The 42,824-nt window shown below is 65.8% G+C and carries 42 protein-coding genes and 1 tRNA gene; 25 read left to right on the forward strand and 18 right to left on the reverse strand.

The window, feature by feature from the left end:
- Positions 1–145 precede the first annotated feature (145 nt).
- Both U5760_RS30205 and queF read left to right on the forward strand, forming a co-directional pair.
- Positions 146–1,072 carry a 5'-nucleotidase gene (locus tag U5760_RS30205; RefSeq protein WP_322015976.1) on the forward strand — a complete coding sequence of 309 codons (927 nt, stop codon included), beginning with the start codon at positions 146–148 and terminating at the stop codon, positions 1,070–1,072.
- Positions 1,069–1,893 (forward strand): NADPH-dependent 7-cyano-7-deazaguanine reductase QueF, encoded by an 825-nt coding sequence (gene queF / locus U5760_RS30210; RefSeq protein WP_322015977.1) that lies wholly within the window; start codon positions 1,069–1,071, stop codon positions 1,891–1,893. Before U5760_RS30205 ends, queF begins: the two co-directional genes overlap by 4 nt.
- 97 nt (positions 1,894–1,990) lie before the next feature.
- On the opposite strand, the gene mtgA is transcribed toward queF, so the two are convergent.
- From mtgA to mpl, 5 genes are all read right to left on the reverse strand, one after another.
- Positions 1,991–2,734, reverse strand: coding sequence for a monofunctional biosynthetic peptidoglycan transglycosylase (mtgA, locus tag U5760_RS30215; protein ID WP_415914207.1), 744 nt, complete (start codon positions 2,732–2,734; stop codon positions 1,991–1,993).
- A gap of 20 nt (positions 2,735–2,754) precedes the next feature.
- Positions 2,755–3,633: a shikimate dehydrogenase gene (aroE, locus tag U5760_RS30220; RefSeq protein WP_322015978.1), complete on the reverse strand. Its 879-nt coding sequence runs from the start codon at positions 3,631–3,633 to the stop codon at positions 2,755–2,757.
- A complete protein-coding gene (locus U5760_RS30225) occupies positions 3,630–5,735 on the reverse strand; it encodes a ribonuclease catalytic domain-containing protein (protein WP_322015979.1) in 2,106 nt (701 codons plus the stop codon). The genes aroE and U5760_RS30225 overlap by 4 nt, the downstream gene beginning before the upstream one ends.
- A 128-nt stretch (positions 5,736–5,863) precedes the next feature.
- Positions 5,864–6,466, reverse strand: coding sequence for a YqiA/YcfP family alpha/beta fold hydrolase (locus U5760_RS30230; protein WP_322015980.1), 603 nt, complete (start codon positions 6,464–6,466; stop codon positions 5,864–5,866).
- A complete protein-coding gene (mpl, locus tag U5760_RS30235) occupies positions 6,463–7,854 on the reverse strand; it encodes a UDP-N-acetylmuramate:L-alanyl-gamma-D-glutamyl-meso-diaminopimelate ligase (RefSeq protein ID WP_322015981.1) in 1,392 nt (463 codons plus the stop codon). Before mpl ends, U5760_RS30230 begins: the two co-directional genes overlap by 4 nt.
- Positions 7,855–8,071: 217 nt before the next feature.
- Here mpl and U5760_RS30240 point away from each other — a divergent pair, with 217 nt between their 5' ends.
- The 10 genes from U5760_RS30240 to U5760_RS30285 all read left to right on the forward strand — a co-directional run bounded on the left by U5760_RS30240 (position 8,072) and on the right by U5760_RS30285 (position 16,317).
- Complete coding sequence (locus U5760_RS30240; protein ID WP_322015982.1) at positions 8,072–8,740, forward strand: UDP-N-acetylmuramate--alanine ligase; 669 nt, start codon at positions 8,072–8,074, stop codon at positions 8,738–8,740.
- 43 nt (positions 8,741–8,783) lie between these two features.
- Positions 8,784–9,335 (forward strand): TlpA disulfide reductase family protein, encoded by a 552-nt coding sequence (locus tag U5760_RS30245; protein ID WP_322015983.1) that lies wholly within the window; start codon positions 8,784–8,786, stop codon positions 9,333–9,335.
- Between the two features lie 193 nt (positions 9,336–9,528).
- A complete protein-coding gene (aroQ, locus tag U5760_RS30250; RefSeq protein ID WP_028228700.1) occupies positions 9,529–9,981 on the forward strand; it encodes a type II 3-dehydroquinate dehydratase in 453 nt (150 codons plus the stop codon).
- Between the two features lie 104 nt (positions 9,982–10,085).
- Positions 10,086–10,547, forward strand: a complete 462-nt coding sequence (gene accB / locus U5760_RS30255; RefSeq protein WP_322015984.1) for an acetyl-CoA carboxylase biotin carboxyl carrier protein — start codon at positions 10,086–10,088, stop codon at positions 10,545–10,547.
- Between the two features lie 151 nt (positions 10,548–10,698).
- Complete coding sequence (accC, locus tag U5760_RS30260; protein WP_322015985.1) at positions 10,699–12,066, forward strand: acetyl-CoA carboxylase biotin carboxylase subunit; 1,368 nt, start codon at positions 10,699–10,701, stop codon at positions 12,064–12,066.
- Between the two features lie 3 nt (positions 12,067–12,069).
- On the forward strand, positions 12,070–12,966 hold the full coding sequence (gene prmA / locus U5760_RS30265; protein WP_322015986.1) for a 50S ribosomal protein L11 methyltransferase: 897 nt from the start codon (positions 12,070–12,072) through the stop codon (positions 12,964–12,966).
- 54 nt (positions 12,967–13,020) lie between these two features.
- A complete protein-coding gene (locus tag U5760_RS30270) occupies positions 13,021–14,181 on the forward strand; it encodes a zinc-ribbon and DUF3426 domain-containing protein (protein ID WP_322015987.1) in 1,161 nt (386 codons plus the stop codon).
- A 110-nt stretch (positions 14,182–14,291) separates the two neighbouring features.
- Positions 14,292–14,792: a thiol peroxidase gene (tpx, locus tag U5760_RS30275; protein ID WP_322015988.1), complete on the forward strand. Its 501-nt coding sequence runs from the start codon at positions 14,292–14,294 to the stop codon at positions 14,790–14,792.
- A gap of 68 nt (positions 14,793–14,860) precedes the next feature.
- Positions 14,861–15,802, forward strand: a complete 942-nt coding sequence (locus tag U5760_RS30280; RefSeq protein ID WP_322015989.1) for a carbohydrate kinase family protein — start codon at positions 14,861–14,863, stop codon at positions 15,800–15,802.
- A 38-nt stretch (positions 15,803–15,840) separates the two neighbouring features.
- Positions 15,841–16,317 carry a glycine zipper 2TM domain-containing protein gene (locus U5760_RS30285; protein ID WP_028228693.1) on the forward strand — a complete coding sequence of 159 codons (477 nt, stop codon included), beginning with the start codon at positions 15,841–15,843 and terminating at the stop codon, positions 16,315–16,317.
- A 295-nt stretch (positions 16,318–16,612) separates the two neighbouring features.
- Here the strand turns inward: U5760_RS30285 and U5760_RS30290 are convergent, their stop codons facing one another.
- From U5760_RS30290 to U5760_RS30320, 7 genes are all read right to left on the reverse strand, one after another.
- The gene (locus tag U5760_RS30290; RefSeq protein ID WP_322015990.1) at positions 16,613–17,164 is read right to left on the reverse strand and encodes a histone H1-like DNA-binding protein; all 552 of its coding nucleotides are present in this window, start codon (positions 17,162–17,164) and stop codon (positions 16,613–16,615) included.
- 33 nt (positions 17,165–17,197) lie between these two features.
- Positions 17,198–17,518 (reverse strand): hypothetical protein, encoded by a 321-nt coding sequence (locus U5760_RS30295; RefSeq protein ID WP_322015991.1) that lies wholly within the window; start codon positions 17,516–17,518, stop codon positions 17,198–17,200.
- Positions 17,519–17,618: 100 nt separating this feature from the next.
- Positions 17,619–18,842, reverse strand: coding sequence for a ribonucleotide-diphosphate reductase subunit beta (locus tag U5760_RS30300; protein ID WP_322015992.1), 1,224 nt, complete (start codon positions 18,840–18,842; stop codon positions 17,619–17,621).
- A gap of 487 nt (positions 18,843–19,329) precedes the next feature.
- Complete coding sequence (locus U5760_RS30305) at positions 19,330–22,341, reverse strand: ribonucleoside-diphosphate reductase subunit alpha (protein ID WP_322015993.1); 3,012 nt, start codon at positions 22,339–22,341, stop codon at positions 19,330–19,332.
- A 574-nt stretch (positions 22,342–22,915) separates the two neighbouring features.
- Entirely contained in the window at positions 22,916–23,524 is a 609-nt protein-coding gene (gene ampD, locus U5760_RS30310; protein ID WP_322015994.1) for a 1,6-anhydro-N-acetylmuramyl-L-alanine amidase AmpD, read from the reverse strand.
- Entirely contained in the window at positions 23,521–23,889 is a 369-nt protein-coding gene (locus U5760_RS30315; protein ID WP_322015995.1) for a PP0621 family protein, read from the reverse strand. Before U5760_RS30315 ends, ampD begins: the two co-directional genes overlap by 4 nt.
- Before the next feature lie 59 nt (positions 23,890–23,948).
- Entirely contained in the window at positions 23,949–24,878 is a 930-nt protein-coding gene (locus U5760_RS30320; protein ID WP_322015996.1) for an inner membrane protein YpjD, read from the reverse strand.
- A gap of 84 nt (positions 24,879–24,962) precedes the next feature.
- Here U5760_RS30320 and ffh point away from each other — a divergent pair, with 84 nt between their 5' ends.
- Both ffh and U5760_RS30330 read left to right on the forward strand, forming a co-directional pair.
- Complete coding sequence (gene ffh / locus U5760_RS30325) at positions 24,963–26,330, forward strand: signal recognition particle protein (protein ID WP_322015997.1); 1,368 nt, start codon at positions 24,963–24,965, stop codon at positions 26,328–26,330.
- A 150-nt stretch (positions 26,331–26,480) separates the two neighbouring features.
- Entirely contained in the window at positions 26,481–27,032 is a 552-nt protein-coding gene (locus tag U5760_RS30330) for a hypoxanthine-guanine phosphoribosyltransferase (RefSeq protein WP_322015998.1), read from the forward strand.
- A gap of 137 nt (positions 27,033–27,169) precedes the next feature.
- Here U5760_RS30330 and U5760_RS30335 read toward each other — a convergent pair whose 3' ends face one another.
- Both U5760_RS30335 and U5760_RS30340 read right to left on the reverse strand, forming a co-directional pair.
- Positions 27,170–27,769, reverse strand: a complete 600-nt coding sequence (locus U5760_RS30335; RefSeq protein WP_322015999.1) for a MarC family protein — start codon at positions 27,767–27,769, stop codon at positions 27,170–27,172.
- A gap of 18 nt (positions 27,770–27,787) precedes the next feature.
- Positions 27,788–29,524, reverse strand: coding sequence for a proline--tRNA ligase (locus tag U5760_RS30340; protein WP_322016000.1), 1,737 nt, complete (start codon positions 29,522–29,524; stop codon positions 27,788–27,790).
- 278 nt (positions 29,525–29,802) lie between these two features.
- Here U5760_RS30340 and U5760_RS30345 point away from each other — a divergent pair, with 278 nt between their 5' ends.
- Together U5760_RS30345 and U5760_RS30350 are read left to right on the forward strand one after the other, a co-directional pair.
- Positions 29,803–30,474: an RNA pyrophosphohydrolase gene (locus U5760_RS30345; RefSeq protein ID WP_322016012.1), complete on the forward strand. Its 672-nt coding sequence runs from the start codon at positions 29,803–29,805 to the stop codon at positions 30,472–30,474.
- A 128-nt stretch (positions 30,475–30,602) separates the two neighbouring features.
- Complete coding sequence (locus U5760_RS30350) at positions 30,603–31,166, forward strand: CNP1-like family protein (RefSeq protein ID WP_322016001.1); 564 nt, start codon at positions 30,603–30,605, stop codon at positions 31,164–31,166.
- Positions 31,167–31,285: 119 nt separating this feature from the next.
- Here the strand turns inward: U5760_RS30350 and proB are convergent, their stop codons facing one another.
- From proB to rplU, 4 genes are all read right to left on the reverse strand, one after another.
- Complete coding sequence (proB, locus tag U5760_RS30355) at positions 31,286–32,404, reverse strand: glutamate 5-kinase (RefSeq protein ID WP_322016002.1); 1,119 nt, start codon at positions 32,402–32,404, stop codon at positions 31,286–31,288.
- A gap of 72 nt (positions 32,405–32,476) precedes the next feature.
- A complete protein-coding gene (gene cgtA, locus U5760_RS30360) occupies positions 32,477–33,601 on the reverse strand; it encodes an Obg family GTPase CgtA (protein ID WP_322016003.1) in 1,125 nt (374 codons plus the stop codon).
- A gap of 211 nt (positions 33,602–33,812) precedes the next feature.
- Positions 33,813–34,076 (reverse strand): 50S ribosomal protein L27, encoded by a 264-nt coding sequence (rpmA, locus tag U5760_RS30365; RefSeq protein ID WP_028228679.1) that lies wholly within the window; start codon positions 34,074–34,076, stop codon positions 33,813–33,815.
- Positions 34,077–34,102: 26 nt separating this feature from the next.
- The gene (rplU, locus tag U5760_RS30370; RefSeq protein WP_006025184.1) at positions 34,103–34,414 is read right to left on the reverse strand and encodes a 50S ribosomal protein L21; all 312 of its coding nucleotides are present in this window, start codon (positions 34,412–34,414) and stop codon (positions 34,103–34,105) included.
- Between the two features lie 383 nt (positions 34,415–34,797).
- Between rplU and U5760_RS30375 the strand changes: the two genes are divergently transcribed.
- The 9 genes from U5760_RS30375 (at position 34,798) to U5760_RS30415 (ending at position 42,778) form a co-directional block, all read left to right on the forward strand.
- The gene (locus U5760_RS30375) at positions 34,798–35,790 is read left to right on the forward strand and encodes a polyprenyl synthetase family protein (protein ID WP_322016004.1); all 993 of its coding nucleotides are present in this window, start codon (positions 34,798–34,800) and stop codon (positions 35,788–35,790) included.
- 37 nt (positions 35,791–35,827) lie between these two features.
- Positions 35,828–35,904, forward strand: a tRNA-Pro gene (locus U5760_RS30380).
- A 171-nt stretch (positions 35,905–36,075) separates the two neighbouring features.
- Positions 36,076–37,395, forward strand: a complete 1,320-nt coding sequence (locus U5760_RS30385; RefSeq protein ID WP_322016005.1) for an HlyC/CorC family transporter — start codon at positions 36,076–36,078, stop codon at positions 37,393–37,395.
- Between the two features lie 87 nt (positions 37,396–37,482).
- Positions 37,483–38,772 carry a GspE/PulE family protein gene (locus U5760_RS30390; RefSeq protein ID WP_322016006.1) on the forward strand — a complete coding sequence of 430 codons (1,290 nt, stop codon included), beginning with the start codon at positions 37,483–37,485 and terminating at the stop codon, positions 38,770–38,772.
- Positions 38,769–39,995: a type II secretion system F family protein gene (locus U5760_RS30395; RefSeq protein WP_322016007.1), complete on the forward strand. Its 1,227-nt coding sequence runs from the start codon at positions 38,769–38,771 to the stop codon at positions 39,993–39,995. The genes U5760_RS30390 and U5760_RS30395 overlap by 4 nt, the downstream gene beginning before the upstream one ends.
- Before the next feature lie 27 nt (positions 39,996–40,022).
- Entirely contained in the window at positions 40,023–40,946 is a 924-nt protein-coding gene (locus U5760_RS30400; protein ID WP_322016008.1) for an A24 family peptidase, read from the forward strand.
- Between the two features lie 3 nt (positions 40,947–40,949).
- A complete protein-coding gene (gene coaE, locus U5760_RS30405; RefSeq protein WP_322016009.1) occupies positions 40,950–41,567 on the forward strand; it encodes a dephospho-CoA kinase in 618 nt (205 codons plus the stop codon).
- Between the two features lie 171 nt (positions 41,568–41,738).
- The gene (gene zapD, locus U5760_RS30410; protein WP_028228657.1) at positions 41,739–42,494 is read left to right on the forward strand and encodes a cell division protein ZapD; all 756 of its coding nucleotides are present in this window, start codon (positions 41,739–41,741) and stop codon (positions 42,492–42,494) included.
- An 86-nt stretch (positions 42,495–42,580) separates the two neighbouring features.
- On the forward strand, positions 42,581–42,778 hold the full coding sequence (locus U5760_RS30415) for a DNA gyrase inhibitor YacG (protein ID WP_322016010.1): 198 nt from the start codon (positions 42,581–42,583) through the stop codon (positions 42,776–42,778).
- Positions 42,779–42,824: the final 46 nt, after the last annotated feature.

A 42,824-nucleotide genomic window follows, 5' to 3' on the forward strand; every position in this document is an offset into this window, starting at 1 on the left:
CCTGGTGGGCATCCAGGTGCCGGCCGCCGACGATGCGGAGTTCCGGTGCTTTCTCGCCACGCTCGGCTATCCGCACTGGGAAGAGACGCACAATCCGGCTTACCGGCTGTTCCTCGCGTAAATGAAGGCACAAGGGAAAGCAACCGTGGGTGTTTCGCTCTCCGACAAACTCGTGGTCGCGATCTCGTCGCGCGCGCTCTTCGATTTCGAAGAGGAAAACCGTGTGTTCGAGACCGGCGATCTCGCCACCTACGAAGCGCTCCAGCGCGAGCGCCTCACCGTGCCCGCACAGCCCGGCGTCGCGTTCGCGCTGATCCGCAAGCTGCTCGCGCTGAACAACGGCGCGCGCCACGTGGAAGTGGTGATTCTCTCGCGCAGCGATCCGATCAGCGGCCTGCGCACCTTCAGTTCGTGCCGCGAGCACGGCCTGAACGACGTCGAGCGCGGCGTGTTCACGCGCGGCCGCTCGCCGTGGGCTTATCTGAAGCCGCTCAACGCCTCGCTCTTTTTGTCCGCGAATCAGGACGACGTGCGCAGCGCGCTCGCCGCCGGATTTCCCGCCGCGCGCGTCTTTCCAGAATCGGCGACAATAGCGGAACGCAACGCGAACGAGATTCGCATCGCGTTCGACGGCGATGCCGTGCTGTTTTCCGACGAAGCCGAGCAGATCTTCCAGCACGAGGGCCTTTCCGCCTTCGTGAGCCACGAGCGCGACAATCGCGATCTGCCGCTCGCGCAAGGCCCGCTCAAGCCTCTGCTCGAAGCACTGCACCGCCTGCAGAAGCTCGCGGACGCCAATGCGCAAATGCGCATCCGCACCGCGCTCGTGACCGCGCGCTCCGCGCCGGCGCACGAACGCGCGATCCGCACGCTGATGGCCTGGAACATCGAAATCGACGAAGCGATGTTCCTCGGCGGACTCGACAAAGGCCCGTTCCTGCGCGAGTTCGAACCCGACTTTTTCTTCGACGACCAGATCCGCCACTGCGAATCGGCACGCTCGGTCACGGCGACCGGGCACGTGGCCGGCGGCGTGGCGAACAACGCAGCCATCGTAACCAGCGCATCATGACTCCCGAACAATCTCCGCTCGGCAAGCCCGCCGCCTATACCGAACAGTACGACGCCTCGCTGCTGTTCCCGATCCCGCGCGTGGGCGCGCGCGAAGCGATCGGCATCGGCGCGCAACTGCCCTTCTTCGGCACCGATATCTGGAACGCCTACGAGCTTTCGTGGCTCAACGCGCGCGGCAAGCCGCAGATCGCCATCGCCACGTTCTTCATCCCCGCCGATTCGCCCAACATCGTCGAATCGAAGTCGTTCAAGCTTTATCTGGGCTCGTTTGCGCAGACGCCGTTCGACTCGGTGGACACCGTGCGCGACACGCTCAAGCGCGATATCTCGGCGGCCTGCGGCGCTTCGGTGGTGGTGCGGCTCGAACAGCCGGGCGCGTTCGGCAAGATTCCGTTCGAGGAATTCGAAGGCCTCTCGCTCGACCGTCTCGATCTGGACGCCGAGGTCTATCATCCCGACGCCACGCTCCTCACGGCGGCCTTCGGCGAAGCACCGGTGGAAGAGACGCTGTACTCGAATCTCTTGAAATCGAACTGTCCGGTGACGGGCCAGCCCGACTGGGGCAGCGTGCAGATTCACTACGTGGGGCCGCAGATCGACCAGGCGGGCCTGTTGCGCTACATCATCTCGTACCGCAACCACACGGGCTTTCACGAGCAGTGCGCGGAGCGCATGTTCGTGGACATCATGAAGGCGTGCAAGCCGGATCGCCTTGCCGTCTACGCGCGCTACACGCGCCGCGGCGGGCTCGACATCAATCCGTTCCGCACCAACTTCAACATGCCGATGCCGGATAACGCGCGTCTCGCGCGCCAGTAAAACGAAGTTGTGAGGGGATGCCCGAAGAAGCGCCGGAACGATCGAAAGTCCGGCGCTTTTTTATGCCTATGCCTGTGCGTGGCCTATGCCCGCACCGTCAATGCGGCAGTTCGGCGGCGCCCATGCGCCGTGCGATCACGGCAGCGCGCTGGGCGAGATACGGCGAATTGCGGTGATCGTCGAAGTACTTGGGACGCGGCAGCATGACGGCAAGGCGCGCCGCCTGCCAGGCCGTGAGCTTCGCGGCCGACGTGCCGTAGTAGTAATGCGCGGCGGCCTCGGCCCCGTAGACGCCGTTGCCCCACTCCACCGAATTCAGATAGATCTCGAAGATGCGCTCCTTGTCGAGCAGCGTCTCCAGCATCCACGTGATGATGAGCTCCTGCCCCTTGCGGATATAGCTTTTCTCGCGAGAAAGGAACAGGTTGCGCGCGAGTTGCTGGGAGATCGTCGAGCCGCCGCGCACGATGCGGCCGCGCTGCTTGTTCTTCTCCCACGCCTGCAGGATCGCGTCGGTTTCGTAGCCGTTGTTGTTGACGAAGTTAGCGTCCTCGGAGGCGATGATCGCGCGCTTGAGATTGCGCGAAATCTGCTCATACGGCACCCACTGGTGCTGGATCGAGAAACCGGGATGGCCGGCGCCCAGTTGCGCCTCGTCGGTGCGCATGAAGGCCGTCGATTGCGGATCGACGAAGTTCCACAGGGCGATCTGCGCGAAATAGAAGACCTGCAGCGCGATCCACGCAATGGCGAAAACCGAGCCCACGTAAGCCGCCCAGCGCAGTGCGCCCGGGCGCCGCGCGGCCTGTTGGCCCGTCACGGCGGCCTCTCGCGTGGGCAGCGTGCGCACGATGAAACGCGTCAGGCCTGCGCCGCGAGCTGCGCGCGCAGCGCGGCCAATACCAGCGCGCTGTCGGGACGCACGCCGCGCCACACGTAGAACGATTCGGCGGCCTGCTCGACCAGCATGCCGAGGCCATCCGCCGCACGCGCGCCGAGCGACTGCGCGTGCCGCATGAACACGGTGGGCTGCGCGCCGTACATCATGTCGTAGGCGAGCGTGCCGGCACCGAACGCGCGCTCGTCGCATTCGGGCAGCGTTGCATCGAGGCTGCCCGCTGTGGCGTTGACGATCACGTCATAGGGCTTTGCGTCGACCGCCTGCGGACCGCCGCCGTTGAGAATGCAGCCCGCTTCGGCTGCTGCCGCCGCGAACTGGCCGATCAGGTCTTGCGCCTTCGCGGCCGTGCGGTTCACGATGGCGATCTCACGCGGCCCGCGCTCGAGCATCGGCAACACCACGCCGCGCGCCGCACCGCCCGCGCCGAGCAACAGCACGCGCGCGCCCTTGAACGCCACGCCCAGATTCGATTCGATGTCGCGCACGAGACCGAAGCCGTCGGTGTTGTCGCCGAAGATGCCATCTGCGTCGAAACGCAGCGTGTTCACCGCGCCTGCCGCCGCTGCGCGCGGCGAGAGCCGGTGCGCCAGCGCGTGCGCTTCGAGCTTGAACGGCACCGTCACGTTCATGCCGCGGCCGCCCGCGGCGCGGAACGCGTTCACCTCGGCGACGAAGCCGTCGAGCGGCGCGAGCAGGCGCCCATAGTCGATGCGCTCGCCGGTTTGCTGCGCGAACTGCGCATGAATGAACGGCGATTTGCTGTGCGCGATCGGGTTGCCGATCACGGCATAACGGTCGGCCTCGACAATGGCCTCGCCAGCGCGCGTCGCGGCACTCATTCGCGCGTCTCCGCTGCGTGCTGCGATTGCTGGACTTCCTCGCCGCCCGGCTCACCCTCGCCGGCTTCTCCCTCGGCTTCTGCGGCACCCGCATCCGACTCGGCCAGCGCCTCGGCTTCACTCTCGGCCGTCTCTTCCGTGGCGTCGATCAGTTCTTCGTCTTCGCCCGCATCCTCTTCTTCCGCGCCGCTCGCCACCACGGGCGCGTCGAGCACGCGCAGCATGCGCACCGAAGCTTCGATAGTCAGCTCGTCGATCGACATCACCTCGAGCAGCACACGCGTGCCGCGCGCATGCACCCCAAGCGCGGGCACGTGCATGATGAGCGGCACTTCCTCGAAGCGCACGAGATCGTCCTTGATGACGGTCGCCGCGAATTCCCGGCGGTTCTCCTGCTTGAGCCAGCGCAGGCACCAGAAGTACTCCATGCGGCGCTGGTAGTCGGCGTAGGCCGTATAGGTTTCGTCGAAGCCCTGCACGACCGCGAAGAGGTCGGCGTCTTTGGGCTTGAACGGAGCGGCGAGCTTCGCCGTGACGCCGTGCTCCACGCACGCGAGCAATTGCCACTGGTTCACGAGGTCGACGTAGCGGCGCAGCGGCGAGGTGCTCCAGGCGTACTGCGAGACGCCGAGGCCCTCGTGCGGCGCAGCCGTGGTCTGCATGCGCGTGCGCTTCGGGCCGCTCGGCGCGCCGAACGCGCGCTGCGAGCGGTAGATGCCCGGCACGCCGTGGTCGTGCAGGAAGGCGCCCCAGGTCGAATTCGCGAGAATCGCCAGCTCCGCGACGATCGTGTCGAGCGGCGAACCGCGGCGGCGCGGCGTGATCGTGACGTGCTCGCCGTCCACGTAGAAGTTGAAGTCGGTGTTGCGCTGCACTTCGCGGCGCAGACCGTAGCCGGCGCGCGCCTGCTGGCGCTTCTCGAACAGCGCCTGCGCGAACGGCCACAGCACGGCGATGTCGTCCTTGTGCGGATACTCGCCCGTGCCGGCCGCGAGCGTCTCTTCGGTCACGAGTTCGTCGAGCGTGTTGTGGCGCAGGTTGTTCTTCACGAACACGCGCTCGGCGCGCGTTTCGCTCGCCACGATCTCCTGGGTCTCGCGATTCACGATGGAGTACAGCGAGAGCGCCGGGCGCAGGCTGCCTTCCTTGAGCGTGAACGCATCGACGAAATCGTCGGGCAGCATCGTGATCTTGTCGCCGGGCATATAGACCGTCGAAAGCCGGGTGCGCGCGATCGTGTCCGCCATGTCGCCGCGCTGGATGCCGAGTGCCGGCGCCGCGATGTGGATGCCGATGCGCACGCGGCCGTCGGCCAGATGCTCGATGGAGAACGCGTCGTCGATTTCGGTGGTCGTGACGTCGTCGATCGAGAACGCCTCGACATTGGCCTCGGGCAGATCTTCGGGCAGCGCGCCCACCTGCACGGCCGGAAAGCCCGTGCCGTGCGGGAAGAATTCCGCGAGGAAGCGCGCCTCGTGCAGTGCGCGCGGCGAGGCAATGCCGCCGCATTCGAGCATCAGGCGCGGCATCGAAATGCCCCGCGCGGCGGCGGCGGCTTCGAGCGCCTTGTATTCGATCGAATTCTTGTCGGGCTTCGTGAGCAGGCCCAGCGCCTTGCCCTCGAACGCTTCGGGCAGCTTGCCCGCCTTCAGTTCCTCTTCGAAACCGGCCTGCACGAGCGCCTGCTGACGCTTGCGCTCGAGCGAGGCGAGCGCCATCTTGAGCTGCTCTTCGGGCGCGCGCTGATACTGGCCGCGCCCCTTGCGGCGAAAGTACACCGGCGAGCCGTGCAGGCGCAGCACGAGCGAGGCGCGTTCGGTCGGGCCCGAAGTCTCGCCGAAATATTCCGCGGCGAGCGCCGTGAACGCGAATTCGTCGGCAGGCGCGCACTCCCACAGGAAGTCGAGGTCGATCTCCTGCGCGGCGGCTTCCGCCTGCTCCATCAGTTCGCCGGCCGTGGGCTTGTCGAATTCGATCAGCACGTCTTTCGCGCGTACCTTCGCGCGGCGTCCGCCCGGCAACTCGACCTGGAACGCATCGCCCTGGCGCGACAGCACGCTGCCGGCCTTGAAACTGCCCGATTCCTCAAAGAAAACGTTCACTCAACACTCTCGTTCAGACTTGCTTGAACCGCTCGCGCCATGTTCGGGACATGGCCGGAAGCGGTGCTGCGCTGTATACATATAGGCGTTCGCGCGCGCTGCGCGAAGCCGGAAGATGAATCGACGCGTCAGGGCGCGTCGCACCATGCGATCACGTCATCGACGTAATCGGCAAATTCGCTGATGCCGTGGTCGCTGCCCTCGATCAACCGCGTGGGCACGCCCGCGTAGTGCGCGAGCATTTCGCGATAGTCGAGCACCTCGTCGCCCGTCGCGGCGATCAGCCAGTAGCGTTCGGGCTGCGTCACCTGGGCGACCGCCAGCGAACGCAACTCGTCCAGATGGCGCGGCTCGACGACGATGCTACCGCCGCCGTGCCAGAGCGGCTGCTCGCCCAGATACTTCGACAGGTCGCGGTCCGGCACCACCGCCGGGTTGAGCAGCACGGCGCGCCAGCCGTGCTTTTGCGCGAGATACGTCGCGAAATAGCCGCCGAGCGAGCTGCCGATCAGCGTCACGCGCGCGCCGCTATCGTCGCTATCGCCGGTTTCGTTCGCTCGCAGGCGCGCGGCGATCTCGCGCTCGGCCAGCGCGATCGCCTCGGCGGGCGAGACCGGCAGCACGGGGCAGAGCCATTCGGCGCTGCGGCCCAGTTCGGCAAGACGCGCTGCGAGCAGCCGCGCCTTGAACGACTGCGGCGACGAGCGAAAGCCGTGCAAGTAGACGATCACGTGGCGCTCCGCGCCGAAAGCGCATCCAGCAGCTTCTGATGCACGCCGCCAAAACCGCCGTTGCTCATCACGAGCACCTGATCGCCGGGACGGGCGGCGGCGGCCACCGCCTTCACCAGCGCATCGAGGTCGTGGAACGCCTGCGCCTTCGCGCCCAGCGGCGCGAGCGCCTCCGCGAGGTCCCAGCCCAGCGCGTCCTTGCCGCTCGGCGCGCCGTAGCCGAACACGAGGTCGGCATCAGCGAGGCTGGCCGGCAACTGCGCCTTCATCACGCCGAGCTTCATCGTGTTCGAGCGCGGCTCCAGCACGGCGAGGATGCGGGTATTGTCGCGGCCCACGCGCGTGCGCAGTCCCGCGACCGTCGTTTCGATCGCCGTGGGATGGTGCGCGAAGTCGTCATAGACGGTCACGCCGTCCACGCTACCGCGCACTTCCATGCGGCGCTTCACGTTGCGGAAGTCCGAAAGCGATCGGGCAGCCTGCGCCGGCGGCACGCCCACGCTGCGCGCGGCGGCAATCGAGGCCAGCGCGTTCTGGCGGTTGTGCTCGCCCTGGATCTGCCACCCCACTACGCCCACGCGTTCGCTGTTGTGATAGACGGCAAAACGCTCGTCCACGGGCACGCCATCCTCCGCGGGCAACGCCTGCCAGCCGCCGTCCACGCCGAAGCGTTCCACCTCGCTCCACACGCCGCGCGCGAGCACGCGCTCGAGCGCATCCGAACGGCCGTTCGTCACGATGCGGCCCACGCCCGGGATCGTGCGCACGAGATGATGGAACTGCGTTTCGATGGCGGCGAGATCGGGGAAGATGTCGGCGTGATCGTATTCGAGGTTGTTCAGCACGGCCGTGCGCGGCCGGTAATGGACGAACTTCGAACGCTTGTCGAAGAACGCCGTGTCGTACTCGTCGGCTTCGATCACGAAGAAGCTCGAATCGGTGAGCCGCGCCGAGACGCCGAAATTGAGCGGCACTCCGCCGATCAGAAAGCCGGGATTCAGGCCCGCGTCTTCCAGCAGCCAGGCGAGCATCGAGCTCGTCGTGGTCTTGCCGTGCGTGCCCGCTACCGCGAGCACCCATTTGTCCTGCAGCACATGCTCGCCCAGCCACTGCGGCCCCGACGTATACGGCAGCCCGCGATTGAGGATCTCCTCCATCAGCGGATTGCCGCGCGTGACCACGTTGCCGATGACGTAAAGGTCGGGGTTCAGCTCGACCTGGCTTGCGTCATAGCCCTCGATCAGGCGGATGCCCTGCGCTTCGAGCTGGGTGCTCATCGGCGGATACACCCCCGCGTCGCAGCCTGTCACGGTGTGGCCTGCGCTGCGCGCGAGCACGGCGAGACCGCCCATGAACGTACCGCAGATGCCGAGGATATGGATGTGCATAAGCCTTGCGCGCCGCGCGGGCGCCGGGAAACGGGTTATTGGGTTTGCCGGGTGGGATGAGCGAAGACGGCGGCGTGCGCCCCCGCAAAGAACGGTATTGTACCCGAGGCCCCGGGCGTTTTCGGCGCGGGGCGGCGGCCCCGCCGAGGGGGCTGCCCGGGCAGGCCGGGGCACCGTGGCCTCCGGGACCCCGGACTTTCTCTAGTATGATTGACGCATGATTCGCAGATCACATTTCGATCCGCAACGCGTGCGCGAGGAAATCGCCATCGCGGCAGCACGGATGATCGCCGAGGACGGACTCGACTACGCAACGGCCAAGCGCAAGGCAGCGCGGCAGGTCGTGGGGGAAACGCGCATCGAAGGCGGCTGGCTGCCCGATAACGACCAGATTGAAGACGAGATCCGCGAATATCAGGCCCTGTTTCAGGGTGAAAGCCAGCCGGCCGTGCTGCGGCGCCTGCGTGAGATCGCGCTCGACTGGATGAAGCGGCTCGACGCCTTCCAGCCGTTCGTGACGGGCGCGGTGCTCAACGGCACGGCGGGCGAGCATTCGGACATCCATTTGCAGATCTTCTGCGACAACCCGAAAGACGTCGCCATCTGGCTGCTCAATGCGAATGTGCAATATGACGTCTCGGAAACGCGCCATTTCGCGGCGCGCGGTTACGTGGAAACGCTGAGCTTCATCTACAAGGTATCCCGCGACGAGGCGCCGGTGGGCATCCACGTTGCGCTCTACGATACCGACGACCTGCGCGGCGCGGTCCGTGCCGACGCGCGCGGGCGCCTCGCCCGCGCGAGTGCGCCGGCGTTGCAGGCGCTGATCGACGAAGGCGACGAAGCTGACGAACACGACGCAGGTAACGACTCTCCCGCACCCTGACCGGTGCCCTCTAAACCAGCACGATCAACCGAAAAGCGCAGCGATGAACACGAAGCGGATTCTGGCCGGTGTCGCGGTAGCGGCAGTGGCCGCCGGCGGCGGCATTCTGGCGGGACATTGGGCCAACGGCGGCAACGCGGGGACGGCCGATGCGGCCCAGGCCGCGACGTCGCAGAACGCAGTCGGCCAGCTCTGGTCGGCGGCGGTGACGACACCCGACGGCAAGCCCCAGTCGCTCGCCCTCTACAAGGGCCGGCCGATCGTCGTGAACTTCTGGGCTTCGTGGTGCGGGCCGTGCGTCGAGGAAATGCCCGAACTCTCGGCACTTCAGCGCGAGTACGCGAAAAAAGGCATCCAGTTCCTGGGACTCGGCGTCGATTCGAGCACCAACATCAAGACCTTCCTTCAGAAAGTGCACGTCGACTATCCGGTCTATGTCGCCGGATTCGGCGGCGCGGACGTCGCCCGCGCCTTCGGCAACATGGCGGGCGGCCTGCCTTACACGGTCGTAATCGACGCGAACGGCAACGTACGCGCGACAAAATTAGGCCAAATCAAACCGGACGAGCTGCGGCGTACGCTCGACGCACTTTGAAGCAGTGGAAACTTTGACCTGATCTTAACGGCCGTACAGCACTTTTTGCCGTGGAATTTACGTTATTTGACGGAAGATCAGGGATTCTGCCGGGCTCCGGACGAGCTTGGGGTCATATCCCCCGTTCGGAAAACTAGACAAATTTCTCTAATCGGCGCTAAAGTTCGCGCAACTCCACGGAAAAGAAGCAACCATGACGCGACTGCTGGTTCTGCACGGCCCCAACCTCAATCTTCTCGGCACCCGGGAACCTGAGGTCTATGGGCGCGTGACGCTCCCGCAGATCGATCAGGCGCTCTCCGACCGCGCCGCGGACGCAGGCGTCGATCTCGCGACATTCCAGAGCAATCACGAAGGCGCGCTCGTCGATCGCATCCAGGCCGCGCGCGCGGAACATACCGATTTCATCCTGATCAACCCGGCGGCGTACACGCACACGAGCGTGGCGATCCGGGATGCGCTTGCGGGCGTCGGCATTCCGTTCGTCGAAATTCACCTGTCGAACGTGCATCGCCGCGAAGCGTTCCGGCATCACTCGTACTTCTCCGACCAGGCCGAAGGCGTCATCTGCGGCCTCGGCTGGAAGGGCTATCTGTACGCGCTCGAATTCGCGCTCGACCGGCTCGCCGCCGGCAAGAGCGCCTGATTCGCCGGCCGCGCAGGCAGAATAGCCCACGCATCTGACAGACAAAACCCATCCCGTGCCGGGGCCCGCGCCCCGGCACTTCACGTATTCAAAGGGGCTGCACCATGGATCTACGTAAGCTGAAGACTCTGATCGACCTCGTCTCCGAATCGGGCATCTCGGAGCTCGAAGTCACCGAGGGTGAAGGCAAGGTGCGTATCGTGAAGAACGCGCCGCCGGTTTACGTCCAGCCGGCCGCGCAATACGCCGCGCCGGCCGCTGCCCCGCTCGCCGCGCCGGGCCATGCCCCCGAAGCCGCCGCTCCGGCCGCCGCCGCGCCGGCCGTCCCGCAGGGCCACGTCGTGACCTCGCCGATGGTCGGCACGTTCTACCGCGCACCGTCGCCGGGCGCCGATCCGTTCGTCCAGGTCGGCGACACGGTCAAGGAAGGCCAGACGCTTTGCATCATCGAAGCGATGAAGCTGCTCAACGAAATCGAGTCGGACGTGGCCGGCGTGGTCAAGGAAATCCTCGTCGATAACGGCCAGGCCGTCGAATACGGCCAGCCGCTGTACGTGATCGCCTAAAGCTGTCCGCGCTTTTTCCGTATGCGGGAAAAGCGCACGCGTCGCTTCTGGCGCGTGCCGCGGCCTTCTCGGGCCTTGCACGCGCGACCGATCCTCTGAGGCAGCCCGCTCGCGTTTTCAGCGGCGCCCATTGATGAGTCGAATACCCACCATGTTTGAAAAAATCCTCATTGCCAACCGTGGCGAAATCGCGCTCCGCATCCAGCGCGCGTGCCGCGAGCTCGGCGTCAAGACGGTCGTCGTCTATTCGGAAGCCGACAAGGAAGCCAAGTACGTGAAGCTCGCCGACGAGGCGGTCTGCATCGGACCGGCGCCGTCGAATCTGAGCTACCTCAACATGCCGGCGCTCATCAGCGCGGCCGAGGTCACCGACGCCGAAGCGATTCACCCCGGCTACGGCTTTCTCTCCGAGAACGCGGACTTCGCCGAGCGCGTCGAGCAATCGGGCTTCGTGTTCATCGGACCGCGCCCGGACACGATCCGCATGATGGGCGACAAGGTCACCGCGAAGCAGACGATGATCAAGACCGGCGTGCCCTGCGTGCCGGGCTCGGAAGGCGCCCTGCCCGACGATCCGAAGGAGATCGTGAAGATCGCGCGCGCGATCGGCTACCCGGTCATCATCAAGGCCGCAGGCGGCGGCGGCGGCCGCGGCATGCGCGTCGTGCACACGGAAGCGGCGCTCGTGAACGCGGTCAACATGACCCGCGAGGAAGCCGGCCGTGCGTTCGGCAACCCGCAGGTGTACATGGAGAAGTACCTCGAGAACCCGCGCCACGTCGAAATCCAGATACTCGCGGACTCGTTCAAGAATGCCGTGTGGCTCGGCGAGCGCGACTGCTCGATGCAGCGCCGCCACCAGAAGGTGATCGAAGAAGCGCCGGCGCCGGGCATCGCGCGGCGCCTGCTCGACCGCATCGGCGACCGCTGCGCCGACGCCTGCAAGAAGATGGGCTATCTCGGCGCGGGCACGTTCGAATTCCTCTACGAAAACGGCGAGTTCTACTTCATCGAAATGAACACGCGCGTGCAGGTCGAGCACCCGGTCACCGAGCTCATCACCGGCATCGACATCGTGCAGGAACAGATCCGCATCGCCGCCGGCGAGAAGCTCTCGTTCCGTCAGCGCGACATCCAGTTGAAGGGCCACGCGATCGAGTGCCGCATCAATGCGGAAGATCCGTTCAAGTTCACGCCGTCGCCGGGTCGTCTCACCTCGTGGCACATGCCGGGCGGCCCCGGCGTGCGCGTCGATTCGCACGCCTACAATGGCTATTTCGTGCCGCCGAACTATGATTCGATGATCGGCAAGCTGATCACCTACGGCGCGACACGCGAGCAGGCGATCCAGCGCATGCGCATCGCCCTTTCGGAAATGGTGGTCGAAGGCATCCAGACCAACATCCCGCTGCACCGCGAGCTGATGCTCGACGCGAAGTTCGTCGAAGGCGGCACGAGCATCCATTACCTCGAAAACCGTCTGGCCGAGCGCCAGCAGGTCAAGAAGGAAGAAGCGTAATCCATGAGCTATCGGGAACTGATCGTCGAGCTCGATCGCGAGCGCGCGGAGGAACTCTCCGACGCGCTGATCGAGCTCGGCGCGCTGTCGGTGTCGGTGGAAGACGCCGATGCCGACACGCCCGATGAGCAGCCGCTCTTCGGCGAGCCGGGCCTCACGCCCGAGCGCACCGCCTGGCAGCATTCGCGCGTGATCGCGCTGATCGGCAACGAGCAGGATCCCGCCGTGCTGCTCGCGGCCGCCGCGAACGAACTGGGCCTCGGCGCAACGCCGAAGTTCTCGCTGCGCGACGTGGAGGAACAGGACTGGGTGCGGCTCACGCAATCGCAGTTCGAGCCGATCGCCATCGGCGAGCGCATCTGGGTCGTGCCGTCCTGGCACGATGCGCCGGACCCCGACGCACTCGTGCTCGAACTCGATCCGGGCCTCGCGTTCGGCACGGGCAGCCACCCCACCACGCGCCTGTGCATGGAGTGGCTCGAGCAGAACGTGAAGGCGGGCAACTCGCTCCTCGATTACGGCTGCGGCTCGGGCATCCTCGCGATCCTCGCGCAGAAGTGCGGCGCCAACCCCGTGATCGGTATCGACATCGACCCGCAGGCGGTCGAGTCGGCGCGCCACAACAGCGAGCGCAATCGCGCCGACGTCACCTACGGCCTGCCCGACGACTGCCCGCCGGGCGAGTTCGACATCGTGGTCGCGAACATCCTCTCGAATCCGCTCAAGCTGATGGCGTCGATGCTTTCGTCGCGCGTGAAGCCGGGCGGTCGCATTGCGCTCTCGGGCATTCTCGCGCGCCAGGCCGAAGAGGTCGCGCGCGTGTACGAACGCTGGATCGACATCGCGGTCTGGCGCGAGCACGAAGGCTGGGTTTGCCTTGCCGGCACACGGCGCGGGTAGCCGTGGATTGCCAGTAGAATGGCGGGTATCGCCCACCTCCCGGTTCCGGCCCACATGCTCCTCGCAACGCGCTGTCCGTTCTGCGAAACCGTCTTCCGTGTTCAGCCCGCGCAGCTTGCTGCGCGCCGCGGCCTCGTGCGCTGCGGGCACTGCCGGGAAGCGTTCGACGCGTCGGGCAGCCTGTTCGAAGTCGCCGCGGGCGGTGACTTCGCAAGCGCCGTGCCCGTTGCGGCCGACGTGGCGGCACGCCTGACGGCGAGCGAGCCGATCCCGTCCGCAGAAGGGCACGCAGCGGCGACCGAACCCGCCGCCGGACCCGACTTCTCGAACCGCGCCTGGGATCCGTGGGCACCGCGTCCCGGCAGCAGCGTCGATCCGGGTCTGCAATACACAGCCGACCAGTTGCCGCGTACCGGGGTGGCCCCGGGCGCCGGGACTAACCGCCTCCACGACGAACCGGCACTCGCGCAGACCCCGCAGGCGGAGCGAGCTTCCTCGTGGCGCCGCGTCGAACCCGGTCTCACCGAGCCCACGCTCTCGGCAACCGATGCCGCCGCTGCCCGGACGCACGATCCCGAACCCGTGTTCTCGCGCGGTGCCGCTTCATCTGCCACCGCTTCATCCGCTCCTCCTTCGCCTGGCGTTGCAGCCACCCCCACGTTCAGCGCGCTCTCGCCCAACGACGGCGCGGAGCCCTTCGCCGTCACGCGCGAAGCGCCGGCGCGCGCGCCGCGCCGCACGGGTTGGCGCATCGTCGGCGGGCTCGTCGCGCTCGTGCTGCTCGCGCTGCTCGGCGCACAGCTCGCCTGGTGGCTGCGCGAGACCGTGATGGTGTATTGGCCCGATTCGCAGCCGCTGTATGTACAGGCCTGCCAGCAGATCGGCTGCCGCGTGATGCCGCCGCGTGACATCGACGGCCTGCAGGTCGAGCCGTCCGACTTGCGCCAGGTGGACGATCCGCATCACCTCGAACTGAAGGTGCCGCTGCGCAATCATTTCAGCGTGGCGCTCGCGTATCCGGCGATGGAACTCACGCTGCTCGACCGCCAGAACAACGTGGTCGTGCGCCGCGTGCTGTGGCCGCAGGACTATGTGAGCCCCGGCACGCACCTCGAGGCCGGCCTGCCCGCACGCACCACGCAGATGATGATCGTGCGGCTCGACACCGGCAACGTCGTTGCCTCGAACTTCCGCATCGAGATTTTCTATCCCTGATGCCTGTTTCGTTTGCGGCGCCGCCCTTCCCGCGGCCCGCGCGTTCCCTGCGTCGGGCGCTGCCGGACGCGCTTTTTTTTACCTCTAAATGCATTCCCGGAGAGCACATCATGAGTCAAGTTACGCTGGGTGGTAACCCGATCGACGTCGCAGGCACGTTCCCGTCGGCCGGCCAGAAGGCACCGGCGTTCTCGCTCGTCGGCCGTGATCTGAAGCCCATTTCGCTCGCCGACTTCGGCGGCAAGCGCAAGGTGCTGAACATCGTCCCGAGCCTCGACACGCCGGTCTGCGCCACCTCCACGCGCAAGTTCAACGAATCCGCAGGCAAGCTCGACAACACGGTCGTCGTGGTCGTCTCGGGCGACCTGCCCTTCGCCGCTGCGCGCTTCTGCTCGACCGAAGGCATCGAAAACGTCGTGACGGCCTCGACCTTCCGCGGCCACGACTTCGCCCAGGCCTACGGCGTGGACGTGACGAGCGGCCCGCTCGCCGGCCTGACCGCGCGCGCAGTCGTGGTGATCGACGCCAACGACAACGTCGTGTACGCCGAGCGCGTTTCGGAAATCAAGAACGAACCGAACTACGACGCTGCCCTCGCAGCCCTGAAGTAATCCAGGGCCGGCGCGCCGCCTCGCGCGGCGCGCGCCCTCTCATTCCACGCCCTACAGGACATCCCGCCTTGGCTACGCTGATCTGCGGCTCGCTCGCCTACGACAACATCATGACCTTCGAGGGTCGCTTCCGGGAACACATCCTGCCCGAGCAGGTGCACATCCTGAACGTGAGCTTCCTCGTGCCGACGATGCGCCGCGAATTCGGCGGCTGTGCGGGCAACATCGCCTACGCGCTGCATCTGCTCGGCGGCGACGCGCGCATCATGGCGACGCTCGGCGCCGCCGATGCCGCGCCTTACCTCGAGCGTCTCGACACGCTCGGCCTTTCGAAGGCGCACGTGCGCGTGCTGCCCGACACCTGGTCGGCGCAGGCGATGATCACGACCGACCTCGAGAACAACCAGATCACCGCGTTCCACCCGGGCGCGATGATGCAGTCCCACCTGAACCGCGCCGACGAAGCGCCCGGCATCAAGCTCGGCATCGTCGCCCCGGACGGCTTCGACGGCATGGTCCAGCACGTCGAGCAATTCGCGAAGGCCGGCATCCCGTTCGTTTTCGACCCGGGCCAGGGTCTGCCGCTGTTCGACGGTGCGTCGCTACGCCGCGCCATTGAACTTGCGACGTATGTTGCGGTCAACGATTACGAAGCCAACCTTGTGAGCCATCGCACCGGCTGGTCGTTCGACGAGATCGCCAGCAAAGTGGACGCGCTGATTGTCACGCGCGGCGAGCATGGGTCGCAGATCTATCATGACGGCAGTATCGAAGAGATTCCGGCGGTGAAGGCCGCCCAGGTGCTGGACCCCACCGGCTGCGGCGACGCGTTCCGCGGCGGCCTGCTCTACGGCATCGAGAATGGCCTCGGCTGGGCAACCGCCGGCCGGCTCGCGAGCCTGATGGGCGCGCTCAAGATCGAACAACAAGGTCCGCAGAACTATGCGCCCACGAGGGTGCAAATCAATGAACGGTTCAAGGAAGCGTTCGGTTACGAACTGCCGAAATGAACACGGGCCCCGCGCGGGGGCCTTTTGGAGCAACGGGTATGAAAACAACGAATCGTCTGATTGTCGGAGTCTTGATCGCGGGTTCGCTCGCGATGTCGGGGTGTGCGTATAACAGCAGTTCATCCGATGTCTATACGGCGTCGCAGGCGCAGCGCGAAGAAACGGTCCGCATGGGCACGGTCGAGAGCGTGCGCGCGGTGAAGATCAGCTCGAACAACGGCCAGCCGAGCGGTCTGGGCGCCGTTGGCGGCGGCGCGCTGGGCGCCGTGGCCGGCAGCCGGATCGGCGGCGGCACGGGCTCGATCGTCACGGGCATCATCGGCGGTATCGCGGGCGCCGTGGCCGGCAACGCGATCGAGAACGGCGTGGCCATGCGCGACGGCCTGGAGATCACGGTGCGCCTCGACAACGGCGACCTGCGCGCGATCACGCAAACGGCCACCGGCGAAGTCTTCAACGCGGGCGATCGTGTGCGCCTGCTGTCGAGTGGCGGCGTGACCCGCGTCACCCACTAACTACCGGTTTCCCCTGTACCGCGTCGGCGCCTCGCGCCTTACGCGGAACCTCAGGCGCATGTGCTCCCCTGTGCATGCGCCTTTTTTCATGCCTGCGCTTTTTGTGCCTGCACGCCAGGGAGTCCATACGGCCCACGCGATCACCGGGCCGCAAGGCTGAGAGACGAAAAAAATCCCGCCGCGGGCAAACCCGGCGACGGGATCATGTCCGGGCTTCGCAACGACTCCGAAGCCTGGCGAACCGCGAAGCGCGCGCCCTCCAAGGCACGCGCGCCTCGCCTGGTACTACGACATATTACGGACGGCTTCCGGTCGGGAACGGCCATGCTGCGGCCGGGTTCAGCGCCGTTTTCACCGTTGCAGCGGGCGCGGCCGGTTGCGCAACGGGGGCAGCAGGTGCGGGAGCGGCAGCCTTTTTCGCGGGCGCCTTCTTGGCAGCCTTCTTCGCAGCAGCCTTCTTCGCAGGCGCCTTCTTGGCTGCGGTCTTCTTCGCCGCGGCCTTCTTCGCCGGCGCTGCCTTCTTCGCAGCAACCTTCTTCACCGCGACCTTCTTGGCGGCAACCTTCTTCGCTGCGGCCTTCTTCGCCGGTGCTGCCTTCTTCGCAGCAACCTTCTTCACGGCGACTTTCTTCGCTGCGACCTTCTTGACCGCAACCTTCTTCGCTGCGGCCTTCTTCGCCGGCGCTGCCTTCTTCGCAGCAACCTTCTTCACGGCGACTTTCTTCGCTGCGACCTTCTTGACCGCAACCTTCTTCGCAGCAGCCTTCTTGGCCGGTGCTGCCTTCTTCGCTGCAACCTTCTTCACTGCGACCTTCTTGGCCGCCGGTTTCTTCTTGGCAGTTGCCATTTTCTTCTCCTTCAGGTTCAGATGAGAGTTAGTTCAAACACACCCTTCGTCAAAACCCGCTTCCCGCGAACGCTTCTCACGGCGCACACTACGAAGCGGGCTATTCATCGGCGTACGCTGATCCCGCGCGCTTACGCTAATGAATGCGGTAAGGCGCACTGGGCCCTCGGGCACAGCGCGCCAGGTCAAACCCGCGTCGGATACCGACGCCGGCCAACGTTCGTTGAGGACGCAAGCCACACCACACGTGGGGCCTGCGCCTTTTTCCGGGGGGAAGTTTGCCCATCCCTCTGAAGGGTTCGCAAAGTGCCAGTCGTATCGGTAGGCCACCGGGGCCCCGGGCACGCTTTGCATCAGGCGTTCCTGCTCCTAATCATCTAGCCGGCATCCCGCGCGCGTCGCGTGACGCTGCGCGGCCGGCACCCCAAAAGACTGGATCCGCAGTGCGTCCGGGTTATTCCCAGGACAGCGCACCGCCCGTCTGATATTCGATCACGCGCGTCTCGAAGAAGTTACGCTCCTTCTTCAAGTCGATCATCTCGCTCATCCACGGGAACGGGTTTTCTTCGTTCGGGAACAGCGGATCGAGACCGATCTGCTGGCAACGACGGTTGCAGATGAAGCGCAGATAGCTCTTGAACATCGCCGCATTCAGACCCAGCACGCCGCGCGGCATGGTGTCTTCGGCATAACGGTATTCGAGGTCCACGGCCTGCTTGAACAGATCAGCGATCTCTGCACGGAACGCGGGGGTCCACAGGTGCGGGTTCTCGAGCTTGATCTGGTTGATGAGGTCGATGCCGAAATTGCAGTGCATCGACTCGTCGCGCAGGATGTACTGATATTGCTCCGCGGCGCCGGTCATCTTGTTCTGGCGGCCCAGCGCGAGAATTTGCGTGAAGCCGACATAGAAGAACAGGCCTTCCATGATGCAGGCGAACACGATCAGCGACCGGAGCAGCTTCTGGTCGGCGTCGGTCGTGCCGGTCTTGAAGGCGGGATCGGTCAGCGTCTGGATGAACGGGATCAGGAACTCGTCCTTGTCGCGGATCGACTTGACCTCGTGGTACGCATTGAAGATCTCGCTCTCGTCCAGACCCAGCGACTCGACGATGTACTGGTAAGCGTGCGTGTGGATCGCCTCTTCGAACGCCTGGCGCAGCAGGAACTGGCGGCATTCGGGCGCCGTGATGTGGCGGTAGGTGCCCAGCACGATGTTGTTCGCGGCGAGGGAGTCGGCCGTCACGAAGAAGCCGAGGTTGCGCTTGACGATGCGGCGCTCGTCCTCGGTCAGCCCGTTCGGATCCTTCCACAGGGCGATGTCGCGGGACATGTTGATTTCCTGCGGCATCCAGTGGTTCGCGCAGCCGGACAGGTACTTCTCCCAGGCCCACTTGTACTTGAACGGGACCAACTGGTTCACGTCGGTCTGGCCGTTGATGATGCGCTTGTCGGCGACATTCACGCGCGCTTCGGACGACACCGGCGCAGCAGCCGGCGGGGCGACCGCGAAGTCGTTGGAGAAAATGTTCTCCGCCGTGGAAACCTGAGGAGCAAGACGCTGACCGAACTGCACGTCGGCGTTCGAGACGGCGAATCCCGCGGGGTTGCGCACTGCGTTTTGCTGCGCACCGCTCGACGGAGTTACGGCCGTGTTCTCGTCATCCCAGTTGAGCATAAATGTCACCATCAATTTAGATCGGTTTGTACCATCTTTTCGTGAGCGATAAAAGGGTTCGCACACGAAAATTCCTTTTTTCGAATCGCATTGCGACCTGCATACAACACTTTGTGATTGCAACGCGTCGATCGAGTCGTGCAATCGATGCGATGACGATGCATGCGTTGGTCGTCGCGCGATTCGCGTGAGCCCTCGGCCAACGTGATTCGCGTTGCGCGATCGCGCTTCGTGCGGCGTATACCAGGTGCGTCGGGTACATCAGCGAGAAGACGCCAGGGATTCCTGATGCCCTCGCTCGCCGACCTCTCTTGCGTGAGTCGCGGCATGTCTGCCGTGCGTAACGAGAAGGAGACCGGAGGTGAGCCGTCGTGCGTGACGCCGGGTTAGAAGCGGGCTTGCGGATTCGATGCGGGCGGCGCGCATCGCGCACGCCGCCCTTTACTTCATCTACTACTAACTACATAGCGTGCTGCTGAGCGCTAGCTCACTGGCAGGCTTCGCACTCTTCGAAGCCCGGGTCGCCCGGACGCATCATGCACACGGGGCCTTCCGCTTCCGGTGCGGCTTCCACCGCTTGCGGCACCGCGGCAGCAGGCGCCGCGTTGAGCACCGTCGAGCCCGCGCCGCCGGCTGCGCCGAAGCTCGCGCCGCCACCGAATGCACCACCGGCACCACCCGCACCGCTGCCGCCGTCGCCGTTCGTCGGCACCGCGTTCAGCGCGCCGTGCGCGACCGTCGACTTCTCGACGTGCGTGGCGGCCATCGTGCGCAGGTAGTAGGTCGTCTTCAGGCCGCGCAGCCAGGCGAGCTTGTAGACCTCGTCGAGCTTCTTGCCTGACGCGCCCGCCATGTAGATGTTGAGCGACTGCGCCTGGTCAATCCACTTCTGGCGACGCGACGCCGCTTCGACGAGCCACGTCGCGTCGACTTCGAACGCCGTGGCGTAGATCGCGCGCAGGTCGGCCGGAACGCGGTCGATGCGCGAGAGCGTGCCGTCGAAGTACTTCAGGTCGGCGACCATCACCTCGTCCCACAGGCCACGCGCCTTCAGGTCGCGCACCAGGTAGTCGTTGACCACCGTGAACTCGCCCGAGAGGTTCGACTTCACGTAGAGGTTCTGGAACGTCGGCTCGATACACGCGGAAACGCCGATGATGTTCGAGATCGTCGCCGTCGGCGCGATCGCCACGCAGTTCGAGTTGCGCATGCCGTGTGCCGCGATGCGCGAGCGCAGCGCCGCCCAGTCCATCGTCTCGCTCGTGTCGACCTCGACGTAGCCGCCGCGGGCCTGCGCCAGCAGCTTGAGCGTGTCCTGCGGGAGGATGCCGCGATCCCACAGCGAGCCGCGGTAGCTCGAGTAGCGGCCGCGCTCTTCGGCGAGCTCGGTCGACGCGTAGTAGGCGTAGTAGCACACCGCTTCCATCGAACGGTCGGCGAACTCCACCGCCTCTTGCGACGCGTACGGCGTGCGCAGCAGGTGCAGGCAGTCCTGGAAGCCCATGATGCCCATGCCGACCGGGCGGTGCTTCAGGTTCGAATTACGCGCCTTCGACACCGCGTAGTAGTTGATGTCGATGACGTTGTCGAGCATGCGCATCGCCACGCCGATGGTGCGCTTCAACTTGTCGTGATCGAGCACGAAGCTGCCGTCCGGCTGCTTGACCATGTGCGCGACGAGGTTCACCGAGCCCAGGTTGCAGACGGCAATTTCGCTGTCGCTCGTGTTCAGCGTGATTTCCGTGCACAGGTTCGACGAGTGGACGACGCCCACGTGCTGTTGCGGCGAGCGCACATTGCACGGATCCTTGAACGTGATCCACGGGTGGCCCGTCTCGAACAGCATGCCGAGCATCTTGCGCCACAGCTGGGCGGCCGGCATCTTCTTGAAGAGCTTGATCTCGCCGCGCGCGACCTTGTCTTCGTAAGCCGTGTAAGCCTGCTCGAATTCGGCGCCGAACTTGTCGTGCAGGTCCGGGCAGGTGGAGGGCGAGAACAGCGTCCAGTCGCCGCCTTCCATCACGCGCTTCATGAACAGGTCGGGAATCCAGTTCGCCGTGTTCATGTCGTGGGTGCGGCGGCGGTCGTCGCCGGTGTTCTTGCGCAGCTCGAGGAACTCTTCGATGTCGAGGTGCCACGATTCGAGGTACGCGCACACCGCGCCCTTGCGCTTGCCGCCCTGGTTCACGGCGACCGCCGTGTCGTTCACCACCTTCAGGAACGGCACCACGCCCTGCGACTTGCCGTTGGTGCCCTTGATGTGCGAGCCGAGCGCGCGCACGCGCGTCCAGTCGTTGCCGAGGCCGCCGGCGAACTTCGACAGCAGCGCGTTGTCCTTGAGCGCTTCGTAGATGCCGTCGAGGTCGTCGGCAACCGTCGTCAGGTAGCACGACGAGAGCTGCGAGCGGTGCGTGCCCGAGTTGAAGAGCGTCGGCGTGGACGACATGAAGTCGAACGTCGAGAGCACGTTGTAGAACTCGATCGCACGCGCTTCACGATCGATTTCGTTGAGCGAGAGGCCCATCGCGACGCGCATGAAGAATGCCTGCGGCATCTCGATGCGGGTGCCGTCCACGTGCAGGAAGTAGCGGTCGTAGAGCGTTTGCAGGCCGAGGTAGCCGAACTGCAGGTCGCGGTTCGCGTCGAGCGCGTTGGCGAGGCGCTTCAGGTCGAACTGGAGCAGCTTGTCGTCGAGCAGGCCCGCTTCCACGCCGCGCTTCACGAACTGCGGGAAGTATTCGGCATAGCGCTGGCTCATCTGCGCCTGCGTCACTTCCTCTTCGAGAATTTCGCGACGGATCGTGTGCAGCAGGATGCGCGACGTGGCCTGGCTGTACGCCGGATCCTTTTCGATCATCGTGCGGGCGGCAAGAATGGCCGAGTCGTAGACCTGCGACATCGGCACGCCGTCGTAAAGGTTCTTCACCGTTTCGGCGACGATCGGGTCGGGGTTCACGGCTTCGCCGAGGCCATCGCAGGCCGAGACGATCAGCGCGCGCAGCGCGTTCAGGTCGAGCGGGCGCGTCACGCCGTTGTCGGTGACGTTCAGGCCCGGCGCGACCGGTGCGGCCGCTTCCTGGGCGACGCCGCGCTCCTGGTTGCGCTTCTCGCGATACAGCACGTAGGCGCGCGCGACGTTGTGCTCGCCGCCGCGCATCAGCGCGAGTTCGACGTGATCCTGGATGTCTTCGATGTGGAACGTGCCGCCGTTCGGACGGCTGCGCACGAGCGCGCGCACGACGCTCTGCGTGAGCTGCTCGACGAGTTCGCGCACGCGTGCCGACGCCGCGCCCTGCCCGCCGTTGACTGCCAGAAATGCCTTCGTGAGCGCGATCGCGATCTTCGACGGCTCGAACGACACCACGCTGCCGTTGCGGCGAATCACCTTGTAGTCGGCGAACTGCGTCGCGCTCGTCTGGCCGTCCTGCGGCTGGCCGCCCAGCGTGTGCGCGGCAGGCGCGCCTTCATACCGGGTCGAGACGTTGTCGGTCGTTTGCATGTGCAAAGCTCCTGGTCCTGGAAGTGTGCGAAGCGTGTTCGCGGATTAGATCGAGCGCCGCGCCCCCGTGTGCGCGGACGATACTGCGGAGAAAGGAAGCCAGCCTGGCGAGGCTGCCGGATGCGGCAATGCTGATGGGACAAACGTGGTGACGAATGAGGTCGCACACGTGACACCGGTCTTCATCGTGGATGCCGCGATCATTGGCTGTACCTTCTTTCTCGATTACAGCCGGTGCGCCGGCTCTCATGGCCGGGTGCACCGCACAAAGTTCTTTTTCCTATGCCGCTAATGCGCGCGGCGCCGTGCTCGTGGAGTGGGGCGCCGCGGTACAACACAACATATGGTGTGAATCTCTGCTTGCTGTACAAAGTATAGTGGAACTTGCCGGGTGGTCAAACGCCTTTTTTTACTGGTCCCATCTTGACAAGGCGCGAGGCCCGGCGGCGCGGGCGTTGTCGCCCGGCACGCGCTCAAGTGGTCCGCGAGAGGGGCTGGAAACCACTCGCGTCGCGCGCGGGACGTGCCTCTTTGATAAGCAGCCGGGTGGACGTTTCGCGCGGATTGGGACGCGTCATGGCGCCGCGTCGAGCGGCTTCAGGTAGGGGAAAAAAGCGTCGCCGAGCTGCGTGTCGTGCTGCAGCCGCGACCAGTCGAAGTGCGGACCGGGATCGGTCTTGCGTCCCGGCGCGATGTCCGAGTGACCCGCGAGCGCCTCGATAGGATAGTGCGCGACGAGCGCCTTCACGAGCGCCGCCAGCGTGGCGTATTGCGCGGGCTCGAATGCGGCGGTGTCGCTGCCTTCGAGCTCGATGCCGATCGAAAAGTCATTGCAGCGCTCGCGCCCGAAGAAGTTCGAGGCGCCCGCATGCCACGCGCGCTCGTCGCAGGAGACGAACTGCTCCGCTGCGCCGTCGCGATGGATCACGAAGTGCGCGGACACGCGCACGCCGCGCAGATGCTGGTCGAAATACGGATGCGCGTCGCAGTCGAGCCGGTTGAGGAAAAGATCGGCGATCTCGGGGCCGCCGAACGTATCGGGCGGCAGGCTGATGTTGTGCACGACGACGAGCGTGGGCACGGCGCCCGCGGGCCGCGCCTCGAAGTTCGGCGAAGGCAGTCGGCGGGCGGCGGCGACCCAGCCCTGGGCGTCCACCTCGAAGCGGGGCAGCGCGCCGCTCATCGCGCAGCGCGATCCTGGCCTTGGCCCGGGCCCGCATGACGCGCGGCATAGGCGCGCGCATGCTCGTGGCTGCAGAACGACTGCGAGCCCATCGCGACGGACTCGCTCTTCGGCGCGTGCACGCCGCACTCGGCGCAACGGACCATCGGCTCGGGGAGCGCGCCCTGGCTGCCAGCGGCTGCGGCACCCGTGTTGCCGCCCGCAGCGGCCCCCGTGCCGGCGGAGGCACGCCGTGCGCCCTGCCCGCCTTGCGGATTCGGCCCGGGCTGCACGCCGGGACGCGACTGCGGCTGCGCACGGCGCAGCGCCCGGACGAACCATTGCCCGACGATGAACAGCAGGATCAGGAGAAGAATCTGTCTCATGGGACCAAAGTGCAAACTCAGCGCAAATTCAGCAAAAATCGACGCGCGCAGGCACGCGCTCAGACAACGGGCCGGTGCAGCAGCACCTCGAACACGAACCGGCTGCCCACATACGCGAGCAGCAGCGCGACGAACGACGCGATCACCCAGCGCAGCGCAGCGCGGCCGCGCCAGCCCGAGATCTTGCGCGCCGTGAGCAGCGCGCCGAACATCAGCCACGAGAGAATCGCGAAGACCGTCTTGTGATCGAGCGACAGCGGGCGGTCGATCAGCTGCTCGCTGAACACGATGCCCGAAGCGAGCGTAAGCGTGAGCAGCACGAAACCCGCGCCGATGAGACGGAACAGCAGCTTCTCCATGGTGAGCAGCGGCGGCAGCGTCTCGATCCAGTTCGACAGCCAGCCGCCGCCGCGCGTGCTGGCGTTGCGCTGGAAGCCGCCGCCGCGCAGCGCGTGCAGGCGGCGCTCGACGGCCAGCATCAGCACCGCGTGCAGCGCCGCGATGGCGAAGAGCCCGTAGGCGACGTTGGCGATGACAAAGTGCAGCTTGAACATCGGCGCGGCGGCATACGGCAGCACGCGCACGCCGCCGAACACGAGCGGCAGGAGCGAAGCCACGGCGGCGAGCGGCAGCAGCAAGAGACGCAGCCCGTCCAGCTGGAAGAAAAAGCTCTCGATCCAGTAGATGCCGGCGCCCAGCCAGAACATCGCCGACAACGCGAACGCGAAGCCGAAGATCATTTCGCTGGCCGGGAAGATCGTCATGTGCAGCAGCACCCCATGCGCGGCGAGCGCGACGAAGAGCAGCGAGCGGGAAAGCGGCCCGAAGTTGCGCGTGCTCGCGGCGCCGGGGGCGCCCGCGACCGGCACCGGCACGGCGCTCACGCCGCCGAGGAGCGGCTCGACGCTGGCATGGCGCAGCGCGCGCCAGTCGGCGGCGCACAAACCGCCGTACAGGAGCGCGGTGAGGGCATACAGTACAATATCCATGTTCGAAGTTTACTATAGGCCCCTTGGTGCGCGCCGGATTGTCCCTGCACGCTCAAGGCCCGGCCGCACTGCTCACCGCTCCCCATGCTCGACAATCTCACTCAACGGATGGCGCGCGTCGTCAAGACGCTGCGCGGCGAAGCCCGGCTGACCGAGGCCAACACGCAGGAAATGCTGCGCGAAGTGCGTCTCGCGCTGCTCGAGGCGGACGTCGCGCTGCCCGTGGTGCGCGAATTCATCGCCAAGGTCAAGGAAAAGGCGCTGGGCGAGGAAGTGATCAGCAGCCTCTCGCCGGGGCAGGCGCTCGTCGGCGTGGTGCAGCGCGAGCTGACCGCCGTGATCGGCGGCGACTACGAAGGCAAGGCTGCCGAGCTCGATCTCGCCGTCACCCCGCCTGCCGTGATCCTGATGGCGGGTCTGCAAGGTGCGGGTAAAACGACTACGGTCGGCAAGCTCGCCAAACTGCTGCGCGAGAAGTACAAGAAGAAGGTGCTCACCGTTTCGTGCGACGTCTATCGTCCGGCCGCTATCGCGCAGCTGAAGACGGTGACCGAGCAGGTCGGCGCCGACTTCTTCCCGTCGCAGCCCGACCAGAAGCCCGTCGACATCGCCAACGCCGCCGTGGACTGGGCGAAACGCCACTACCACGACGTGCTGCTCGTCGATACGGCCGGCCGCCTCGGTATCGACGAGGCGATGATGAACGAGATCGCCGCGCTGCACGCCTCGCTCAAGCCGGCCGAAACGCTCTTCGTGGTCGATGCGATGCTGGGTCAGGACGCCGTCAACACCGCCAAGGCGTTCAACGACGCCCTGCCGCTCACCGGCGTCGTGCTCACCAAGCTCGACGGCGATTCGCGCGGCGGCGCGGCGCTCTCGGTGCGCCACATCACCGGCAAGCCGATCAAGTTCGTCGGCGTGGCGGAAAAGCTCGACGGCCTCGAAGTCTTCCACCCGGACCGCATGGCCAACCGGATCCTCGGCATGGGCGACATTCTCGCGCTCGTCGAGGAAGCCCAGCGCGGCGTGGACGTGCAGGCGGCCCAGAAGCTCGCCGACAAGGTCAAGAAAGGCGGCGACTTCGACCTGAACGACTTCCGCGCGCAGCTCTCGCAAATGAAGAAGATGGGCGGCCTGTCGTCGCTAATGGACAAGCTGCCCGCGCAGTTCCAGCAGGCGGCCTCCGGCGCCGACATGGGCGTGGCGGAAAAGCAGATGCGCCGCATGGAAGGCATCATCAATTCGATGACGCCCGCCGAGCGCGCCAAGCCCGATCTCATCAAGGCCACGCGCAAGCGCCGCATCGCGGCGGGCGCGGGAGTGCAGGTCCAGGAGGTCAACCGCCTCCTGAACCAGTACGACCAGATGCGCACCATGATGAAGAAGCTGAAGGGCGGCAACCTGCAGAAGATGATGCGCGGCATGAAGGGCATGATGCCCGGCATGCGCTGATCCCCCGGGCATCGTGCGGCGCACGACTGCGCCGCACGATGCCTTCGTTCGTAACGCGGCGCGCAAGCTGGAACGCGCGGGTTTATGCTGTAGCGCGCGCCTTCGTTATTTCCCACACTTCATAGCTACAGCCACGGTCCCGCCAGAGTCATGAATCGCGAAGAAGCCTTACACATTTTCCGCCACTCCGAAGAGATCGTTTCTGAGGGCGAAGTCAATGCGTCCATCGGCCGGATGGCCGAAGCCATCCGCAGCGAAATCAGCGAGGACTTCCCGCTCGTGCTGTCGGTGATGGGCGGTGCCGCCGTCTTCACCGGCATGCTGCTGCCGCACCTCGACTTCCCGCTCGAGTTCGACTACATCCACCTCACCCGCTATCGCAACGCGATCAAGGGCAGCGCCGAGATGCAGTGGCGCGTCGCGCCGCGCGAATCGGTGAAGGACCGCGTGGTGATCGTGCTCGACGACATTCTCGACGAAGGCGAAACCATGGCCGCGATCCGCGACCGCATTCTCGCCATGGGTGCGAAGCGCTTTCTCTCGGCCGTGCTGTGCGAGAAGATCATCCCGAAGGCCAAGCCGCTGCACCCGGACTTCTGCGGCTTCTCGGTGCCGGATCGCTACGTGTTCGGCTGCGGCATGGACGCGAAGGGCTACTGGCGCAATCTGCCGACCATCCGCGCGCTGACCGAAGGCGCCTGAAACGCCTCAACCGCGTCTCCCGCGCTTCGCGCGGGACCGGGCGCACCACGAAGCACCATGAAAAAAGCGGCCCGCGGGCCGCTTTTCTTATTTGTACCGCGAGTACCGCGACTTGTACCGCGGCGGCGTGCCGGGCCTCAGAGGTGATGCACGAAGTTGCCGATCCCCGCGAGAATCATCTCCACCGAGATCGCCACGAGCACAAGGCCCATCAGCCGCTCGAACGCCGTCACTACACGCTCGCCGAGCCACTGCTGGATGCGCTCGGCCAGCACCAGCACCACGGCGCACACCACCATCGTCACGGTGAGCGCCCCGATCCACTCGATCAGCTTGCCCGGCGCCTGCGAGGTGAGCAGCATGACCGTGGCGAGCGCCGAAGGCCCCGCCAGCGCCGGAATGGCGAGCGGCACGATAAGCGGCTCGTGCTCCTTGTCGCCGCCGCCGAACGGGCCACCCGGGTGCGGGAAGATCATGCGCAGCGCGATCAGGAACAGCACGATGCCGCCGCCGATGCGCAGCGACGTATCGGTGAGCCCCATCATCCGCAGGAAGCCGTTGCCGGCCACCATGAAGATGAGCAGGATCACGAACGCGATCGCCACTTCCCGCAGGATCACGATCGCCCGGCGCGACCGCTCCACGTGATGCAGACATCCGATGAAGAGCGGAATGTTGCCGAGCGGATCGGTGATGAGCAGCAGCAGGATCGTCGCGGAGACGAAGCTGTATTCCACGCGCGCGTCCCCTGGCGCCTAGCGCGCGAGCGCCGCGCGAATCTTCTGCACGACGGTCTGCGCGGCTTCTTCGGCCGGCAGCAGCGTCGGCTCGGTGTCGCGACGGCCCTGGTATTCGATCTTGCCTTCTTTCAGGCCCCGGTCGCCGATCACGAGACGATGCGGCACGCCGATCAGCTCCCAGTCGGCGAACATCACGCCCGGACGCTCGCCGCGGTCGTCGAGGATCACGTCCACGCCGGCCTTGACGAGTTCGTCGTAGACGCGCTCCGCGTGCTCGCGCACGAGTTCGCTGCGGTCCATGCCCATCGGGCAGAGCACCACTTCGAACGGGGCGATCGCTTCCGGCCAGATGATGCCCTTCTCGTCGTAGTTCTGTTCGATCGCGGCGCCGAGAATACGCGTGACGCCGATGCCGTAGCAGCCCATCTGCATCGGCGCCGGCTTGCCGTTCTCGGCGAGGAAGGTCGCGCCCATCGCATCCGAGTACTTGGTGCCGAGCTGGAACACGTGGCCCACTTCGATGCCGCGGCAGATGTCGAGCACGCCCTTGCCGTCCGGCGACGGATCGCCCTTCTGCACGTTGCGGATATCGGCGACGACGGGCTCCGGCAGATCGCGGCCCCAGTTCACGCCCGTGGTGTGGAAGTCCACCTCGTTCGAGCCGACCACGAAGTCGCTCATGTTCGCGACCGTCGAATCGGCGATCACCTTCACCGGCTTCTTCGTGTTGAGCGGCCCGAGGTAGCCCGGCGGCGTGCCGAACCATTCGACGATCTCAGCTTCGGTCGCAAAGCGGAAGTTGCCGAGGCCTTCGAGCTTGGCCGCCTTGATCTCGTTCAGGTCGTGATCGCCGCGCAGGAGCAGCAGCCAGATCGTCGGCTCGGCGCCTTCGTTGTCCGTGGCCAGCACGATCGACTTCACCGTGCGCTCGAGCGCAATGCCCAGCAGCTCGGCCACCTGTTCGCATTTCGCGGCACCCGGCGTGGGGGTTTTCGTGAGCGCTTCGGTGGCCGCGCCGCGCGTGGCGATGAGCGGCAGCGCATCGGCCGCTTCGACGTTCGCGGCGAAGTCCGAGGTCGGGCAGTAGGCGATGTCGTCCTCGCCCGTTTCGGCGATCACGTGGAACTCGTGCGAGCCGCTGCCGCCGATCGAGCCGTTGTCGGCCGCAACCGCGCGGAACTGCAGGCCCAGACGCGTGAAGATGCGCGTGTAGGCGTCGAACATCTTCTGGTAGGACACCTTGAGGCCGTCGACGTCCTTATCGAACGAATACGCGTCCTTCATGATGAATTCGCGGCCGCGCATCACGCCAAAACGGGGGCGGATTTCGTCGCGGAACTTCGTCTGCACCTGGTAGAAGTTCACCGGCATCTGACGGTAGCTCTTGATCTGGTTGCGCGCGATGTCGGTCACGACTTCCTCGTGCGTCGGCCCCATCACGAAATCGCTCTGCTTGCGGTCCTTGAAGCGCAGCAGTTCCGGCCCGTATTTCTCCCAGCGCCCCGATTCCTGCCAGAGCTCGGCCGGCTGCACCGCCGGCATCAGGAGCTCGATTGCGCCGGCGCGGTTCATTTCCTCGCGCACGATCTGCTCGACCTTGCGGATCGAGCGCAGGCCGATCGGCAGATAGTTGTAGATGCCGCCCGCGACGCGACGGATCATGCCCGCGCGGACCATCAACTTGTGGCTGACGATTTCGGCGTCAGCCGGCGCTTCCTTCAGGGTGCCAATAAAGAAACGGGAGGCTTTCATTCAGATTTTCCAAAAGCGGCGGCCCGTGCGGACCGCCCGAAGAAGGTGATACGGTGGGGATTCCCGGAAAAGGGTGCGGTGCCGACATGCTAGCGCATTGCGCCCGGCGCCAGCTTGCCTCGCAGAGCCGGGAACCTGGTACCTGCGCTCTACTGCCCCGAATTTGCGCGCTTGACGCCAAATCGCGCCAAATCGCTCCAATCTTCCGGGTACGCAGTGCGTCAGGACCGTTATCTGTTTATAATCAAGGCAATTTTAAAGGATTCGAAGGTGGTTGTATGCTGGATCGTGAAGGCTTTCGCCCGAACGTCGGCATCATCCTCTTGAACGCGCGCAACGAGGTGTTTTGGGGCAAGCGGGTTCGCGAACATTCCTGGCAGTTTCCGCAAGGGGGCATCAAATATGGTGAAACCCCCATGCAGGCAATGTATCGGGAGTTGCACGAAGAAACCGGGTTGCATCCTGAGCACGTCAAGATTGTCGGTCGCACGCGCGACTGGTTGCGTTATGAGGTGCCGGACAAGTTCATCAAGCGCGAAGTGCGCGGCCATTATCGCGGTCAGAAACAGATCTGGTTTCTGCTGCGCATGGTCGGGCGCGATTGCGATATCTGCCTGCGGGCAACGGAGCATCCCGAGTTCGATGCGTGGCGCTGGAACGAATACTGGGTGCCGCTCGAGGCGGTCATCGAGTTCAAGCGCGACGTCTATCAGCTTGCGCTGACCGAGTTGTCGCGCTTTCTGCGGCGGCCGGTCTTGCCGCGCCAGGAGCGCCAGGACCGGCATGCGGGGGGCATGCACGCCCACGAGGTCCGCTACCCGCGCATCGTGACGTCGGCGCATGCCGACGCCGTGCAGGCCGCGCCTGCTCTTGCTGTCGCTCCGCTCGAAAACGACTGTGGGCCCGGTGGCGGGAGTATGATCGTGCCTGCGCCGGACGAGCACGACTAACAGGGCCACGACGGCGCTCTACGCCAGAACCGGCGACGCGAACCTCAGGTTCGCGCCGCCGTTTGCATTTGCGGGGCCGCGCCCACAGGTGAACCGGCGCTCGCCCGTTGCTTCGAAGGAATATCAATTTGAAACGAATTGCTCTCGCCGCGGTGTGCGCCGCGGCCGCAAGTAGCGTCCTGCTGGCCGGCTGCGGCAGCTCCGGCCCCACCAACAAGGACGACAGCGCGTTCACCTATCTGCTCGACCGCAAAGGCGCCTGGCAGGAAAACAAGCTCGAAGGGCTGCCGCCGCTGCCGCAGCCGGGCGCGCAACTCCTGACGTTCGACGTCTCGAACAACACGCCGCTCAAGTTCGCCATCGATCCAGCCTCGCTGACGGTGGGTACCGACGGTATCGTTCGATACACGATCGTCATCACGAGCCCCTCGGGCGCGCGTAACGTGAACTACGAAGGCATCCGCTGCGACACCTACGAGTGGCGCCTCTATGCGAGCCTCGACGCCGACCACAACGGCTGGGACCAGACCGTCGCCAACGACTGGTCGCGCATCGAGAACGGTACGCTGAACGCCTATCGCGCCGCGCTGTACCAGGACTATTTCTGCGCGAACAAGATGCCGGTGGCCAAGGCATCGGCCATCGTCGAAAACCTGCGCTACGGCCGGACTCAGTCGACGCTGGTGCGCTGAACGCCTGACGAGACCCCGCGCAAAACGAAAAAGCCGCTCCGGCATCTGAATGCCGGAGCGGCTTTTTTTCGGATCGGCTGCGCGAGACAGCACAGCCGAAGCCCGGGATTCGTACCTCGTCAGACAAGCACGAGGTTATCGCGATGGATCAGTTCGGGCTCGAGCATATAGCCGAGCACGCTTTCGATCTCGCCGCTCGGATGGCGCTGGATCAGCTTCGTTTCCGCACTGCTGTAGTTCGTAAGCCCGCGCGCCACTTCCACGCCCGCGCTGTTCAGGCACGCGATCACCTCGCCGCGCGCGAACGCACCCTGCACGCCGATCACGCCGATCGGCAGCAGGCTCTTGCCGTCTGTCCTGAGCTTTTCCACCGCCCCATCGTCGATCACCACGTGACCGCGCACCTGAAGGTGGTCGGCCATCCATTGCTTGCGCGCCGCCATGCGAGCCGTGCGTGCGACGAGCTGGGTGCCGATCGCCTCGCCCGACGCGAGGCGCACCAGCACCTCGGGCTCGCGGCCGCTCGCGATCACCGTATTCGCGCCGCTATGGGCCGCGCGCTTGGCGGCGAGGATTTTCGTGAGCATGCCGCCGCGGCCGATACTCGAGCCCGCGCCGCCTGCCATGGCTTCGAGCTCGGGCTTGCCCGCGTCGGCCTCGCGAACGAGCGTTGCCGCCGGGTCCTTGCGCGGATCCGCCGTGTAGAGGCCGCTCTGGTCGGTGAGGATGACGAGCGCGTCGCCCTCGATCAGGTTCGCGACGAGCGCGCCCAGCGTGTCGTTGTCGCCGAACTTGATTTCGTCGGTGACGACCGTGTCGTTCTCGTTGATGATCGGCACGACCCCGAGACGCAAGAGCGTGAGCAGCGTCGAGCGTGCGTTCAGATAGCGTTCGCGGTCGGCGAGGTCGGCGTGGGTGAGGAGGATCTGCGCGGTGCGGATGTCGTGCTCGGCGAAGCGGCTTTCGTACACCTGGGCGAGGCCCATCTGGCCGACGGCGGCCGCGGCCTGCAACTCGTCGATCTCACGCGGACGCTTGCTCCAGCCGAGCCGCTGCATGCCCTCAGCAATCGCACCCGAGCTGACGAGCACGACTTCCTTGCCCTGTGCACGCAGCGCCGCGATCTGCGAGGCCCAGCGGCCGATCGCTGCATGGTCGAGCCCGCGCCCGTCGTTGGTGACGAGGCTCGAGCCGACTTTCACTACCAGACGCCGCGAATCGGCGATGACGGAACGCATACTGCGCGGTCTCCCTAGTGACTGATGACGCATGAAGCGGCCGGCGCGACGGATGCCGGCAAGGGTGCAGCGTTACTCCTGCGGCTCCGCCGCGCCTTCGCCCTTGATCTCGCCCTTCAGGTCGGGCGTGTCGCGAAAGCGCACGTCCGAGGCGAGATCTTCGGCTTGCTCTGCGCGGCGTGCGTCCGAATGCGCCGCGATGTAGTCGTACACCGCGTAGCAGAGGTTTTCGCAGCCCTGGCCGGTCAGCGCCGAAATCTCGAACACGGGGCCATCCCATTCGAAGCGCTTCACGAAGTCGGCCACCCGTGCGGCGCGCTCGGCTTCGGGCACCATGTCGAGCTTGTTCAGCACGAGCCAGCGCGGCTTCTCATAGAGCGTTTCGTCGTACTTGCGCAGTTCCTCGACGATCGCTTTGGCCTCCGTCACCGGGTCGATGCTTTCATCGAACGGCGCCAGATCGACCAGGTGCAGCAGCAGGTTCGTGCGCTGCAGGTGGCGCAGGAACTGGTGGCCAAGGCCCGCGCCTTCTGCGGCGCCTTCGATCAGGCCCGGAATGTCGGCGATCACGAAGCTCTTGCTCGGACCCACGCGCACCACGCCCAGGTTCGGCGCGAGCGTCGTGAATGGGTAGTCGGCGATCTTCGGCCGCGCGTTCGACACCGCCGAGATGAAGGTGGACTTGCCGGCGTTCGGCATGCCGAGAAGGCCTACGTCCGCCAGCACCTTCAGCTCGAGCTTGAGCATGCGGCGCTCGCCGGGCTTGCCCTCGGTTTTCTGGCGCGGCGCGCGGTTGGTGGACGACTTGAAGTGCAGGTTGCCGAGGCCGCCCGCCCCGCCCGTTGCCACCATCACGCGCTGGTCGTGCTCGGTGAGGTCGGCAATGAGCTCGCCCGTTTCCATATCGCTGATAGCCGTGCCGACCGGCATGCGCAGCGTGATGTCGTCGCCGCCCTTGCCGTAGCAGTCCGAGCCGCGGCCGTTCTCGCCGTTGCGCGCCTGGTGCTTCTTCGTATAGCGGTAGTCGATCAGCGTGTTGATGTTGCGGTCAGCGACCGCATAGACGCTGCCGCCGCGCCCGCCGTCGCCGCCATCCGGCCCGCCGAACGGGACGAACTTCTCGCGGCGCATCGACGCGCTGCCATCGCCCCCATCGCCGGCGATGACTTCGATCTTCGCTTCGTCAATGAACTTCATGCGTTACTCCGTCCCGAAATCGGTGAGTGTCGTTATTTTGCCCACGTATTGTGCTCGCCGCCGCTTTCCTTGCCCACCTGGCCGAATGGCCGGTGCGATGCGGCGCCCGCGCGACCGGGCCCGGATAAACCCCGGATAAACAAAAAGCCCCGCAAACTTCGCGGGGCTTTCCTTGCGTCGCGTTTCAGCCCGCTCGCGAGCGGGCCGGAACTCAGGCCGCTGCGGGAACGACGTTGACCGTGTGCTTGTTCGCTGCGCCCTTGGTCGTGAACGCGACGTGACCATCGACCAGCGCGTAGAGCGTGTGGTCCTTGCCGATGCCGACGTTCAGGCCCGGGTGCATACGCGTGCCGCGCTGGCGAACGATGATGCCGCCGGCGAGGATCGCCTGGCCGCCGAACACCTTCACGCCAAGTCGTTTCGACTCGGAGTCGCGGCCGTTACGGGAAGAGCCGCCTGCCTTTTTGTGTGCCATTTGTTTGCTCCTTTACCTTCGTGCGCTTACGCGTTGATCGCGTCGATGCGCAGTTCGGTGTAGTTCTGGCGGTGGCCGCCATGCTTCTGGTAGTGCTTCCGGCGACGCATCTTGAAGATGGTCACTTTGGCGTGACGACCGTGCGACACAACGGTGGCCTTGACGGAAGCCCCACTGACCAGCGGCGTACCGAACTTAATCGATTCGCCTTCGCCCACTGCGAGAACCTGGTCGAGCGTGATTTCTGCGTCAATGTCAGCCGGTATCTGTTCTACTTTAAGTTTTTCGCCAACGGCAACCTTGTACTGCTTGCCGCCGGTTTTTATGACCGCGTACATTGAGAACCTCACTCTGAGTAACTTTTCCAGCCTGTTGAAAGTCTGCACTGCCGAACTGCCCGGCACATGCATTGCGCGCTGGAAACCGTCGATTATACATAGAGTTAGCCGCGCAGTCAAAACTCCTTGACAGCCGCCGCGCTGTGTCGCAACGCGACAACCGGAAGGCAGGCGGCGCGCAAGCGGCGGGCAACCACCGGCGCCCGGCCGGCAAGCGACAGCGCGCAGCCGGTGGCCCGGCGCCCCACATGGCAGCGAAAACTCCGCCTGCCGGGCGTTTCCCGAGGAAATCCCCTGGCCGGATGGCCGGCGATACCGCGGCCTCGCGTCCGACTGTCGCGCGATTCGCCTTATAATCCGCGGCACTACCCCTATTTGCCATCATGTCGTCCACCGCCACCCACACCCCCAGCGCAGCAGCCCTGCTCGCCCCGATTGCCGCTGACATGGAGCAGGTCAACCGCGTCATCCGGCAAAGCCTGGCGTCCGAGGTGATGCTGATCAACCAGATCTCCGAGTACATCATCGGCGCGGGAGGCAAGCGGCTGCGTCCGGCGCTGCTGCTGCTCGTCGCGGGTGCACTCGGCGACCGCAGCACGCACCGGCACGAGCTCGCCGCCGTGGTGGAGTTCATCCATACGGCTACGCTGCTGCACGACGACGTGGTGGACGAATCCGACCTGCGGCGCGGCCGCAAGACGGCCAACGCCCTCTTCGGCAACGCCGCGAGCGTGCTGGTGGGCGACTACCTGTATTCGCGCTCGTTCGAAATGATGGTGGGCGTGGGCAAGATGCGCGTGATGGAGATCCTCTCCCAGGCGACCACGATCATCTCCGAAGGCGAAGTGCTCCAGCTGCTGAACATGCACGACGCGGAAGTGGACGTGTCGCGTTACATGCGGGTGATTCGCTACAAGACAGCCAAGCTTTTCGAAGCGGCGGCGCAACTGGGCGCGGTGCTTTCGGGGTCGGATGCACGAACGGAAGAAGCCGCAGCGGAATTCGGCCGGCGCATCGGCACGGCCTTCCAGATCATGGACGACTGGCTCGACTACGCGGGCACCGCCGAAGCCATGGGCAAGAATGCCGGCGACGACCTGCGCGAAGGCAAGCCCACGCTGCCGCTCATCTGGCTGATCGAACACGGCACGGCCGCGGAGGCGGCGCTCGCGCGCGAGGCCATCGAACAGGGCGGCACGACGCGCTTCGACGAAATCTTCGCGGCGATCACGCGCTCGGGCGCGCTCGACCACACGCTCAAGTGCGCAAGGGAGGAGGCACAGGCCGCGGCAGACGCGATTTCAGCCTTCCCCTCTTCCATTTACAAAGAGAGCCTGCTAGAATTATGTTCTTACTCGACGGCGCGCCAGTCTTGAACAAGACGCAGTGAGCCGAAGAGTCCAGCAGTAAATTCGGGGTGTAGCTTAGCCTGGTAGAGCGCTACGTTCGGGACGTAGAGGCCGGAGGTTCGAATCCTCTCACCCCGACCAGAATTTCGAAAAAACCGCGCATCGCGCGGTTTTTTTTTCGTCCGTTCATTTCGTCCGTTCATCGAGAAGACCCGGGAATGCCCCCAAGGCTGCCGCCCGTGCGACAGCGCCCGGGGCGCCAATTCCTCTCTGCTATAGTCCCCCCATCCGTTTCTCTTACTTTCGCGACGCGTGGACCAACTCCCGTTGTGGGCGCAGATTTGCGCCGTTTTCGTCCTGCTCATCTGCTCCAGCTTCTTCTCCATCTCCGAAACGGCGATGATGGCGCTCAACCGTCATCGGCTGAAGCACCTCGCGAACCAGGGCACGCTGGGCGCGAAGACCACGCAGAGCCTGCTCGGCCGCACGGACCTGCTGCTCACCGTCATCCTGATCGGCAACAATCTCTTCAACACGATCATCCCGGTCCTCACGACCTCGATCGCGTTGCGCACCTTCGGCCACAACAACCTCGTGCTCTCGATCGCGACCGGGATCGTCGCGTTCCTGATCATCGTGTTCGCGGAGATCACGCCGAAGATCGTCGGCGCCACGTTTCCGGAAAAGATCGCGCTGCCGGCCGCCCTTCTGATCGCGCCGCTCATGCGCGTGACGAAGCCGGTCGTCTGGTTCGTGAACCTGTTCGCCAACACCGTCCTGCGCGTGCTGCACATCAATACGCGCAACGCGCGCGACCAGCGCCTCTCGACCGAGGAGCTGCGCACCATCGTGCTCGAGTCCGGCAGCTTCATGCCGACCAAGCACCGTAGCGTGCTCCTGAATCTGTTCGACCTCGAAAACATCACCGTCGACGACGTGATGATTCCGCGCCGGCGCATCGAGGCGCTCGACCTGGACGCCCCACTCGACGACATCCTTCACCAGCTCGAAACCTGCTATCACAACCGGCTGATCGTCTATCAGGGCGACATCGACCGTGTGCTGGGCGTGCTGCACGTGCGCAAGACGCTCTCCGCGCTACACAACCAGGAACTGGAGCGCGAGACGTTGCGCGAGTTGCTCGACGATCCGTACTTCGTGCCGACCGGCACCCCCGTCTTCCAGCAACTTCAGTACTTCCAGGAAAGCCGCCACCGCGTCGCGCTCGTCGTGAACGAATACGGCGAGATGGAAGGGCTTGTGACGCCCGAAGACATCATCGAAGAGTTGATCGGCGAATTCACCACCACCCTGCCGCGCAGCGGCGCGGGCCGCGGCGGCTGGAACGAGGACGGCGAGTGCATCGTGCCGGGCAGCATGCCCTTGCGCGAACTGAACCGCTGGCTGCATCTGACGCTGCCCACCGACGGCCCGAAGACGCTCAACGGCCTGATCCTCGAAGTGCTCGAAGAGATTCCGGAAGGCGACGTATGCGTGCAGATCGGCGACGTGAAGCTCGAAGTGCTGCGCAGCGACGACCAGGCCGTGCGCACGGTGAAGCTCTTCAAACCCGGCGCGAAGCCGCGCACCAACCCGCTCAAGAAGGCAAAGAAGCTCCTGCCGGGTCGTTAAGTTAGCCATCCGGACGAATGGCGCGCGGTCACGCGCCGTTCGATGATGGAGCCGTTCCTCCACGCAGGCGGCTCCAGCCGGCATTCCATGCTACCCATTCCTTATCGCGAGACTTCGCGTCGCGCGTATGCCGCCGTGCAGCACGCCGCGAGCGGCGGCGTTCCTCGCGCCCCGTCACCGGCGTTATCGGCCTCGCCCGTCGCGGCCCATGCGGACGACGCGCCCGCCGTGCGCCTGTTCGCCGAAACGCTGCGCGAAGCAGCGCGCCGCAACGCGTCCGACCTGCACGTCGAACCGCTCGAACACGGCTGGCGTATCCGCCTGCGCATCGACGGCGTGCTTCACGAAGCGGCGCGGCCGCCCGCCCATCTGCGCGACGCGTTCATCACTCGCATCAAGGTGCTGGCGCGCATGGACATCGCGGAACGGCGCATCCCGCTCGACGGCCGGCTGCGGCTCGCGCCATCGGGCCCGGCCCAGCCCGCCGAAGACTATCGCGTCAACTCGCTGCCCACGTTGTTCGGCGAAAAGCTCGTGCTGCGGCGGCTCGAAGCATTGCCCGCGAATCTCTCGCTTGCCGCGCTCGGGCTCGACGAATCGCAACAAGAGACCGTCGCCGAAGCGATCCGTGCGCCGCATGGCCTCGCACTGGTGACAGGGCCGACCGGCAGCGGCAAAACCCTCTCGCTTTACTGCTTCCTGCAACTGCTCAACAACGACTCGCGCAATCTGTGCTCCGTGGAAGACCCGGCCGAAATCCAGCTTGCCGGCATCAACCAGGTCAATGTGCGCGAGAAGGCCGGCCTCACCTTCGCCATCGCGTTGCGCGCGCTGCTGCGGCAGGATCCGGACGTCGTCATGATCGGCGAGATCCGCGACGAGGAAACCGCCAGCGTCGCGGTAAAAGCCGCGCAGACCGGCCATCTCGTGCTCTCCACGCTGCACACCAACGATGCGCCGGCCGCCGCGGCGCGGCTGATCGACATCGGCGTCGAGCCTTTTAACCTCGCCGGAGCGCTGCGGCTCGTCACGGCACAGCGGCTCGTGCGCAAGCTCTGTACACAATGCCGTGCCGTCGCCCGCGAATCGGCAGCAACGTTGTGCGCTGCCGGACTGGATCCGCATCAACCCATCTATGTCGCGCGCGGCTGCGAAGCGTGTCACGGCATCGGGTATCGCGGGCGTATCGGGATTCACGAGGTGATACCGATATCGGATGCGCTGCGCGATCTGATCGTCGCGAAACAAGGCGCGCGCGCCATCGCACGGCAAGCTCGGGCAGAAGGCGTGGCAACGCTGAGGGAAGCGGCGCTCGCGCGGGTGCGCGACGGCACCACTAGTCTCGCCGAAGCGCTTGCCGCAACGGATTCGGCATGACGCCGGCGCGGGTGGGAGGCGGCGAAACGCCGGCCGAATGGCGCTATGCGTGGCGCGGCATCGACGCCTCGGGCGCGCCATGCCGCGGCATGCTGATCGCCGCCGATATGACCAGTGCGCGGCGCGCGCTCAAACGCGAGCGCATTACGGTCACGGCGCTGGAGCAACGACGCGCGGCCCCCCTGCCACGTGCAAGCCACGCCGACATCACGCGTTTCACCCGCCAGCTTTCGAGCCTCCAGCGAGCCGGCCTGCCGCTTGCGCCATCGCTCGAACTCCTGGCGCAGTCGCCGGGCCCGGGCGGCATACCCCGTATCGCAGGCGCGCTGGCGCGCGACATCACCGCCGGAATTCGCTTTTCCGACTCGCTCGCCCGCCATCCCGCACGCTTTGGCGTGCTCTATCGCCAGCTCGTCGCCGTGGGCGAAGCCTCGGGCACGCTTGCGGGCGTGCTCGCACGCATCGCCGACGACCGGGAGCGCGCCGCCGCCCAGCGCTCGAAAGTCCGCGCCGCGCTCACCTATCCTGTCGCCGTCCTGCTGCTGGCCGTGGCTATCACCGCGGCGCTGCTGGTATGGGTCGTGCCGACCTTCAAGCAGATCTTCGACGGCTTCGGCGCCGCCTTGCCCGCGCCCACGCAATTCGTACTGATGCTCTCCACCGGCGCGGCACGCTGGAGTCTGCCCGCGGCCCTGTGCGTCGCCGCAGCGGTATTCGCAACTCAGGGCGTGCTGCGCCGCTCCGTGCGCGCGCGCATCGCCTTTGGACGCGCCGTGCTGAAACTGCCCTTCGTGGGCCCGCTGCTCACGGCGCTGTGCGCGGCACGCTGGAGCCGCGCGCTCGGCACCCTGCTCACGGCCGGAACGCCGCTCGCGGACGCCTTCGACTCGCTCACGCACGCGAGCGGCAATGCCTTCTTCGATCACGCGAGCGCCGGTATCAGCGCACGGCTGCGGCACGGCGAGCGGCTGGCCTCCGCCATGCGCGCCGCCGGCTGCTTTCCCGGCGACGTGATCCAGCCGGTGGCCGTGGCCGAGGAATCCGGCGCGCTCGACGCCATGCTGCTCGACGTCGCCTCGCTCGCAGACCGTCAGGTGGACGAAAAGATCGGCCTGCTTTCGAGCCTGTGCGAACCGCTCGTGATCGTCGTGCTCGGCGCGCTGGTCGGCGGGCTCGTGGTGGCGATGTATCTTCCCATCATTCAACTCGGCAACGTGGTGTAGCATCGCTGCCAGATTTCCACACCCGCCATGCCCATTCATTTTCTGTCCGCTTCCGCCTCCGATCTCGCGCCCGCCGGCTCGGCCGACGCCATCGGCGCCGCGCTCGGCGCATTGCCGCCCGCCCTGCTCATGGGGTTTGCAATCGTGCTCGGGCTCGTCGTGGGCAGCTTCCTCAACGTGGTCGTGCACCGGCTGCCGATCATGCTGGAACGCGCCTGGCGCGCCGACGCCGCCGAAGCCACCGGCCAGCTCTTTACCGACGACGGCCTGCCCGAGCACTACAACCTGTGGCTGCCGCGCAGCGCCTGCCCCCATTGCGGCCACGTGCTGCGCGCGTGGGAGAACATTCCCGTGCTGAGCTGGCTGGCATTGCGCGGCCGCTGCTCGCATTGTCACGCGCGCGTGAGCGCCCGTTATCCGCTCATCGAACTGGCGGGCGCCGCTTGCGCCGTGCTCGCACTCGCCGCATTCGGGCCTTCGGGCAAGGCGCTGGCTGCGTTCGCGCTGTGCGCGGCGCTGATTGCCGCCAGCGCGATCGACCTCGAACACCAGATGCTCTACGACGAGATCACCCAGCCGCTCCTATGGGCCGGGCTGATCGTGAATCTGTGGGGTACGTTCGTTGCGCTGCACACGGCCGTGATCGGCGCGATTGCGGGCTACCTCGCGCTCTGGTGCGTCTACTGGGCGTTCCGGCTGCTGCGCGGCGTCGAAGGCATGGGTTACGGCGACTTCAAGCTGCTCGCGGCGCTCGGCGCCTGGCTGGGCTGGGGTGCGCTGCCGCAGATCGTCGTCATCGCAGCCGTCGCGGGCGCCGTGGTCGGCCTTGTCGCGACCTGGACCGGGCGCATGCGCTTCGAGGAACCGTTGCCGTTCGGCCCGTATCTGGCGGCGGGGGCGCTCGTCACGCTGTTCGTGGGGACACCGTTGTATTTCGTGTGGGGGACCTGATCGATGTTCTCGATCGGACTGACAGGCGGCATAGGCAGCGGCAAATCGACCGTGGCGGACCTGTTCGCGGCGCGCGGCGTGCCGGTCGTCGATACCGATGCAATTGCGCATCAAATCACGGCGCCCGAGGGGGCTGCGATGGCAGCGATCCGCGAACAGTTCGGCCCGGAATTCGTGGCGCCCGACGGCTCCATGGACCGCGCCCGCATGCGCGCGCTCGTCTTCAGCGACGAGGCGGCCCGCAAGCGGCTCGAAGCCATCACGCATCCGCTCATCCGTTCCGAAACCGAACGCGCTTCGCTCGCGGCGAGCGGTCCGTACGTCATCGTCGTGGTGCCGCTCCTCGTCGAGTCGGGCACGTGGAAAACGCGTGTCGACCGCGTGCTGGCCGTCGATTGCAGCGTCGAGACGCAAATCGGGCGCGTGATGCGCCGCAACGGCTTCACGCGCGAGCAGGTGCTCGCCATCGTTGCGCGCCAGGCCACGCGCGAAGCGCGGCTCGCGGCCGCAGACGACGTCGTCGTCAACGATGGCGCCACTCTCGAGTCGCTCTCTAACGACGTCGACGTGCTGCACAAGCGTTACCTGGCGCTCGCGGGGTCCGTGAGCACGCGAGGCTGAACGTCAGGCGCACGGGGAATTCGCCAGGAGAATCGCCTGATAACAGGAAGCCGCGAGGAAACCACGAAGAAGCCGCGCCGGCCGGCCGTTCCACCCGCGATTGCGACCGCAGCATCACGGCATTAGAATGTCCTGCAAATCCTTCACCGACCACGCCCGAGGCGAGCGCGCTTGATTCTTTACGAGTATCCCTTCAACGAGCGAATCCGGACGCTGCTGCGCCTCGAGGACCTGTTCGAGCGCTTCACGTTTTTCCTGACTCAGGAGGATCCGAGGGAACATCACGTTGCGCTCACGACACTCTTCGAAATCGCGGAAGTGGCTGGCCGCGCCGACCTCAAGTCGGACCTGATGAAAGAGCTCGAGAGGCAGCGTCAGACGCTTGCGCCGTTCCGCGGCAATCCGGGCATCGAGCAGAATGCGCTCGAAACCGTGCTGGGCGAGATCGAGCAGACCCTCGCGGGCCTCACGCAGATGCAGGGCAAGACGGGCCAGCACCTGGCCGATAACGAATGGCTCGCCAGCATTCGCAGCCGCGCGATCATTCCGGGCGGCACCTGCAAGTTCGACCTGCCGTCCTACTACGCGTGGCAACAATTGCATCCCGATCAGCGCCGTCAGGACATTGCAAAATGGGTCATGCCGCTGCTGCCGCTACGCGACGCCGCCGCCATCGTGCTGCGCCTTGCGCGCGAATCGGGCCAGGCGTCGAAGGTCATGGCCATGCAGGGCAGCTACCAGCAGATGCTCTCCGGCCGCGCCTATCAGTTGATGCAGGTACGCGTGGCACCGGATTTGCGCGTGATTCCCGAAGCGAGCGCCAACAAGTACATGTTGTGGGTGCGCTTCACCGTGCAGGACGGCGATCTGCGGCCGCGCGCCGTGGACGTGGATGTGCCGTTCCAGTTGACGCTGTGCAGCCTCTAAAGGCTCCAGGCGCCGTTTTTTCAAACCGTATTTCGTCAACCCGGCGCCCGCTCCGTGCGGCGCCCATCGACTGCCCCTTCGAAAGCATGGCCACCGTCGTCAAATGTCCAACCTGCGGCAAGGATGTCCGCTGGGTTCCGGAAAACCGTTTCCGCCCGTTTTGCTCGGAACGCTGCAAGCAGATGGATCTGGGCGCCTGGGCGGCCGAGAAGTACCGCATCGGCGGCACGGACGACGATACGCCGCCCGACGACGAAGCGCCGCCCACGGACACCCGTCAGTAGATAACCCGATGCGTCAGTAAATCAGTAAAAAGGCCGCTGCGCGAAT

It is taken from the genome of Paraburkholderia sp. J12, from assembly GCF_905220215.1.
Lineage (GTDB): Bacteria > Pseudomonadota > Gammaproteobacteria > Burkholderiales > Burkholderiaceae > Paraburkholderia.

What these genes read in the sequence shown, in the direction of transcription:
- queF (WP_322015977.1), top strand. Translation starts at nt 1,069, where the DNA reads ATGACTCCCGAACAATCTCCGCTCGGCAAGCCCGCCGCCTATACCGAA.
- aroE (WP_322015978.1), bottom strand. Translation starts at nt 3,633, where the DNA reads ATGAGTGCCGCGACGCGCGCTGGCGAGGCCATTGTCGAGGCCGACCGT.
- mpl (WP_322015981.1), bottom strand. Translation starts at nt 7,854, where the DNA reads ATGCACATCCATATCCTCGGCATCTGCGGTACGTTCATGGGCGGTCTC.
- U5760_RS30240 (WP_322015982.1), top strand. Translation starts at nt 8,072, where the DNA reads ATGATTCGCAGATCACATTTCGATCCGCAACGCGTGCGCGAGGAAATC.
- U5760_RS30245 (WP_322015983.1), top strand. Translation starts at nt 8,784, where the DNA reads ATGAACACGAAGCGGATTCTGGCCGGTGTCGCGGTAGCGGCAGTGGCC.
- aroQ (WP_028228700.1), top strand. Translation starts at nt 9,529, where the DNA reads ATGACGCGACTGCTGGTTCTGCACGGCCCCAACCTCAATCTTCTCGGC.
- accB (WP_322015984.1), top strand. Translation starts at nt 10,086, where the DNA reads ATGGATCTACGTAAGCTGAAGACTCTGATCGACCTCGTCTCCGAATCG.
- accC (WP_322015985.1), top strand. Translation starts at nt 10,699, where the DNA reads ATGTTTGAAAAAATCCTCATTGCCAACCGTGGCGAAATCGCGCTCCGC.
- prmA (WP_322015986.1), top strand. Translation starts at nt 12,070, where the DNA reads ATGAGCTATCGGGAACTGATCGTCGAGCTCGATCGCGAGCGCGCGGAG.
- U5760_RS30270 (WP_322015987.1), top strand. Translation starts at nt 13,021, where the DNA reads ATGCTCCTCGCAACGCGCTGTCCGTTCTGCGAAACCGTCTTCCGTGTT.
- tpx (WP_322015988.1), top strand. Translation starts at nt 14,292, where the DNA reads ATGAGTCAAGTTACGCTGGGTGGTAACCCGATCGACGTCGCAGGCACG.
- U5760_RS30285 (WP_028228693.1), top strand. Translation starts at nt 15,841, where the DNA reads ATGAAAACAACGAATCGTCTGATTGTCGGAGTCTTGATCGCGGGTTCG.
- U5760_RS30290 (WP_322015990.1), bottom strand. Translation starts at nt 17,164, where the DNA reads ATGGCAACTGCCAAGAAGAAACCGGCGGCCAAGAAGGTCGCAGTGAAG.
- U5760_RS30295 (WP_322015991.1), bottom strand. Translation starts at nt 17,518, where the DNA reads ATGCAAAGCGTGCCCGGGGCCCCGGTGGCCTACCGATACGACTGGCAC.
- U5760_RS30300 (WP_322015992.1), bottom strand. Translation starts at nt 18,842, where the DNA reads ATGCTCAACTGGGATGACGAGAACACGGCCGTAACTCCGTCGAGCGGT.
- U5760_RS30305 (WP_322015993.1), bottom strand. Translation starts at nt 22,341, where the DNA reads ATGCAAACGACCGACAACGTCTCGACCCGGTATGAAGGCGCGCCTGCC.
- ampD (WP_322015994.1), bottom strand. Translation starts at nt 23,524, where the DNA reads ATGAGCGGCGCGCTGCCCCGCTTCGAGGTGGACGCCCAGGGCTGGGTC.
- U5760_RS30315 (WP_322015995.1), bottom strand. Translation starts at nt 23,889, where the DNA reads ATGAGACAGATTCTTCTCCTGATCCTGCTGTTCATCGTCGGGCAATGG.
- U5760_RS30320 (WP_322015996.1), bottom strand. Translation starts at nt 24,878, where the DNA reads ATGGATATTGTACTGTATGCCCTCACCGCGCTCCTGTACGGCGGTTTG.
- ffh (WP_322015997.1), top strand. Translation starts at nt 24,963, where the DNA reads ATGCTCGACAATCTCACTCAACGGATGGCGCGCGTCGTCAAGACGCTG.
- U5760_RS30330 (WP_322015998.1), top strand. Translation starts at nt 26,481, where the DNA reads ATGAATCGCGAAGAAGCCTTACACATTTTCCGCCACTCCGAAGAGATC.
- U5760_RS30340 (WP_322016000.1), bottom strand. Translation starts at nt 29,524, where the DNA reads ATGAAAGCCTCCCGTTTCTTTATTGGCACCCTGAAGGAAGCGCCGGCT.
- U5760_RS30345 (WP_322016012.1), top strand. Translation starts at nt 29,803, where the DNA reads ATGCTGGATCGTGAAGGCTTTCGCCCGAACGTCGGCATCATCCTCTTG.
- proB (WP_322016002.1), bottom strand. Translation starts at nt 32,404, where the DNA reads ATGCGTTCCGTCATCGCCGATTCGCGGCGTCTGGTAGTGAAAGTCGGC.
- cgtA (WP_322016003.1), bottom strand. Translation starts at nt 33,601, where the DNA reads ATGAAGTTCATTGACGAAGCGAAGATCGAAGTCATCGCCGGCGATGGG.
- rpmA (WP_028228679.1), bottom strand. Translation starts at nt 34,076, where the DNA reads ATGGCACACAAAAAGGCAGGCGGCTCTTCCCGTAACGGCCGCGACTCC.
- rplU (WP_006025184.1), bottom strand. Translation starts at nt 34,414, where the DNA reads ATGTACGCGGTCATAAAAACCGGCGGCAAGCAGTACAAGGTTGCCGTT.
- U5760_RS30375 (WP_322016004.1), top strand. Translation starts at nt 34,798, where the DNA reads ATGTCGTCCACCGCCACCCACACCCCCAGCGCAGCAGCCCTGCTCGCC.
- U5760_RS30390 (WP_322016006.1), top strand. Translation starts at nt 37,483, where the DNA reads ATGCTACCCATTCCTTATCGCGAGACTTCGCGTCGCGCGTATGCCGCC.
- U5760_RS30395 (WP_322016007.1), top strand. Translation starts at nt 38,769, where the DNA reads ATGACGCCGGCGCGGGTGGGAGGCGGCGAAACGCCGGCCGAATGGCGC.
- U5760_RS30400 (WP_322016008.1), top strand. Translation starts at nt 40,023, where the DNA reads ATGCCCATTCATTTTCTGTCCGCTTCCGCCTCCGATCTCGCGCCCGCC.
- coaE (WP_322016009.1), top strand. Translation starts at nt 40,950, where the DNA reads ATGTTCTCGATCGGACTGACAGGCGGCATAGGCAGCGGCAAATCGACC.
- U5760_RS30415 (WP_322016010.1), top strand. Translation starts at nt 42,581, where the DNA reads ATGGCCACCGTCGTCAAATGTCCAACCTGCGGCAAGGATGTCCGCTGG.